The sequence below is a fragment of the Actinopolymorpha sp. NPDC004070 genome, from assembly GCF_040610475.1.
In the GTDB taxonomy this organism is placed as follows: domain Bacteria; phylum Actinomycetota; class Actinomycetes; order Propionibacteriales; family Actinopolymorphaceae; genus Actinopolymorpha.
Genome location: NZ_JBEXMJ010000022.1, coordinates 1 through 57,671, shown reverse-complemented (window position 1 = coordinate 57,671; position 57,671 = coordinate 1). Strand labels below are relative to the sequence as shown.

The 57,671-nt window shown below is 69.0% G+C and carries 49 protein-coding genes (1 of these 49 running past the window's edge); 26 read left to right on the top strand and 23 right to left on the bottom strand.

Features of this window, described 5'->3' with window-relative positions:
- Positions 1-271 carry the 5' portion of a translation factor GTPase family protein gene (locus ABZV93_RS28010; protein ID WP_354941797.1) on the bottom strand. 1,688 nt of this gene lie to the left of the window's left edge, so only the first 271 of its 1,959 coding nucleotides appear in the window; it begins with the start codon at positions 269-271; its stop codon lies off the left edge, out of view.
- Positions 272-587: 316 nt separating this feature from the next.
- On the opposite strand from ABZV93_RS28010, the gene ABZV93_RS28005 reads away from it, so the two are divergent.
- Positions 588-1,568 (top strand): L,D-transpeptidase family protein, encoded by a 981-nt coding sequence (locus ABZV93_RS28005; protein ID WP_354941795.1) that lies wholly within the window; start codon positions 588-590, stop codon positions 1,566-1,568.
- A 15-nt stretch (positions 1,569-1,583) separates the two neighbouring features.
- Here the strand turns inward: ABZV93_RS28005 and ABZV93_RS28000 are convergent, their stop codons facing one another.
- Positions 1,584-2,324 carry an SDR family oxidoreductase gene (locus ABZV93_RS28000; RefSeq protein ID WP_354941816.1) on the bottom strand — a complete coding sequence of 247 codons (741 nt, stop codon included), beginning with the start codon at positions 2,322-2,324 and terminating at the stop codon, positions 1,584-1,586.
- On the opposite strand from ABZV93_RS28000, the gene ABZV93_RS27995 reads away from it, so the two are divergent.
- Together ABZV93_RS27995 and ABZV93_RS27990 are read left to right on the top strand one after the other, a co-directional pair.
- Positions 2,304-2,456: a hypothetical protein gene (locus ABZV93_RS27995; protein WP_354941818.1), complete on the top strand. Its 153-nt coding sequence runs from the start codon at positions 2,304-2,306 to the stop codon at positions 2,454-2,456. The genes ABZV93_RS28000 and ABZV93_RS27995 overlap by 21 nt on opposite strands.
- Before the next feature lie 130 nt (positions 2,457-2,586).
- Positions 2,587-3,708, top strand: a complete 1,122-nt coding sequence (locus ABZV93_RS27990; RefSeq protein ID WP_354941793.1) for an acyltransferase — start codon at positions 2,587-2,589, stop codon at positions 3,706-3,708.
- A 24-nt stretch (positions 3,709-3,732) separates the two neighbouring features.
- On the opposite strand, the gene ABZV93_RS27985 is transcribed toward ABZV93_RS27990, so the two are convergent.
- From ABZV93_RS27985 to ABZV93_RS27970, 4 genes are all read right to left on the bottom strand, one after another.
- Complete coding sequence (locus ABZV93_RS27985) at positions 3,733-5,397, bottom strand: glycosyltransferase family 39 protein (RefSeq protein WP_354941791.1); 1,665 nt, start codon at positions 5,395-5,397, stop codon at positions 3,733-3,735.
- Positions 5,398-5,471: 74 nt separating this feature from the next.
- The gene (locus ABZV93_RS27980) at positions 5,472-6,242 is read right to left on the bottom strand and encodes a helix-turn-helix domain-containing protein (protein ID WP_354941789.1); all 771 of its coding nucleotides are present in this window, start codon (positions 6,240-6,242) and stop codon (positions 5,472-5,474) included.
- 51 nt (positions 6,243-6,293) lie between these two features.
- Entirely contained in the window at positions 6,294-8,531 is a 2,238-nt protein-coding gene (locus ABZV93_RS27975; protein WP_354941787.1) for an FAD-dependent oxidoreductase, read from the bottom strand.
- 22 nt (positions 8,532-8,553) lie between these two features.
- A complete protein-coding gene (locus ABZV93_RS27970) occupies positions 8,554-10,527 on the bottom strand; it encodes an ABC transporter substrate-binding protein (RefSeq protein WP_354941785.1) in 1,974 nt (657 codons plus the stop codon).
- Positions 10,528-10,691: 164 nt separating this feature from the next.
- Here ABZV93_RS27970 and ABZV93_RS27965 point away from each other — a divergent pair, with 164 nt between their 5' ends.
- Positions 10,692-11,498 (top strand): phytanoyl-CoA dioxygenase family protein, encoded by an 807-nt coding sequence (locus tag ABZV93_RS27965; RefSeq protein WP_354941783.1) that lies wholly within the window; start codon positions 10,692-10,694, stop codon positions 11,496-11,498.
- Between the two features lie 78 nt (positions 11,499-11,576).
- Here ABZV93_RS27965 and ABZV93_RS27960 read toward each other — a convergent pair whose 3' ends face one another.
- The gene (locus ABZV93_RS27960; RefSeq protein WP_354941781.1) at positions 11,577-12,680 is read right to left on the bottom strand and encodes a Gfo/Idh/MocA family oxidoreductase; all 1,104 of its coding nucleotides are present in this window, start codon (positions 12,678-12,680) and stop codon (positions 11,577-11,579) included.
- Between the two features lie 61 nt (positions 12,681-12,741).
- Positions 12,742-14,706, bottom strand: coding sequence for an ABC transporter substrate-binding protein (locus ABZV93_RS27955; protein WP_354941779.1), 1,965 nt, complete (start codon positions 14,704-14,706; stop codon positions 12,742-12,744).
- Positions 14,707-14,900: 194 nt separating this feature from the next.
- Between ABZV93_RS27955 and ABZV93_RS27950 the strand changes: the two genes are divergently transcribed.
- Positions 14,901-15,344, top strand: coding sequence for a universal stress protein (locus tag ABZV93_RS27950; protein WP_354941777.1), 444 nt, complete (start codon positions 14,901-14,903; stop codon positions 15,342-15,344).
- A gap of 7 nt (positions 15,345-15,351) precedes the next feature.
- Here the strand turns inward: ABZV93_RS27950 and ABZV93_RS27945 are convergent, their stop codons facing one another.
- The gene (locus ABZV93_RS27945) at positions 15,352-16,329 is read right to left on the bottom strand and encodes an aldo/keto reductase (RefSeq protein ID WP_354941775.1); all 978 of its coding nucleotides are present in this window, start codon (positions 16,327-16,329) and stop codon (positions 15,352-15,354) included.
- A gap of 173 nt (positions 16,330-16,502) precedes the next feature.
- On the opposite strand from ABZV93_RS27945, the gene ABZV93_RS27940 reads away from it, so the two are divergent.
- Complete coding sequence (locus ABZV93_RS27940) at positions 16,503-16,793, top strand: DUF1330 domain-containing protein (protein WP_354941773.1); 291 nt, start codon at positions 16,503-16,505, stop codon at positions 16,791-16,793.
- A gap of 40 nt (positions 16,794-16,833) precedes the next feature.
- Here the strand turns inward: ABZV93_RS27940 and ABZV93_RS27935 are convergent, their stop codons facing one another.
- Entirely contained in the window at positions 16,834-18,774 is a 1,941-nt protein-coding gene (locus ABZV93_RS27935) for a heparinase II/III family protein (RefSeq protein ID WP_354941771.1), read from the bottom strand.
- A gap of 151 nt (positions 18,775-18,925) precedes the next feature.
- On the opposite strand from ABZV93_RS27935, the gene ABZV93_RS27930 reads away from it, so the two are divergent.
- From ABZV93_RS27930 to ABZV93_RS27915, 4 genes are all read left to right on the top strand, one after another.
- Positions 18,926-19,933 carry a carbon-nitrogen hydrolase family protein gene (locus ABZV93_RS27930; RefSeq protein WP_354941769.1) on the top strand — a complete coding sequence of 336 codons (1,008 nt, stop codon included), beginning with the start codon at positions 18,926-18,928 and terminating at the stop codon, positions 19,931-19,933.
- A gap of 271 nt (positions 19,934-20,204) precedes the next feature.
- Positions 20,205-21,335, top strand: a complete 1,131-nt coding sequence (locus tag ABZV93_RS27925; protein WP_354941767.1) for an MFS transporter — start codon at positions 20,205-20,207, stop codon at positions 21,333-21,335.
- Complete coding sequence (locus ABZV93_RS27920; protein WP_354941765.1) at positions 21,332-22,066, top strand: FCD domain-containing protein; 735 nt, start codon at positions 21,332-21,334, stop codon at positions 22,064-22,066. The genes ABZV93_RS27925 and ABZV93_RS27920 overlap by 4 nt, the downstream gene beginning before the upstream one ends.
- Before the next feature lie 4 nt (positions 22,067-22,070).
- On the top strand, positions 22,071-22,964 hold the full coding sequence (locus tag ABZV93_RS27915) for a phytanoyl-CoA dioxygenase family protein (RefSeq protein WP_354941763.1): 894 nt from the start codon (positions 22,071-22,073) through the stop codon (positions 22,962-22,964).
- 278 nt (positions 22,965-23,242) lie between these two features.
- Here the strand turns inward: ABZV93_RS27915 and ABZV93_RS27910 are convergent, their stop codons facing one another.
- Positions 23,243-23,968 (bottom strand): phosphotransferase, encoded by a 726-nt coding sequence (locus tag ABZV93_RS27910; protein WP_354941761.1) that lies wholly within the window; start codon positions 23,966-23,968, stop codon positions 23,243-23,245.
- A gap of 72 nt (positions 23,969-24,040) precedes the next feature.
- On the opposite strand from ABZV93_RS27910, the gene ABZV93_RS27905 reads away from it, so the two are divergent.
- Positions 24,041-24,772 carry a histidine phosphatase family protein gene (locus ABZV93_RS27905; RefSeq protein WP_354941759.1) on the top strand — a complete coding sequence of 244 codons (732 nt, stop codon included), beginning with the start codon at positions 24,041-24,043 and terminating at the stop codon, positions 24,770-24,772.
- Here the strand turns inward: ABZV93_RS27905 and ABZV93_RS27900 are convergent.
- The gene (locus ABZV93_RS27900; RefSeq protein ID WP_354941757.1) at positions 24,741-24,986 is read right to left on the bottom strand and encodes a DUF6458 family protein; all 246 of its coding nucleotides are present in this window, start codon (positions 24,984-24,986) and stop codon (positions 24,741-24,743) included. The genes ABZV93_RS27905 and ABZV93_RS27900 overlap by 32 nt on opposite strands.
- 163 nt (positions 24,987-25,149) lie before the next feature.
- Positions 25,150-25,353 (bottom strand): hypothetical protein, encoded by a 204-nt coding sequence (locus ABZV93_RS27895; protein WP_354941755.1) that lies wholly within the window; start codon positions 25,351-25,353, stop codon positions 25,150-25,152.
- A 247-nt stretch (positions 25,354-25,600) separates the two neighbouring features.
- Here ABZV93_RS27895 and ABZV93_RS27890 point away from each other — a divergent pair, with 247 nt between their 5' ends.
- The 3 genes from ABZV93_RS27890 (at position 25,601) to ABZV93_RS27880 (ending at position 29,685) form a co-directional block, all read left to right on the top strand.
- Positions 25,601-28,309 carry a DEAD/DEAH box helicase gene (locus tag ABZV93_RS27890; protein ID WP_354941753.1) on the top strand — a complete coding sequence of 903 codons (2,709 nt, stop codon included), beginning with the start codon at positions 25,601-25,603 and terminating at the stop codon, positions 28,307-28,309.
- A complete protein-coding gene (locus ABZV93_RS27885; RefSeq protein WP_354941814.1) occupies positions 28,306-28,824 on the top strand; it encodes an ATP-binding cassette domain-containing protein in 519 nt (172 codons plus the stop codon). Before ABZV93_RS27890 ends, ABZV93_RS27885 begins: the two co-directional genes overlap by 4 nt.
- Before the next feature lie 78 nt (positions 28,825-28,902).
- On the top strand, positions 28,903-29,685 hold the full coding sequence (locus ABZV93_RS27880) for a DinB family protein (protein WP_354941751.1): 783 nt from the start codon (positions 28,903-28,905) through the stop codon (positions 29,683-29,685).
- Positions 29,686-29,945: 260 nt separating this feature from the next.
- Here the strand turns inward: ABZV93_RS27880 and ABZV93_RS27875 are convergent, their stop codons facing one another.
- Entirely contained in the window at positions 29,946-30,968 is a 1,023-nt protein-coding gene (locus ABZV93_RS27875) for a phosphotransferase (protein ID WP_354941749.1), read from the bottom strand.
- A 103-nt stretch (positions 30,969-31,071) separates the two neighbouring features.
- On the opposite strand from ABZV93_RS27875, the gene ABZV93_RS27870 reads away from it, so the two are divergent.
- Positions 31,072-32,319, top strand: coding sequence for an enolase C-terminal domain-like protein (locus tag ABZV93_RS27870; RefSeq protein ID WP_354941748.1), 1,248 nt, complete (start codon positions 31,072-31,074; stop codon positions 32,317-32,319).
- Between the two features lie 24 nt (positions 32,320-32,343).
- On the opposite strand, the gene ABZV93_RS27865 is transcribed toward ABZV93_RS27870, so the two are convergent.
- Positions 32,344-33,534 carry a mandelate racemase/muconate lactonizing enzyme family protein gene (locus ABZV93_RS27865; protein ID WP_354941746.1) on the bottom strand — a complete coding sequence of 397 codons (1,191 nt, stop codon included), beginning with the start codon at positions 33,532-33,534 and terminating at the stop codon, positions 32,344-32,346.
- Between the two features lie 174 nt (positions 33,535-33,708).
- Between ABZV93_RS27865 and ABZV93_RS27860 the strand changes: the two genes are divergently transcribed.
- Entirely contained in the window at positions 33,709-34,296 is a 588-nt protein-coding gene (locus tag ABZV93_RS27860) for a dihydrofolate reductase family protein (protein WP_354941744.1), read from the top strand.
- Between the two features lie 26 nt (positions 34,297-34,322).
- Here the strand turns inward: ABZV93_RS27860 and ABZV93_RS27855 are convergent, their stop codons facing one another.
- Positions 34,323-35,462, bottom strand: a complete 1,140-nt coding sequence (locus tag ABZV93_RS27855) for a mandelate racemase/muconate lactonizing enzyme family protein (RefSeq protein ID WP_354941742.1) — start codon at positions 35,460-35,462, stop codon at positions 34,323-34,325.
- A 78-nt stretch (positions 35,463-35,540) separates the two neighbouring features.
- Between ABZV93_RS27855 and ABZV93_RS27850 the strand changes: the two genes are divergently transcribed.
- Entirely contained in the window at positions 35,541-36,176 is a 636-nt protein-coding gene (locus ABZV93_RS27850; RefSeq protein ID WP_354941740.1) for an endonuclease, read from the top strand.
- 23 nt (positions 36,177-36,199) lie between these two features.
- Here ABZV93_RS27850 and ABZV93_RS27845 read toward each other — a convergent pair whose 3' ends face one another.
- Positions 36,200-37,801 (bottom strand): amidohydrolase family protein, encoded by a 1,602-nt coding sequence (locus tag ABZV93_RS27845; protein WP_354941738.1) that lies wholly within the window; start codon positions 37,799-37,801, stop codon positions 36,200-36,202.
- A gap of 49 nt (positions 37,802-37,850) precedes the next feature.
- Positions 37,851-38,759, bottom strand: coding sequence for an SDR family oxidoreductase (locus tag ABZV93_RS27840; protein ID WP_354941736.1), 909 nt, complete (start codon positions 38,757-38,759; stop codon positions 37,851-37,853).
- A gap of 110 nt (positions 38,760-38,869) precedes the next feature.
- Here ABZV93_RS27840 and ABZV93_RS27835 point away from each other — a divergent pair, with 110 nt between their 5' ends.
- Positions 38,870-39,427: a helix-turn-helix domain-containing protein gene (locus ABZV93_RS27835; RefSeq protein ID WP_354941734.1), complete on the top strand. Its 558-nt coding sequence runs from the start codon at positions 38,870-38,872 to the stop codon at positions 39,425-39,427.
- Complete coding sequence (locus ABZV93_RS27830) at positions 39,424-40,383, top strand: hypothetical protein (RefSeq protein WP_354941732.1); 960 nt, start codon at positions 39,424-39,426, stop codon at positions 40,381-40,383. Before ABZV93_RS27835 ends, ABZV93_RS27830 begins: the two co-directional genes overlap by 4 nt.
- 530 nt (positions 40,384-40,913) lie before the next feature.
- Here ABZV93_RS27830 and ABZV93_RS27825 read toward each other — a convergent pair.
- Positions 40,914-41,948, bottom strand: a complete 1,035-nt coding sequence (locus tag ABZV93_RS27825; protein WP_354941730.1) for a GAF domain-containing protein — start codon at positions 41,946-41,948, stop codon at positions 40,914-40,916.
- A gap of 84 nt (positions 41,949-42,032) precedes the next feature.
- Between ABZV93_RS27825 and ABZV93_RS27820 the strand changes: the two genes are divergently transcribed.
- Positions 42,033-43,115, top strand: coding sequence for an IS630 family transposase (locus ABZV93_RS27820; protein ID WP_354941812.1), 1,083 nt, complete (start codon positions 42,033-42,035; stop codon positions 43,113-43,115).
- On the opposite strand, the gene ABZV93_RS27815 is transcribed toward ABZV93_RS27820, so the two are convergent.
- Together ABZV93_RS27815 and ABZV93_RS27810 are read right to left on the bottom strand one after the other, a co-directional pair.
- A complete protein-coding gene (locus ABZV93_RS27815; RefSeq protein WP_354941728.1) occupies positions 43,098-43,403 on the bottom strand; it encodes a hypothetical protein in 306 nt (101 codons plus the stop codon). The two genes, ABZV93_RS27820 and ABZV93_RS27815, sit on opposite strands and share 18 nt — an antisense overlap.
- 106 nt (positions 43,404-43,509) lie before the next feature.
- Complete coding sequence (locus ABZV93_RS27810) at positions 43,510-44,451, bottom strand: MASE1 domain-containing protein (protein WP_354941726.1); 942 nt, start codon at positions 44,449-44,451, stop codon at positions 43,510-43,512.
- Positions 44,452-44,727: 276 nt separating this feature from the next.
- Here ABZV93_RS27810 and ABZV93_RS27805 point away from each other — a divergent pair, with 276 nt between their 5' ends.
- On the top strand, positions 44,728-45,906 hold the full coding sequence (locus ABZV93_RS27805; RefSeq protein WP_354941724.1) for a hypothetical protein: 1,179 nt from the start codon (positions 44,728-44,730) through the stop codon (positions 45,904-45,906).
- A gap of 56 nt (positions 45,907-45,962) precedes the next feature.
- Here the strand turns inward: ABZV93_RS27805 and ABZV93_RS27800 are convergent, their stop codons facing one another.
- On the bottom strand, positions 45,963-46,904 hold the full coding sequence (locus ABZV93_RS27800) for an AEC family transporter (protein ID WP_354941722.1): 942 nt from the start codon (positions 46,902-46,904) through the stop codon (positions 45,963-45,965).
- A 128-nt stretch (positions 46,905-47,032) separates the two neighbouring features.
- A complete protein-coding gene (locus ABZV93_RS27795) occupies positions 47,033-48,163 on the bottom strand; it encodes a Zn-dependent alcohol dehydrogenase (protein WP_354941720.1) in 1,131 nt (376 codons plus the stop codon).
- 177 nt (positions 48,164-48,340) lie between these two features.
- Here ABZV93_RS27795 and ABZV93_RS27790 point away from each other — a divergent pair, with 177 nt between their 5' ends.
- The 5 genes from ABZV93_RS27790 (at position 48,341) to ABZV93_RS27770 (ending at position 57,516) form a co-directional block, all read left to right on the top strand.
- The gene (locus tag ABZV93_RS27790) at positions 48,341-49,795 is read left to right on the top strand and encodes a sulfatase-like hydrolase/transferase (RefSeq protein WP_354941718.1); all 1,455 of its coding nucleotides are present in this window, start codon (positions 48,341-48,343) and stop codon (positions 49,793-49,795) included.
- A 53-nt stretch (positions 49,796-49,848) separates the two neighbouring features.
- Complete coding sequence (locus ABZV93_RS27785; protein ID WP_354941716.1) at positions 49,849-51,783, top strand: sugar-binding domain-containing protein; 1,935 nt, start codon at positions 49,849-49,851, stop codon at positions 51,781-51,783.
- Positions 51,780-53,270, top strand: coding sequence for a sulfatase-like hydrolase/transferase (locus ABZV93_RS27780; protein WP_354941714.1), 1,491 nt, complete (start codon positions 51,780-51,782; stop codon positions 53,268-53,270). Before ABZV93_RS27785 ends, ABZV93_RS27780 begins: the two co-directional genes overlap by 4 nt.
- 350 nt (positions 53,271-53,620) lie before the next feature.
- Positions 53,621-54,469, top strand: a complete 849-nt coding sequence (locus ABZV93_RS27775) for a hypothetical protein (RefSeq protein ID WP_354941712.1) — start codon at positions 53,621-53,623, stop codon at positions 54,467-54,469.
- Positions 54,470-54,600: 131 nt separating this feature from the next.
- Positions 54,601-57,516, top strand: a complete 2,916-nt coding sequence (locus tag ABZV93_RS27770) for a DUF4157 domain-containing protein (protein WP_354941710.1) — start codon at positions 54,601-54,603, stop codon at positions 57,514-57,516.
- Positions 57,517-57,671: the final 155 nt, after the last annotated feature.

Here is a 57,671-nt window from a genome sequence, read left to right as displayed (position 1 = left end):
CCAGCACCCGCTCCACCTCGGCGATGAAATCCGGATGCCCCGGCGTGTCGATCAAATTCACCGTCACACCGTCCAGCACGAACGACACCACCGCCGACCGGATCGTGATCCCCCGACGGCGCTCCAACTCCAACGTGTCGGTCTGCGTACTCCCCGCGTCCACACTCCCCACCTGCGCGATCACCCCCGCCAGGTGGAGCAACCGCTCCGTCAGACTCGTCTTACCCGCATCGACATGGGCCACGATCCCAAGGTTCAACGTCCGCGCCACGCGTCATGCCCTTCGGATAGGCGACAGTTGCCTCCTGAGGTGACACGAACGCCGCACGCATGTCGCTCTCCCTGGTCGCCGGCCGATGGCCGTGCCGAGTGGTCGTGGTGCCGGAAGTGCAGCAAGCGGCGACCCCGGACGTCAACCGAATTGCCGGTGCGGGCGATCGAGGGGCCACGTCCGTTCCCGGCCACAGTTCTTGACCGTGTGACCGGATCGTGACCGCACTCGCGGCAATGGCGTGCAACCTTCCTGGTCTTCAGGACATCCTTGGTCGTTGTCGCCCAGAACAGTCGCCTAACCCCCGGGGGGTCCGATGCGCAATCGTCGTCTCGCAGCGGTGATCGCCGCCGTCGTTCTCGCGGTCGCCGCACTCGGCGGTGTCGCGTACGGCGCCGGCCTCCCGCCGTTCGCACACAAGTCGACGGCCATCACCGACGCGTCCGCCCGGTCGCATCGTCCGGCCGCCGACCCGGCACGGCCGACACCCACGCCGTCGGCCGGCGAGAAGACGCCTGGCAAGGCGACTCCCACGACGCCCGCCCCTCGCGCACCCCGCCCGAAGCCGCTCCCGAGCCGGACCCCGAAGGCGGCACCGACGCCGACACCCACCCCCACCGCGACGGCGAAGCCCTCCCCCAAGCCGGAGCCCAAGCCCAAGGCGCTGATGAACGTCGGCGCCCGCTCCGACCAGGTCCGCGAGCTCGAAGCCCGCCTGCACCAGCTCGACTGGCTGTCCACCGCGTGGATCGACGGCTACTTCGGCACTTCCACCCGCAAGGCGGTCTACGGCTACCAGGGCAAGCACGGCCTGGAGCCGCTGGGCTACGTCGACAGCGCCACCTGGCACAGCCTGCGCGAGGCCACCCGGACCCCGACCCACGACGAGCTGTATCCGCCGAAGCCCAAGCCGCGCACCGGCCCTCTCGACCCGCGCTGCACCACCGGCCGGACGGTCTGCATCGACAAGTCCACCCGGAGCCTGCGGTGGGTCGTCGACGGCAACGTCCGGTTGACGATGGACGTACGCTTCGGCTGCCCGTCCTCACCGACCCGGGAGGGCACGTTCCAGATCCGGGCGAAGGTGCGGCACGGCTACTCCAACTGGTACGACAGCGCCATGCCGTTCGCGATGTTCTTCAGCGGCGACGAGGCGGTCCACTACTCCTCCGACTTCGCCGCCCGCGGCTACAACGGCTGCTCCCACGGGTGCGTGAACGTCCGCAACTGGAACGCACTCGCCCAACTGTTCAGCGAGGCCAGGGTCGGCGACAAGGTCGTCGTCTACTGGTCCTGACGAGTCACTGCCACGTCACGACTGAATTCGAGCGGGCCCGACGGAGAGAATGCCGCCGTCGACGGGGAGTACGACACCTGTGATCCACGCAGCGTCCTCCGAGGCGAGGAACGCGACGGCGGCAGCTACGTCGTCCGGCTCGCCCACCCGGCCCAGCGGGTAGAGCCGAGCCAGCCGGGCGAGTGAGTCAGCCTGGTCGTCCCACACCCGGGTTCTGATCGTTCCGGGCGCTACGAGGTTGAAGCGGACGCCCTGCGGACCGTACTTCGCGGCGAGGTTCGCGGTCAGGATCTGCAGGCCCGACTTGGCGGCCGAGTACGGCTCGCCGCCGAACGTCGCCATGCCGTTGACCGATCCGATGGTGACCACGCTGCCGCCTCCGGGCGCAGCCCGCAGATGTGGCAACGCCGCGCGGATGCAGCGGACGACACCGACGAGATTCAGGTCGATCAGGTCCTCCCAGACCTCGTCGCCGGTGTCCGCGAACTCAGGGTGCCTTCCGCCTCCTCCCGCGGTGTTGACGAGCACGTCCAGCCGGCCGAACTCGTCCACGGCGCGGGCTACGGCGGTCTCGACGGAGGAGCGATCCCGCACGTCACACCCGACGGCGACCGCCGCGCCGCCGGCCTTCCTGATCTCCTCGGCGACCAGTTGTGCCGCCGCCAGGTCGATGTCCGCCACCGTCACGGACGCGCCTTCGGATGCCAGCCTGCGTACGGACGCACGACCGATCCCGTGACCACCACCGGTCACCATCGCTACTCGCCCGTCGAATCGGCGCATGAACTTCCCTTCCGTGGCGGGACGAAGCAGGCGGCCTCCTCGGTCACCGCCGACCGTCGCGGTGTGGTGGCCATTGGTATTCTTCGGCATCCGTCGACCGGGTAGGCATGGGGGCGGCCCCGTGTTGGTGGTATGTCTTCGCGAGCCGGCGACGCAGTGAGCAGTGTCCTGCCTGGACCGCATCACCTCGAGGGGGCACCTGATGTCGTCATCTGTCGCAGCGTCGGCCGAAGTCGTGGCCGCACCTGACACGACGACTACGAACCGACCCGCCCGCCGCTACGTCCCCTGGCTGTCGTGGGTGCGCGTCGCGGCCGCGATCGCGGTGGTCTCCGGCCACGTCTGCACCCACCTGGTGTGGGAGTGGGGAAAGGTCTCCGACCGCGAGTGGCACTTCGGCAACCTCGTCGCCGCCACCAGCCGGTTCAGTGTTCCGCTCTTCGTGATGGCCTCGGGTGCTGTGCTCCTGCAGGCCGGACGCAACCAGTCGCTGCGTGACTTCTACGCCCGGCGCGCGTCCAGGCTCGCGATCCCCCTCGTCGCCTGGTCGGTCTTCTACATCTGGTTCGGTCGCTGGATGACCGACGTGGAGCTGGTCTGGACGGACTTCTCCAAGCTCATGCTGCTCGGCCGGCCGTACTACCATCTGTACTTCCTGTTCGTGATCATCGGCCTCTACCTGATCACGCCGTACCTCCGGATCTTCGTCAACGCAGCCCCGCGCAGGTATCTCGTCACCGGCACGGTGCTCATCATGGCCATGACGTTCTTCGACAAGCTGCACAGGGTTCTGAACGGCCTGCCCCTGGAACCGAACGCGTTCAGTTACTTCCTGCCCTGGATCGGTTACTACCTGCTGGGGTACGTCCTGCTGACGATGCCCATGCCGGCCAGCCGCCGACGTGTCGGCTGGATCGCCGGGACGACGTTCGTCGTCACCATGCTGGTGAACGCCATGGGCAACTGGGTGATGCACATGGCGTACGGCAACCGGTACGGCCTGATGCTGTACCACCACCACCTGCTGGGACCGATGATCATGGCGATCGCGGCGGTCTTCCTCATGCGGGCCGTCTTCGGCGACGGCGAAGCCGTCGAGACCACCGCGCGCGAGGGCGCCGCAGCGGCCGACAAGCCGAAGAAGCGACCTGTAGGCCAGCGGCTGGCCGACCTCACCCTCGGGATCTACCTCATGCACCCGATCCCGATCGCGTTCATCCGGGAATACCAGCCGAGGTTCAGCTCACCGTGGTCCAGCATCGGTTACCACTCGGCCGGTATCGTCGCGGTCCTCGCGGTGTGCGCGGCGACGGCGTGGCTGCTGCTGCGCATCCCGTACGCCCGCAGGCTCGTCTGAGCCGTCCGCTCGTCCCCGACGCCCTCACTCGACCGGGAGCGCGGGCGGGCGAGCCGGCGTACCAGCCGGTCCGACGGGAGCGAACCCCAGACACCGTGCCCGCGGGGGGTCGACCGTTGCGGCTGCTCCGGGGAGCAGCACCTGGATGGTCACGTGGCCCTTGTCGGCGAAGTAGACCCGGCGATAGCGGTCCAGGAACGGCGCGATCACCGTGTACCTGCTGCGTTCTTCCTCATAGATCGACACCCGGTCACCGGTCAGCAACCAGATCCGGTCGGCCGAGGTGAGGGCTCGGGGAAGCGGGCAGCCGATCCGCCTGGTCTCGTCGTGGACCCGCAGCGCGCGGTACGCACGGTCCGCCGGTAGGCCGAGCCGCCGCCCGTAGACCCGGAAGGCCACCCGGTCACCGTTGCCCACGACGAGCACGTCGCCCGGCTTCCACCGCGACTTCACGAACTGCAACGCCACGCGGTAGTCGTCCACGCCGTACTGGTAGCGCAGGGCCTGGTCGAGACTCACCGGTGTGGTCCACGCGACCGACCCGAGGGCGAGAACGCCGGCCAGCCCCGCGACCTGGGCCGTCCAGGACGGCGCGACTCTCCTGACGAGGCTGACGAGCCCGTCCGCCGCGACAGAGACCAGGACGAGCACGCCGGGTACGCAGAACAACACGAGACGTCGACCGAACGGATACATCCCGACGAGCGCGAACCCGTACGCCACCACCAGCGGGACCAGGAGGAGCGGCGCGGCGCTTCGCGACCACCGTCGAAGGCACGCCACGACCAGGCCGACGGCCGGAACGACGAACAGGACCAGCGCCCAGGGCCGGTCGAAGCCCAGCTCCCGGATGCCGAAGTCCTCCCAGACGAACCGCGTCCAGTGCCAGAAGCGTCCGCCGTCACCGGTGCGCATGAACGGCATCCAGTAGAGCTCGAAGTCGGGCGCGAGCGAGGTGAGGTGGCGAGCCCACAGAGCGGCCAGCAACACCGAGACCCCCGGCACAGCCAGCCGGGCCACCAGTCCCGCGAGCGACCGCTCTCCCCTGCGCCACTGGACGAACCCGACCCAGACCGCGATCAACGGCGCCGCCAGGGTGAGGCCGTTGGAGAACCACGGACCGACGGCGATCAGCACGTACCAGGCGAGCTCTCGCCGCCGGGACGGTCCGCCGTCCGGTTCCCCGTCCGGTCCACGCGTCGGCCGAAGCATGCCGACCGCGAGCAGCAGCAGCGCGGTGACCAGCAGCATGTCCGTCGTGTACTGCTTGGCCTGGGCGGAGTAGAAGACCAACTGCGGCAACGTAGCCAGCGCGAGCACCGGGATCGCCGCGGTCCACGTACGCCGGACGAACTTCCTCGCCAGCAGTGCCACCAGGACCAGCGTCGCGCAGCCGGCCAGCAGAGGGACTACGCGATACGCACGCTCACCGGTGCCGAACGCAGTGGTCACCAGCCGCTCGAGCAGCAGCCAGCCCTGCGGCGCCGACTGGGTGTCGGACAGCGGGCCGAGCAACTTCGCCAGGGGGTAGGTGTCCAGGCTCTGCACCAGTGCCAGCTCGTCGCGCCAGAACGCGCGACCCTGCCACCACAACCCGACGCGGATCACGATCCCAACCAGGGCCGCCGCCCACACCACGAGTTCTTCCACCAGGCCCACGCGGGCACGAGGGTGCTGGCTTCTGGGCACCCGCCGATCCTAACGACCCACGCCGAGCGGCCCCGGCGCCCTGGTCGGCCGTCGGCCAGGCGGCCACAATCAACTCACGGTTGACGCAGCACGGCCTCGACCGACCGGCGGGCATCGTGCAACCACAGCTGCAGCGTGGGGACGTCGGCGACGTCGGACGGGCCGGTCAGCGCGAGTGCGACCGGGTGGTCCTCCTCGACCTCCACCGGTATCGCCGCGCCGGTTTCTCCCGGCCGGTTCCATCCCCGCAACACGATCACATCGTGGGAGAGATTCCCGGCGGCCAGGTCGAGCACCGCCTCCTCGGTCTCGGGTACGACGCCGGGCTGCCCACCCCACCCGAACCGCTGGCGCGACCCGCGCAGAATCTCCACCGCCTGCTCACGAGGCAGGTCCAGCAACAGCCGCAGGCCCGGCGCGGACAGGTGGATCGGGAAGTCCGACCACCAGAAGTCGATCGTCTCCCCGCGTTCGGACGTACGCAGGAAGTAGATCATCTGGTTGCGCCACAGCATGGCCAACGTGGGGCTCAGCCCGCCGCAGGTGGCCGCGATCCTCCTCATCGCCGCACGCGGCCTGCGGATCAGCGGGAACTGCGACGTCGCCGAGGCGAGCGACAGCACGCCGAAGTCGGGGGTGAAGCCTCGTGCGGTTCTGCGTACGTAGCCGACCTCGGTCAGCGTGGACAGGATGCGCGAGGTCGAGCTCTGGTGCAGACCCACCCTGCGGGCGATCTCCGTGCCGGTCATCGGACCGCCCTCGTCCACCAGGACGCGGAGCACCTCCAGGCCACGTGCCAGCGCCTGGTGGTGCGTCGCGCCGCGTAGCCCCTCGTCACCCCGCATGTGAGGCACCCTAGTGGGACCCGCGCCCATGCCGGTGGCGGTGACAGCCGCTCAGCGCGGCTCCGCGTAGACGCGCAGCGCCACCACGTGTGCCCGGGGCGCGCCGTTGGTGGCCTCGACCAGCACGCGCAGCCGGCGCGTGGTGACGGTTTCGTCCAGACGGTGCACCCGGTGCCGCCGGCGGTTGTCGCGTACGGACACGACGGTGACCCACTCGCCGTCGGCCATCGCCTGCATGCGGTAGTCCCGAACGAGTCCGGGCATCACGTCGAACGGCGTTCGGTGGTGGTGCAGGTTGATGAGGTCCTCCTCGACCTCGTCGTCGAAGAGGACCGCGACCTCGCCGAAGGTCACCGGCTCCTTCCACGTCAGGCCGATCCAGGGCCGTTCGTCCCACTCCATCCGCTCCGACACCCACATCTGCGGGCCGCCGTAGGGACGGGCGTAGCCGCCGATCGCCTGACCGGCGTCGTAGGCCCTGGTGGGAGAGCCGAGCCGCAGGCACAGGCTCTCCCGGTGCAAGATGTGCTTCCACTCCCGCCACTGCTCGGTGTACTTCTCCTCCGGCGGTGGCGTGCGGTGCCGGAAGAACAACGTACCGGGCTCGGCGCTGTCGCCGCGGTGGACCGAGACCGAGTCGTTCGCACGTACGACGAGGAAGGCGTTCTGCGGCCGGTCCGGAGTCCAGTCGACGTCGAACCGCACCCACTGCTTCTGGCCCGCGGTGACGTGAGCGACGGCCGTCCTCTCCAGCTGGAGGGGAACGTAGTTCTGCGGCTCACCCGTGCTGTGCAACTCCACGTCGACGGTGGTGTCGGAGTCGGCGTCCAGCAACAACTCGACGAAGCCGAGCGAGGGGTCGACCGGGACCACCATGCCCAGATGGGAGTCCAGCGGAACGGTGCCGGCGGACGTGTCGACCACGAGGCGCCGCAGCGTCGACGAAGCCTGCACCTCCGCCGACCGCGCGAGATCGTCCGGGTCGGTGTTCTCCACCCCGAGCAACGCGGCATCGGCGCGCACCATCGCCCGGTGCACCAGGTCGATCTCGTTCGTGGCGAGCTCGCGAGGCCGCAGTCCGCGCCGGGTCGCCAGGGCCGCGCCTGTCCCGGCCGCCTCCCCCACGACCGCACACGTCGCCATCACCCGCGTACTCCCGAACGCCACGTGGCTGCAGCTGATGTTGCGGCCGGCCATCCACAGGTTGGTGACGTTCTCGGAATAGAGGCTGCGCAGGGGGATGTGGTAGTTCCCGTGCGGGTGCCAGTGCCGAGACCCCTTCTCCGTGGCGTACATCCCGCCCGGAGGGTGCAGGTCGATCGACCAGCCACCGAAGGCCACCCGGTCGGGGAAGAGCTCCTGCCCCAGGACGTCGGCTTGCGTCAGCGTGTGGTCACCGACGAACCGGCGGTACTCCCGTTTGCCCGGCACCGCGCCGATCCACTCCAGGGTGAGGTTGTCGGCGTCGAACTTCCCGGAGTTCTTGATGTGGTCCCAGATGCCGTAGATCGCGGCCTGCAGTTCGTCGCGGATCTCCTCGTTGTCGTGGACGACGTCCCGCTCACCGCCCCACTCGATCCACCAGTACGCGCATCCGTTCAGATCGGTGCGGATGATCCGGCGTTCCGGGATGGAGGTGCGGGTGATGTCGCGGGCGAACGACGGAGGGACGTACTTGACCGGATGCCCGGCATCCTTGGAGTAGAACAGGATCGTGCTGCCCAGCGTGGTGCTGTCGGCCTGCTCCGGTGCCCAGGACTCGCCGTACTCCTCGCGCGACTCACAGCCGGTCCGGAAGCGAGCGCCGGCCAGGAAACCCACCAGGCCGTCACCGCTGCAGTCGAGGAACGTCGGGCCGGTGAACCTGATCTCGCGTTCGGAGCCCATCATCCAGCCGGTCACGGCCCGGACGGTCCGCTCGTGCTCCGGTCCGTCGGCCTCGACCGAACGTACGTCGGTGTTGAGGAAGAGACTGATGTTCGGCTCGGCACGGACGGCCTCCAGCACCACGAGGTCCCAGTAGTAGGGGTTGCCGTCGGGGTTGCGGTACTGGTTCTCCACCATCAGCTCGCCGATGATCCCGGTCTCGCGGGCGTAGTGGTGGGTGCCGTGCGCGGTGGCCCCGCACACCCAGACCCGGACCTCGCTGGAGGAGTTTCCGCCCAGCACCGGCCTGTTCTGGATCAGGGCCACCCTCGCGCCCTGGCGGGCAGCCGCTATCGCGGCACAGCAACCCGCGAGCCCACCACCCACGACCGTGACGTCGGAGACGACTTCCTCGTGGCGCATTCCTCGATCACTCCCACCGGAGTCAGCTGATGAAGTACTGTTCGGGGTTCGTCGGGCCCGGCGTCGGATACACCCAGGAGTTGGGCATCCGGTCCGGGACGTTGCGCAAGCGGTCGTTGACGGTGGCGTACTCCTCCGGCTGGAGGTTGATCCCGATGGTGTAGAACTCCTCGCGAGTAATGGCGAGGATCTGCTTCATCAGGGACGTGCGTTCCCCGGCATCCGCGGTGCCCTTCAGCTTGTCGAAGAGACTCAGTTGCCGCTTCGTCGGCTCCGGCGGCTCCTCGCCGTTCTTGCCGCCGCTGAGGTACCAGTCCCACCAGGCGCGCCCGAAGTAGGTGGCACCCGCGCTGACCGGCAGGTAGAAGTAGGGGTTGAGGTAGATGTCGTTCCATCCGCCGGCGCCCTGCCAGACCGCCGCGTCGTGCTTCTGCGCCTCGCCGGTGCGTACGTCGAACAACGCGCGGTCCTCGCCCTTGATCCTCAGGTCGACGCCGACCTTGGCGGCGTAGCCGCGGATGAGCTCGAGGACCGTCGGATACTCCGGCCAGATCCCGTTCGCGAACTCCACGGTGAACTCCAGCCGCCTGCCGTCCGGGCGCAACCGGAACCCCTTGTCGTCCTTGTCCGGCAACACCCGGTCCAGATGCCGGTTCGCACCTGCCACGTCGTACTCCGTGTACTGCGTGGCGTGCTCCTCGTCGTAGAACTCCGACTCCGGACGCGGAGCGGCCTGGTAGGGCTTGCCCTGCTTCTGGTACGCGGTGTCGATGATCTCCTGACGGTTGATCGCCAGCGACAGCCCGATCCGGAAGTCCTTGGTGCGGAAGACGTCCCGCAGCACCCGGTCTCCGTGCGTGAGGTTCAGGCACAGCACCATGGTGTTCATGTTCGACGGCACGGCCCGGCTGAAGCGGTAGTGGCCCTGCTCGCGGCGGCGAGCCAGCACCGGCTTGTTCGTCAGGGTGTTGGTGGGTCGGAGCTGGAAGTCGATGTCCCCGGCCAGCACGTGCGTCAACAGGACCTCCGGGTCGGAGACCACCGAATACACGACCCGGTCGATGTAGGGAAGCTGCCGGCCGTCCGGATCCACCTTCCAGTAGTACGGGTTGCGCTCGAGGACGACCCGCGTCCCCTCACCGACTCCCTGGGTGATCCGCCACGGGAACACCGTCGGCAGGTCGGGGTTGACCCACCGGTCCGCCTTGGCGGAGAAGTACTCCGCCCAGCTCGCGAACTTCTCCTTCTTCGCCTCGGCCGCGACATTCTTGTTGTACTTCGCGTGGAACTGCTTGAGGTAGCGCGACGGCCTGGTGACGTAGTCCAGGCCCATCGTGGACGCCTGCTCCTGCAGGAACAGCCCGTTCGGTTCGTCGAAGGTGAACCTGACCGTGTGGTCGTCCAGCGCCTGCGCGGTGCCGGCGTTGGTCGGGCCCGCCGGATACAGCTCCTTGTTGTTGAACACGTCGTTCTGAACGAAGATGATGTCGTGCGCGGTGAACGGGTCGCCGTTCGACCAGCGCATTCCTTCCCGCAGCCCGAACGTGAACCGCCGGGCGTCCGGACTGGCCTCGACCGACTTCGCGATGTTCGGGATCGGACCGGCCTCCCACTGCGGACTCCAGCGCATCAGGAAGTCGTACCCGACGATCCGGTAGAGCTGGACGGCCTCGGCCGGGCCGAGGATCGCGCTGGTCAGGTCGCCGCCGTAGCGGCCGGTCCGCTCCACGGGGGTGACCGTGAGCGGTGCCTTCGGCAGGCGTTGCGCCAACGGGGGCAGCTTTCCCGCCTTGACGAGTTTCGCGAGGCCGGGCGCCTCCTTCGCGCCGGAGTCGCCACGGTCACGACCGGACTCCTGCTTGCCGTTGCTGGGGTCGGTGGACAGCAGGTCGCACCCGGTGAGCGAGGTGAACGCCAGGGCGGCGGCGCCGGTGGTGGCGAGGAAGCCGCGGCGGTTCACGGCGTCGACACGGGAGGTCGCGGGATCAGGGCTCATCGGGGTCCTCCTCGCGGCTCCTGTGCCGAGGCGGTGGCGTTACCCGTTACACGCATACTCAGGTCACAGCATGCACTCCTGCGGAAGTTCGGTCACCACACGCATGTGGCCAGTGCCGGTCAGTGGCTGTGCGGGTCGCACGTAACGGCGGCCAGCATGCAGAGATGACCACACCCCCCACGCCCGTCCCGCCTTCGGTTTCGACGGCCGGTCCCGCGACCGCTCCGGGTCTGGACCGCGACGAGGTACGCCACTTCCACGAGCGCGGCTACCTCGGCCCCTACAGCGCACTGTCGCCGGCCGAGATGGCAGCGATCCGGCAGCGAATCGACAGCGAGGTGGTTCCGACCCCCGGCCCGAACCCGAAGAACCCGTTGCAGTCACGACACCTCGACCATCGGCTCGTCCACGACCTCATCACCCGGCCCGAGATTCTCGGCAGGCTGCGCACACTGGTCGGGAACGACCTCGTGGTGTGGGCGAGCTACTTCTTCACCAAGGACCCCGGCGGCAAGGAGATCCCCTGGCACCAGGACGCCAACTACTGGCCCCTCGAGCCGCCGCTGAACCTGTCCATGTGGATGGCGATCGACGAGGTGACCACGGAGAACTCCTGCGTCCGCGTCATTCCCGGCTCCCATCGCCTGGTCGTCCCCCACGTGCCGGCGCGCGACGGGGTGGCTTTCGGGCAGGAGGCCGATCCGGCGTACGTCGACGAGACCGCCGCGGTGGACATGGTGCTGCACCCCGGGCAGTTCTTCCTCTTCAACGAGCGCCTTCTTCACCAGTCGCACCGGAACACCTCGAACGCGCGGCGAATGGGGCTGTCGGCGCGTTACACGCTGCCGTTCGTCGCCCTGCTCGACCAGGACGCGCCTCCGCTGTTTCCCGGGCATGCCTGTGTGGTGGTCAGTGGCGAGGACGCGTTCGGCCTGAACCGCACGACGAGTCCTCCACCCCGTACGGCGTGACAGGCACGGGCGCAGCGTCGACACACGATCGGTTGCCGGTCAGCCTGCCTGCGGGCGGGTGCCGCGAAAGACGTGCGCCTACCGTTCTGGGGCGTGTACCAGGTGGGCCTCCTGCCGGACGTCACCGGTGCCGAACGTCGGTGGGGTGAAGGTGCTCTCGATCGTCCTCGTCTGCCCGTCCCGGCCGGCGTCGATCGCCCTGATCATGACCTCCAGCGCGTGGTACGCGTGTTCGGGCGTGATCGCCGGGGCGACGTCGTTGTCGATGCAGTCGACCAGGTGCCGAAGACCGTCGGTCCAGGGCCACCGCGGGTCGCGGTCAGCGTGGATCTTCCACGCGCCGACGTCGTTCTGCCACAGTTCGTATCCCGCGGGCGCCCAGTCGTCGCCCATCATCTGGACCGTGCCCTTGCTGCCGTAGACCTCGATCGCGGGTCCGCGGTAGGCCTGCATCGAGAACCCCGTCGTGATGGACGCGAAGGTCGCGTCGCCGAAGTCGAGCATGATCTGGAAGTTGTCCTCGACCTCCACCTTGATGAGTTCCTCGTCGACCACCCGCTCCGGCGTCGCGGTACCCGCCATCGCGGTCACCCGCTGCACCGGACCGAGCCACCCCGTCAGCGAGGTGACGTTGTAGACGCCGAGGTCGAACAGCGGTCCTCCCCCGGAGCGGTAGAACCACTGCCCCCACCATGGCCCCGCCCATCCGTAGCGTGCCCGGGCGAGATGCACCCGGCCGATGTCGCCGCGGGCGATGTGCCGCCCCATGTCCTGGTAGGTGGGGCTCAGGATCACCGCCGGCGCGCAGACCAGGTGGCCGCGACTCTCCTTCGCGGCCTCGACCAGCTTCGCGGCCTCGTCGAGGGTCACCGCCATGGGCTTCTCGACCAGGACGTGCTTGCCGGCCTCCAGCGCGGCCAGGGCCAGCGGCCCGTGTTCGGGCATCGAGGTGAGGATCAGTACGGCGTCGACGTCCGGGGATTCGATGACCTCCCGCGGGTCGGTGGTGACCCACGGGATGTCGTGCCTCTCGCCGGTCGCCCGGGCGCGCTCGGCGTCGACGTCACACGCGGCGACCGTGCGGACGCGGCCGCGTTCACGCAGTTCACGGGCCAGGCTCATGTAGGGCCCGTTCATCACGCTGCCACAGCCGATGAACCCGATGGTGACCGGACGGCCCACGGCCATCTCCCTTGTTCGTGCGTACGTGGACGAGCCCCAAGGCTAGGGGTTGCCGACCCCACTATGCGCGGAGGTAGAACTGCTCCGGACCGGCCGGAGCCGGATCCGGATACAGCGAGCCTTCGGGGACGGGCTCGGGGACGTTCCGGACCTTGTTCTGCACGATTGAGTAACGACCGGCGATCAGAACCGTGCCGATCGTGTAGAACTCCGCCGCGGAGATGCGAAGGATCTCCGCGAACAACCGGCGGCGTTCCTTCTCGTCCATGGTGATCTTGATGGTGTCGTACAGCTTCATCTGGTGGAGCGGCGCGGCCGGCGGCTTCTCGCCACTCGCTCCGCCGGTCGCGTACCAGTCGGCCCACTGCCGGGCGTAGTAGCAACGTCCGCCGACCGGGAAGAACCAGCCCGGATCGAGAATCGCGTCCCGCAGGCCGTTCTCCGCACTGTAGAGAACCGCGTCGTGTTCGTTGGCGAAGAGCCGTTTCCAGAACAGCGGCCCACCCTGCGCCTGCACCCGCAACTGGACGCCGACGGCCTTCCAGTAGTTCTGCACCAGTTCGGCGGTGGCCGGGTAGGTGGGGTCGAAGCCGGTCGGCAGCTCCACCGTGAACGCGACCCGCCGCCCGTCCGGGCGCAGCCGCCAGCCGGCCTCGTCCCGTCGGGTGAGACCGGCACGGTCCAGACGGCGGTTCGCCTCCGCCACGTCGTACTTCGTGTACTGCGTGGCCAGCTTCTCGTCGTGGAAGTCCGACTCCGGCCGGGGTGCGGACTGGTACGGCTTGCCCTGTCGCTGGTGCACCGCCTTGATCAGTTCGACACGGTTGACGGCGTACGACAGGCCGATGCGGAAGTCCTTGTTCTGGAAGAGCTTCCGGGTCGCGGGGTCCTTGTGGGTGAGGTTGAGGCAGAACACCCCGTTGTTGATGTCGGAGGTCAGCTGGTCGATCATCCGGAAGTCGCCCTTGTCGGTGCTCCGCGCGAAGACCGGCTTGTTGGACGGGGTCAGGATGTCGGTAGAGGGCAGCGTGTACTCCCCGTTGCTCACCTTGAGCACCGCCGTCTCCGGGCTGGTGACGACCTCGACGACCACCTCGTCCAGGTAGGGCAACTGGCGGCCGTTGGGATCGGTCTTCCAGTAGTACGGATTGCGCTTCGCGACCAGCCGGTCCTTCGTCAACGGCGTCGCGACGACCCACGGCAGCAGCACGGGCAGGTCGGGGTTCTGCCAGATCGCCAGGCCCGACGTGCCGTCACCTCCCTTGCCGAAGTACAGCTGGTTCCAGTCGGTGAGCCGCGCCTGCTTCACCAGCTTGTTCAGGTCCGGGTTGTACTTCTTGTGGAACTGCCGCAGGTAGTGCTTGGGCGAGGCCGCGAGGATGTTGCCCTCGGGACTCGCCAGGCGCTCGAGGAAGAAGGCGTGCGGCTCAGCGAAGGAAAACCTGCAGGTGACGTCGTCCACCTTGGTGAAACGGGCGGGCTTGCCACCGGGCGCCAGCCACTCTGGGAAGACCGGGAAGAGATCCTTGTCGGAAAGCACGTCGGAGAAGGCGAACGCGATGTCGTCGGCGGTGAACGGATGGCCGTCGGACCACCGCATGCCCCTACGCAGATGGAAGACGTACTCCCGCCCGTCCGCGTCGACCTCCCACGTCACGATGTTCGGGATCACTCCGGAGAAGTCAGATGCCCAGCGCACCAACGGGTCGTAGCCGATGTTCTCGTACACCGACGAGCCGTCGATCCCCTGGATGAACGTCTTCCACGTACCGGCCTCCTGGACCGGCTTGAGGACGAGCGGGCGTGCGGGCAACCGGTCCTTGACAGCCGGCAGCTTGCCCGCCTTCACCTGTGTGGCAAGGCCGGGAGCTTCCTTTCCCTTACCGCCCGCGGCTTTTCCCTTGGGCTGGTTGGTGGGATCGGTGCTCAACAGGTCGCAGCCGGCCAGCGACGTCGCCGCGAGTGCAGCACCGCCGGCCGATCGGAGCAGGTCTCGTCTGGTGAGGTGTCGTTGCTGGTCGCCCATTGGAATCCAGCCCCCGTCGTCGGGTCCGCGGCAGCACGTCGGATCGACACAGCCTGATCAGGTCCCGGCCGGATGTCAACGAAACGGGACGAACGAGGGCAAAGGCGGTCGTTTCGGTGGGAGGTTTCGGTGGTGCGTTGCCGACCGCGGACCACTGCGGATTGGTGTCCGACCTGCGCGGGAAGAAGCCCGGCATGACGTCTCGATCCGACGCCGACGGTCCGCGCATCGTCGTGGGCTTCGACGGCTCGGACTACTCACGGCTGGCGCTGGAGTGGGCGGCCCGCGAAGCCAGGACACACGGTGCACGCATGGAGGTCATCTGCGCGTGGGAGCCGGTGACCCGGGTGGCACCGCCGTTCTTCGTCTACGCCGACGAGGAGTTCGAGCCCGAGGCACAGACGATCCTCGACTCCGCCGTCGCCGGACTGGGCACCGAAGGTCAGGTGGACGTTGAGCGCAAGGCCGTGATGGCCCACCCGGCGGCTGCGTTGATCGACGCCTCGCGGGGCGCGGACCTCGTGGTGGTGGGATCCCGGGGCCACGGCGGCGTAGCAGGGACGCTGCTCGGATCGGTCAGCCAGCGGGTGGCCATGCACGCACACTGCCCAGTGGTGATCGTTCGAACCGGTGGTTGAGCGGGCCTCAGCCTTCGCCGAGCCGGGTCAGTTGCTCCTCGGACAGCTTCAACTGCAGCGCACCGAGGGACTCCCCCAGTTGGGCGAGCGAACTCGCACTGAACAGCGGCAGGATCGACGGTGTACCGGCGAGCATCCAGGCCAGCACCACCTGGTTGGGCGTCGCGCCGAGTTCGTCGGCTACCTCCTCCAGTACCGCCAGGCGGCCGGCGCTCGCCGGGTGGGCGTACGGCAGCGGGATCGGCCGGTCGGATCGGCCGCTGTAGGCGCCGCCCAGCAGCGGGGAGTAGGCCACCAGGGCCAGGTCCGGCTCGGTCCGCGCGTAGTCGAGGAGTTCCTCACCGAGGATCGGCATGAACTCGTCGTGGAAACCCGGCCTGGGCTGCAGGTAGGTGTGGCGTTGCTGGACCCAGGTGTACGACGGGAGCCCTGCGTGTGTGGCGATCTGGCGTGCTCGCTCCACCCGCCAGGCCGGCTCGTTGCTGACGCCGAGCGCCTTCGCCTTGCCGGCTTGGACGATCTCGCCGAAGGCTCCGACGGTCTCCTCCAGCGGCACGGACCGGTCCTCGTGATGTGAGTAGTACAGATCGACGTGGTCCAGCCCGAGCCGGCGCAGGCTCACCTCGATCTGCTCCCGGATGATGCTCGCGGACAGCCCCTCGCGGTTCTCCGGGAAGTCACCGCGACCAGGACCGGTGATCGGCCGGGCGCCCACCTTCGTGGCGACCACGATCCGGTCCCGTCCGGCGCCCGAGGCGAGACCACGGCTGCGCAGCCACCGGCCGAGCAGCTCCTCGCTCTCGTGGCCCTGCCCGTCGCCCTCCCAGAACTGGTAGCAGTTCGCCGTGTCGAGGAAGGTGCCGCCGGCCTCCACGAACCGGTCGAGGATCTCGAACGACGTCCGCTCGTCGACCCTGGTTCCGAACATCATCGTGCCCAGGCACAACTGGCTGACGTCGAGTCCACCTACGTTTCTGTACTCCATGCGCTTCACCGTATGGACGATCGGCGGGGCCGAGCAGACCAATCACAACCGGCGGTCTCGGACCAATCCGCGCTCCGTACATCGCCTACTACGTCGAGGCCACCGAGAAGAGCTGACCGTGCGGGCCGGGGCTCCTGCGCCTCGGTCCGGGGCGCCGCGACACAATAGCGAGCATGACTGCGTACTGGATCAGCATCTACCGGGAGATCCTCGACGAGGACAAGCTCGCGGCCTACGCCGAGCTCGCCGGGCCGGCGCTCACCGAGGCGGGTGGCACGTTCGTCGCCCGCGGCCTCCCCGAGAAGGTCTACGAGGCCGGCGAGAAGACTCGGACCGTAGTGATCAAGTTCGACTCGATCGAGGCCGCCGAGGCCGCGCACGACAGCCCGGCGTACCAGAAGGCGCTGGCGGCGCTGGACGGCGGCGCGGTCCGCGAGATCCGGCTGGTCCCCGGGACCGACTGAGCCGGGTCGACCGAGCCAGGTCGACTGGGCCGGAACCAGCTCAGCCGACCTGCTCGGCACGTATGTCGAGGTTCCACCCGCCACGCCTCCGGGGCTGGGGAGCGCGCAACGCGACCCGCCACAGCGCGGGTCCCCAGACCCATCGCAGCCGCCGGTCGTCGAGATCGATCCGCTCCACGGACGGCGTACCGAAGTCCCTGACCTCGTACTCGATCCGCAATGCGCGGCCAGGCGTCGGCACCCGGATGGCTCCGCTGTCCAGCTCCGGCTCGGCCGATGTGATCAGGTGCAGGGTCATCGATTCCGGGTCGTGGTCGAGCTCCCACTCGTCGTGCCAGCGAACGTGCGCGGCCTCTCCGCGTTCGAACGTCACCTGCCGCGAGAACCGGACCAGCCCGGCGTCCTTCGGATAGGCGCCGGCGAGGTCGAGGCGTACGTCGACCCGATCGTCACCCAGGTCGGCCGTCACGTCACGGGCACAAAACTCATTCCCGGGCCGCTGCTCGTGCCCGTCGACGTTCGGGACATTGTGGTAGTCGCTGCGCATCGTCCAGATCTCGTACCGCCGCGGCCCGAAGTGCTGGCGGGTGTACTGCGCGACGCCGGCGTCGACCAGCGCCGGATGCCCGTCGACCGCGACCAGCACGGTGCCGACGTCGTTGTGGTTGTGGCTCTCGCCGTTGTGCCCGCCCTTCACCGACACGAACAGCCCGCCGACCTGCCCACCGGTCTCGCGGGCGGTCAGCAGCTGGGTCTGCGGCCACCACGCCTGCAAGGTCAGCGGAGCGGGAGTGGCCGACGCCGGCGCCTGTGCCCACTCGGGGTCGGCCAGCGCGAACAGCGAACGGCCGAGGCTGAGCCGCGGCAGCGTGACCGCTCCCTCACCACGCATGTAGCGAGCATGGGCAACGACCTCGTCGTCGCCCGTACGACGCCCGAACAGGTGGAGCACGTGCGGCTCGACGGTGTCGGCGGCCTCGGTGCGCGCTGGTCCGTCACCGACGTTGACGTACCAGTCGTCGGCGATGTGGACGCGGTGCGGGTACCGGGCCATCTCGCGCACCTTCGGGACGGCGTACCCGTCGAGCGCGCCGCCGGTGGCGTCGTACAACTGCTCCAGGCACTCCGACAACGAGGCTCCGGCCCGCCACCAGTACATCTGCCCCTCGTCGCACCCGCCGTCGTCGGGATAGTCGGACACGAAGACGTCGAGCCCTTCGAGCACCCGGCTCACGGTCGTCACGATGTCCTCGCGGTCCTGGTCGAGGAGCAGCGAACAGGTGAGCACGTTGGAGTTGATCCACGGGTTCCAGTTGTTCACCGGGCCTGAACGCCCGAACCACGTCCACGTGTCGTCCGTACGCTGCGGGACCAGGATCCGCCGGCGTACCTCCTCGACGATGCGGGGCCGGACCAGCGGTGACCGTTCGTCCAATCGCGAGCCGAGAACGTGCAGCGTCCACGCCAGCAGGGCGCCGGTCTCGGCCGCGAACAGGTCCAGAAACGGACGCGCCGGGTCGGGCAGCCGAGGACCTTCCTCACGCGCGGAGAAGTCGTGTGCGGGCACGCACCACGTCGTCTCCTCCAGCAGCAGCCACACGCCGTCGAGCACGTCGTCGTGCCAGTTCGGGTCGTCGGTCAGGCAGGCCGCCAGAGCCGAGGCGACCGTACGCCTGCGCCGGCCGAAGTAGCGGTCCTCGTATCTCGTCCGGTTGCCGGTCTCGACGAAGTCCCGCCATCCGCGGGCCGTGAGCACCGGCCATTCCTGCGTACGGAACTCGTCCGCCCGCGTCAGGATGGCCTGGCGGGTCGGCGCGTCCACCGCGTCCCAGAAGTCTCGGTCGGACACGTCGGGGACGGGGCGCCACTGTCCGGGCGCCGGCAGGACCTCGGCGAGAAGCCCGGTGTCGTTGAAGTCCGCCAGGGACTCCGGCGCCGATCCGCCGGAACGCCGCGGTCGAGAGGACGGCGACTGCTGCACGAGGAACCTCCTGGCTGGCTGGTGCGGACTCGATTCCATCCGCCACGACGGCGATGCCGACGAGGCGCGATCCTTCCAGTACCCACCCAACACCGGTATGGGTACGGTGACCCTGTCCGTGACAGGTTCCGGAAGGGAACGAGGCCGACTCATGACTGCCGAGCGCGCGATCACGAGACTCCCTCGCAAGGTCGTGGTCGGCACGACGATCTTCGGTGGCGGCCGGGCATACCCCGGACTGGCCGAGCGCGCACGTGAGCTCAGTGCACTCGTGGACCGGATGGCCGTTCAGGCAAAGGAGTCCTGGGACGGGAACGGCCTGGATCTCGCGGTTCTGCCGGAGACTGTGCTCACCCCGGACGCCGAGCTTCCCGCGGACCGGTCCATCGGGATGGACGACGAGGTGATCGACGTGCTGCGTGCGGTCGCGCGGCGGCACCACACGTACGTGATCGTCCCGTTGGACCTTCGCGACCCCGGCCCCTCCCCCGCGACTCCGGCGTACTCCAACGCAGCCGTGTTGCTGGACCGGTACGGCGAGGTCGCGGGCACCTACCGCAAGGCGCATCCGGTCGGCGTACGTCCCGCCGAGACGCTCGAGGGCGGCATCGTGCCGGGGCGGGACGTCCCGGTGTTCGAATGCGACTTCGGCAGGCTCGGGATCCAGATCTGCTGGGACGTGGTGTACGACGACGGCTGGGCCGAGCTTGCCCGTCGTGGTGCCGAGATCGTCGCCTGGCCGAGCGCTTCCCCGGCGACCATCCTCCCGGCCGCGCACGCCGCCCGGCATCGCTACCACATCGTGTCGAGTACGCCGCGCGACAACGCCACCGTCTACGAGCCCACGGGGATGGTGGCGAGCAGGATCACCGAGGCCGGCTCCGTGCTGGTCCATCAGCTCGACCTCAGCCACGTCCTGCTCGGCTGGTCGCCGGCGCTGCGGGAAGGTGCGGCGCTGCGGGAGAAGTACGGCGACCGGGTGGGCTTCCACTACGACGCATGCGAGGACGTCGGCCTGTTCTGGTCCAACGATCCGAACCTCGGCGTCGACGAGATGATCGGCACGCTCGGCCTGGAGCCGATCGACGCCCAGATCGCGCGTAACCTCGCCCAACGCTCCGGCGCAGTGGACGCCGCTCCTGCGCCGACGCGAACCTAGACCTTTCGTACGCACCCATCCTCTGAACGCGCTCCCGCCTGTCTCCTGTGACCATTCGTCCGATGCCGGCATACCCGGAGCCGAGAAGCGGCGCGACTGCTTCCGGTGATGGCCAGCTCCCTTGACGCGCGCTGGGACGACGTGTCGACTGGTCTGTGGTCAGTTCAATCTCCCCACGGGGCCTTTACGGCGCGGGAAGGATCGACATGGCCGAACAGCGTGGAAGCCTGGCGCGGGTGGCATTCGCGTCCGGGATCGGCTCCTGCCTCGAGTGGTACGACTTCACATCGGCGACCGCATCGGGCGAAGGTACGTGCTGATCCTCACGTTGCTGCTGGTCGGCGGCGCCACGTTCTTGATCGGTTTCCTTCCGTCGTACGCCACCATGGGTGTGGCCGCCCCGGTCCTCCTTGTCTTGTTGAGACTCGTACAGGGTTTCGGGGCAGGTGCGGAGTACAGCGGTGCGGTCATCTACGCGGTCGAGCACGCGCCACCGAACCGCCGCGGCTGGTTCGGGAGCTGGTCACCGATGGGCGTCTCGCTCGGCACACTCATGGCGGCCGGGGTGTTTGCGCTGGTGTCGTTGCTGCCCGAGGACGACTTCCTGTCGTGGGGCTGGCGAATCCCCTTTTGGCTGAGCATCGTGCTCGTCGCGGTCGGCATGTACCTTCGCCTGCACCTGGCGGAGACGCCCGTGTTCAACCAGGCCAGGCAGCGCCGCGACGTGCTTCGAATGCCGATCAGGCACGCGCTGGCTACCCAGCCGCGCAGCTTCGTGGTGGTCATCGGCGCGCGGTTCGCGGAGAACGGTCTCGGCTACCTGTTCCCCACCTGGAGCATCAGTTACCTCAGCGGACAGCTGGACTATTCGAAGACCACCGCACTCGTGGCGGTCACCATCGCGACCTGTGCGCAGTTCGTCATGGTGCCGGTGTGGTCGCTGTTGTCCGACCGGATCGGTCGGCGGCCGGTTTACGCGGGGGCGGCCGCCTTCTGCGTACTCTTCGCGTTCCCGTACTTCCTGCTGCTCAACACCAAGAGCACACCGTTGGTGATCCTTGCAATGGCCGCCGCGGTCGGGATCGGAGTCGCGGGAATGTTCGGTCCGCAGGCGGCGTACTTCACCGAACTGTTCGGACCGCGGGTCCGCTACAGCGGCTTCGCGTTCGCGCGCGAACTCGGCTCCATCCTCGCCGGTGGGCCCGCGCCCTTCCTGGCAAGCCTGCTTCTGGTGTGGGCTGGGGGCGCCCCGTGGGCGGTCGCCGGCTACATGGCGGTGCTGGCTGCAATCTCCGTGGCCGCTGTCCTGTGGGGTCCGGAGACCTACAAGAACGACATCCTCGCCGAACCGGACCAAGGTTCGTCCAGGGCGCAACCCGAGGTTGCCAGAGGCCGCGCATGACGACGCCTGAACCGTACGGCGGTGGCCGTGAGCCGTTCCGGTTGTTGCCTATCAAACAGGTTCAGGTCTACCGCGAGATCTTCACCCAGCTCGACCGGTTGGTCAGCGGCTCGAACCCCGGCACCCGCCTCCTACCTGAACGCGAACTGGCTGAGCAGCTCCAGGTCAGCCGGGTGTCGATCCGCGAAGCCCTACGAGCCCTGGAGAGTATGGGAAAGGTCGAGATCCGGCGAAACTCGGGCACGTACGTCGTGGATCCCGACGGCACGCTTCCGGTGGAGTATCTCCTTGCCGGAGCCGAGCCCGGAGTCGCGACACTCCGCTCGCTGACGGAGGCTCGTGCGGCCATCGAAACCAGGTTGGTGCAGACCGTCTGTCGTCAGGTCGCGCCGGATCTTCGCCCGGCGAGGGAGTTCCTGACCCGCGCCGCGCGGGAGTTGTCCGGCGAGGACACCGACCAGGGAAGCCTCGACCTGAGGTTCGAGGCGATCCTCGGACGCGCAGCCGGTAGCCCGGTGCTCGTCCGTGTACAGAAGTGGATTCATCAGGCGTGGATCACCGCATGGGGCGACTACGGCGTCGCTCCCGGAGACCGTCGTTCGCTGCACGCCGAGCACGTCGCGATCCTCGACGCACTTGAACGCGGCGACGTCGCCCTCGCGGTCAGCCAGATGGACGCACATGTCGACCGTCACATCAACGAACGCACGCACCCGGACGAGGGAGGGTAGCCAGATGACGACCCGACATGAGAACCGGAACACACGGGCCGCACGCCTCAGCGCCGACGACGTTGCGCGGTACCACGAAGAGGGTTACATCGCCGTCGACAACGTACTCACCGACGAGGAGGTGGCGGAGCTCCAGCGTGTCACCGACAGCTTCGTCGAACAGTCGCGCCAGGTGACTGAGCACACCGACGTCTTCGACCTCGAGCCCGGCCACACGCCCGAGCAGCCACGGCTTCGTCGATTGAAGTCGCCGGACAAGCATCACGCGGCTTACGACCGGGTGCTCCGCAACGACCGAGTCCTCGACATCGTCAGCCAGTTGATAGGACCCGGGATTCGTTACAAGACGACGAAGCTCAACCTCAAGTCGCCGGAGTACGGCAGCCCGGTTGAGTGGCACCAGGACTGGGCGTTCTACCCGCATACCAATGATGATCTGCTGGCCGTCGGCGTGGCGATCGACGACATGATGCTGGAGAACGGCTGCCTCATGGTAGTTCCGGGCTCGCACAAGGGGCCGGTGCTCGATCACCACCGGGACGGATACTTCGCTGGCGCGGTGTCGCCGGACGGCCTGTCCGAGAGGGCCGTACCCATCGAGCTGCGCGCCGGCGGCATCTCTCTCCACCACGCCCGGCTGCTGCACGGCTCGGCGCCCAACACCTCCCCGCGTCCGCGTCGGCTGCTGCTGTTCGAGTACGCCGCTGCGGACGCGTGGCCGCTGACCGGTGGCATCGAATGGGACGACTTCAACGCTCACCTCCTACGAGGTGACGTAGTCCTGCAGCCACGGCTGGAGGACGTTCCGGTGCGGATTCCGCTACCCACCCACGAACGCGAAGGATCCATCTACGAGGTGCAGAGCATCGTCGCTGACCGCGGCTTCGGCTCCACCTGACGGTCCTCAGATCAGGCAAGCCTGACTGTTCCCAGAACCTTCCGCCGATGCTGGTTGTCGACTTGGTGTCGTCAGGTGCGGAGGCCAGTTCGCTCCCAAAACCTCGACCTCACTAGTTCGTCATACATCAGAGCGGACTGTTCAGGTCGACAGCAAGTCGATGCAGACGCACCAAGAGGCCGGGCAAGCGCTCCGGAGCGTGCCGCTCATGGAAGCGCACGATGTCGAACGCCGTCGCCGCCACGCAGTACGCGAGAGCTTCCGGCCCGGCGACAGCTTCACCGGCAAGCCGTACTCGCCGAACGGCTTCGGGCTCCGCGTCTGTCGCATAACCCTCGCGCAGCAACCACGCGTAGTCGATCACCCGGGGTTCCGCTGCCGAACGCCTCGATGTCGATGACGCCGCTGACCTTGCCGTCGCGCAACAGTACGTTGCAGGTGTTGAGATCGCCATGGACCAGGTCACCTCCGGGAAGGCGCACCGGCCCGCTGTCTGCGAGAAGACGATCGAACGCACCGAGGAGGTCCAGCCCGGGTGCCCCGAAGCCACGAAGAAAGGCCCGGTTGTCATCGCGAAGCTGCCCGCTGACCACGGAGTCGATGTAGACGTTCCAGTTGTTGGCCGGGTCCGGATCCAGGCCGGCATGGCGTTCGATCACCTCGACCAGCAATGCGGCCGTGCCTGCGTTCAACGGTGACGACGGCTCCCCCTCGACGAATTCCTGTACGTGGTAACGGATCCCGGATTCACCGATGCCGGCCGCGATCCACCGGGGCGTGGGATAGCCCGCGGCGTTCATGCGGTTGACTGCCTCGAGTTGGGTCGATGGTCTGCGGGAGCCCGGCTTGTCCGCTTGCAGCTTCATGACTGCCGGTCGCCCCTCCGGATCGACCAGTAGCCACGCTCCGCCCTGCATCCCGCCCGCGCACCGGCCGTGCAGCGCGTATCGCAGACCATGCGTGCGGTTGATCTCGGGCAGTACGGCTTCCGCGGCGACCGGCACAGTCCGCACCCTAGCTTCGTGGGCACGAAACGGCCATGCCATATGGGTTGCCCGGCTGCGAGGATTGCCACCATGGCCGAACTTCGTGAACTGCCACCCACGCGACTCGTCCTGATCCGCGATGCCCTGAAGATCTATCACGACCCCGTACGCCTGGTCGACCACGACGACCTGGGGATCTCCGAAGAGGGCCGCGTCCAGGCCGAGAGGTTGCGTGCCCGGCTCGCTGCGACCGGAGAACTCGCTGGGACGACGCGGCTGTTGTGCAGCAGCGCCCGCCGAACGATCGACACCGCACGAGTCATCTCTCCGGCGATCGGCGACCTCGAGCCGGAACCGAGCTGCGGATTCTGTGAGCCGCACAACGGCGAGTGCGACGGGATCCCCGTCGCGGAATGGCAGGCCACCCTCGCCGAGGAGCGGATGGCCAACTGGTCGCCGTACGCACCGAAGTCACCGGGCGGCGAGTCGTACCGCACCGCGATCGAACGCGCGGCCAAGGCGCACATCGAAACTGTTCTCGACAACGCGGGTGGCACCGTCGTCGTCATCACCCAGACCGTGCCGCTACGAGCCAGCCTCTGGGCGTTCCTCAGCCTGCCCTTCCACGGCTCGTACTTCTACCCCGAGATCACCGACACCGGCATCACAGAATGGGTCGCGGACGGCTGGCTGCCGGAGTCAGGCCAGATGAGGGCGCGACTCGTGCGCTACAACGATGCCGCGCACCTGCTTCCTCACGCCTGGACGGCCGGGGAGGCGAGCAGCCGTGCTACCGGCGTTCGGAACGGTAGGACTCACTGACCGACCTGCGGCGGGGCGGGTTGCTGCGTGTGGACGGGGCGTTCCTGACCCGACGCGGCATCCAGATGGCCAGCGTGGCGACGACCCCCAGGGCACCCGTCGTCATGAGGATCCATCCGATCAGAGCGATGTCGACGCCCGCGAGGCTGTAGTCGACCGCGAACGCGAGTATCGCGCCCACGGCGACGAGAAGGAGGCTGACCCCGATGCCCATAGAACCACCTTGCCCGCGTAGCTTGTCTGACCTTTCGGTCCCCCCTTGCCGAGGTCACACAGCGAGCGTGAACGTCACAGGCAACTCGGCACCTGGACACACTAGGACAAACGGATCACTCGCCGCGAAACTTGTCCACAGCCCTCGTTCCGGGCCCTCAGCGTCAGGTGCAGCCGGACGCGAGCGTGAGCACCGTTTCCTCGTCGGTGTACGGGACCTTCGTACGGCCGACGATCTGGTACGTCTCACTGCCCTTGCCCGCGACGAGAACCAGGTCCCCCGGCTCGGCCGCGGCCATCGCCGCCGCGATCGCTTCGGTGCGGTCAGGGATCGTACGGACCCGATCGACATGCGCTGTCACACCCACGCTCGGCTCCGGCGAACAATCCGGTTGACGGGCCGAGACCGGCGCGGGCAGGCTGGCCGGGACCTCGACCTGGTCCGGCAGCCTGCGCCTCAACGCACGGGCTTTGTCGGCCGGTCGCCAGTGACGAAGTGGCAGCGGAAGGGGGTGGGCGCGTTGAGCCTGCCGATCATGCCCGCGCCACCGCCCCGGCCGGTTCGCTGACCGCACGGACGCAGGACGGTGGCCCACGACTGCCGCGGAGCCCGCCTTGTCCGACCGGTTCACCTCGACTCTCCCGCACACCTCCCCGCCGGCCGCCACTTCCCCTGCACGCCGCGCGTTCCTCGACGACTTCGGCGTACGGCCCGACCCGTTCCAGGTCCAGGCGATGGACGGCCTGGACGCCGGCCGGTCCGTCCTGGTCATGGCACCGACCGGTGCGGGCAAGACGTTCGTCGCCGACTACGCGGTGGCGCGCAGCCTCGACGCCGGCACCACCGCCGTCTACACCACCCCGCTGAAGGCCCTCAGCAACCAGAAGTACCGCGATCTGTCGGCTCGTCTCGGTCCCCATCGCGTCGGGCTGATCACCGGCGACCGGACGGTCAACCCCGGCGCACCCGTGCTCGTGGTGACGACCGAGGTGCTGCGAGCCATGTTGTACGAGGTACGCGGCGCCCTGCGCGCGTCCGGGCCGAACGGCTCCCGCCGTCCCGATCCCGCACCCGGCGCCGCGGCCCTGGACCGGCTCGGCGTCGTCGTACTCGACGAGTTCCACTACCTCCAGGACTCCGACCGCGGCGCGGTCTGGGAGGAGGTGGTCATCAACACCCCGGCCGACGTGGCGCTGGTGTGCCTGTCGGCGACCATCCCGGACGTCGGTCTGGTGCACGACTGGCTGACCCGGGTCCACGGCCCCACCGAACTGGTTGTCGCGGACCAGCGGCCGGTGAGGCTCAACCATCTCTACGCGGTCGGCAACCTGCGCCGGACGGCGCCGATGCTGCTGCCGGTGTTCGTCGACGGGCATCTCAACACCACGGCCGAACTCCTCGACGGTGCGCGGCGCGACACCCGGGGCGAGGGGCTGCGTGCCCGCGACCGCGACCGTCCCGTACCCCCCACCCGGCACGACCTGATCGCCCACCTGCGGGCGAACAGCCTCCTTCCGGCGATCTGGTTCGTACTGTCAAGGGCCGGTTGCGACGAGGCGGTAGCCGACTGCCTGGCCGGTGACCTCACGCTCACCACCGAAGCCGAACGACTGCGCATCCGGGCCCTCGTCAGCCGAGCCCTGGCTCCCCTGTCGGGTGGGGAACTCCGTGCCATCGACGCCGCCGGCTGGCAGAACGCGCTGGAGGCCGGCGTCGCGGCCCACCACGGCGGCCTGGCACCGATCCAGCGCGACGTGGTCGAGGCGGCGTTCGGCGAGGGCCTCGTCAAGGTCGCCTTTGCGACGGAGACGCTTGCCCTCGGCGTGAACCTTCCTGCCCGCACGGTGGTGATCGACCGGGTGGTCCGGGCCAGTGGCGAGGTGCTCGACGCGGGCGAGTTCGCGCAGCTCGCGGGCCGGGCTGGGCGCCGCGGCATCGACGACATCGGCCACGTGGTGGTGCCGTGGTCGCCGTACGTCCCGTTCCAGCGAGTCGGTGCGCTCGCCGGCGGACACCTCACGTCGATCCGATCTGCGTTCCGGGTGACGCCCGCGATGGCACTGAATCTCGTGCGGACGGGCACGTTGGAGGAGGCGCGCGCCACGGTGGAGGCGTCGCTGCGGCATCGCTGCGCTCTCGACCAGGCGGCGATCCTTCGTAGCGACCTGGCCGAACGTCAAGCCGAGCTTGCCGAGGTCGAGGAGGACCTGGCGGAGTTCGCCGGGTCGCCCGGGGACAGCGACCGCGAGCAGGACGCTGCCGACCATGATCCCGGCGAAGGCGCGGACTCGACACGGGAGTTGGCCGACCTCCGACCCGGGGATGTCGTCGTCGACACGGGACGACCGGAGTACGGTCCGGCGGTCGTCCTCGGGGTCGGCACCAAACGCGGCACCGTCTGCGTGGAGGCCATCCACAGCACTGGAAGGCGCCTCCAGCTCACACCGGCGACACTGCGCGGCGGGCCGGCCGTCCTCGCCCACCTCGATCTTCCGGACTGGGAACCGACGAAGCGCGGCCACGCGAAGCGAGCGGTCGACGCACTGGCGCTGCTGGACCTGCCGCTCGAGGATCTCCGGCCCTCCACCACCCACGGACCACGCCCCAAACCGAAGCGGCCGGCGACCCAGCGGCGCCTCGGCGTACGACAGAAGCAACTGACCGCCAGCATCGAGGACCTGCAGGCATCGCTGGTGGTAGCGAGAACCGGTGTGCGCACCGAGCTCGACCAGGTGCTGGCCCTGCTTCACCGACGAGGACATCTCGTCAACCAGACCTTGACGCCCTCCGGCGAGGCGATTCGGCGGCTGTTCCACCCGTCCGGCCTGCTGCTCGGGGAGTGCCTGGTGGCCGGCCTCCTGGACGACCTGGACCCGGCTTCCCTCGCGTCCTCCGCGTCGTGGTTCACCGCACGTACGCGCCTCGGCGGTCCGGCCTCGACCGGCCTCGCCACGGCGGAGCTGACCCGGCGGTGGGAGACCGTCCGGGCCATCACCAGGGAGGTCCAGGCCGACGAGGCCGCCGAGGGGTTGTCCCCGACACCGCATCCCGAACCCGCGCTGGGCGTTCCGGTCCACCGGTGGGCCTCCGGTGCGCCGCTGGACGTAGCGGTCGGCGGCAGTGGCGTACTGGTCGGCGATGTCGTACGCGAAATCCGTCAGGTCGCCGAGCTCCTCGACCAACTGACGACCGTGCCCGGCAGCCACCAGCAGGCAGCAGCCGAAGCGGTGGCCGCGTTACGCCGAGGTGCCGTCGTCGCCGACGACGCGCAGCCCTCCTCGTCCAGCTCCGGCGCGACCGCCGCCGCGACGGCGAGGAGCTGAGGGTCGATGCGGCTGTCCGTACTCCTTCGGCTGCGCACCTGGCCGACCTGGACCCCGCGGCTCGGCACCGAGCGGTCGGGATGGTCACCCAGGACGTGTTCGTCCTGCATGCCAGCCTGCGCGCCAACCTCACCGTGGCCCGGGCGGGTTCGACCGACGAGCAGATCATCGAGGCCCTGCGCCGCGCCCAACTCGGCGATCTGATCGACACCCTGCCGCAGGGACTGGACACCACAGTCGGCGACCGCGGCTTCCGGCTGTCCGGCGGGGAGCGCCAGCGACTCAGCCTCGCCCGGCTCTTTCTGGCCGACCCGGACGTCGTCATCCTGGACGAGGCGACCGCCCACCTGGACAGCTTGACCGAGGCCGCTCTCCACGAGGCGATGACGCGTCATCTGGCCGGTCGCACCCTGTTGATCATCGCCCACCGGACGAGCACCATCGAGAACGCCGACCAGACCGTCCGGCTCGACCGCGGCCGGGTCGCGGAGATCGAGTCCGCCGCTGCCGGATGACCCTGGCAATCGCTGCATACGGTGACGGGCCGGCCCGAATGATGGCGAGTGGCCAGGGAGCGGGGGTACGGTCTGGCCGTGGCCGAGTACGTGGACAGAGACCTGCGCGAGTCCAGGTTCGAGCGGGTCGACCTGCGCGGAGCGCAGATCCTTAACAGCGACCTGACCGGGACGCACTTTCGCGGCGTCTGGCTCAGCGGCCTGGTGATGCGCGGCGTGGAGCTGGTCGACGTGGAGATCCACGGAGAGATCAGGAACGTCACGATCAACGGCGTCGACGTCGCGCCGCTGGTCGAGGCCGAGCTGGACCGGCGCTATCCCGACCGGGCCAGGATGCGGCCGACCGATCCGGCCGGGTTCCGCGATGCCTGGAACATCCTGGAACGCCTGTGGGACGGGACCGTGGTGCGGTCCCGAGGGCTCGAGCCCGCACTGCTGCACGAGTCGGTCGACGGTGAGTGGTCGTTCGTCCAGACGCTGCGGCACCTGGTGTTCGCCACCGACGCCTGGATCAGGCGCGTGATCCTCGGTGACCCCTCCCCCTGGGATCCGCTGGACCTGCCCTGGGACGAGATGCCGGAAACTCCCGGAGTGCCCAGGGACCGCACCGCGCAACCCCCCCTTGACACCGTGCTCGCGCTGCGCCGGGACCGGATGACCACCGTGCGGGACGTCGTCGACGGCCTGACCGCCGAGTCGCTTGCCGGGCAGACCGAGCCCGTCGAGGGTCCCGGGTGGCCGCCTTCGCGCAGTTTCCCCGTACGCGAGGTCCTGCTGTGCGTCCTGAACGAGGAGTGGCAGCACCGGCTCTACGCCGAGCGCGACCTGACCATCCTGGAAGCGCGTTCCCCCGGCGTCTGACTCCGGTCCTCAGCCCTTGACCGCGCCGACGGTGATGCCCTCGGTCAGGAATCGCTGTCCGAAGGCGTACATCACGACGACCGGGAGGCTGATGAGGATCGAGGAACGCAGACCGGTACCGGGTCGCCCAGAACTACCACCCGACACCTGGATCACGTTCAACGCCCCAGGCGCCGTACAGGGCTGAACCGTCACCGCCCCGTTGATGCTGAGCATGTATCGGCGTAACGGAAAACGACCCTCCTGTGTCGCCTCGCGTCTCACCACTCGCGGCAGAGGCGCGTGACAGTGCGCAGCCAGGCCCGGATGCCGTCCAGCCGGTCCGGGTCGCCGGCCCAGCCGTACGACATTCCCAGCCCGTCCATGACGAGCATGAGCTTCCCGTCCTCCACGGTTTCCACCGCCTCGGCGTGCGACAGCCCATATCCGCTCAGGAACGCGGCCACCCGAGGACTGTCGACCGAGGTGGGCTCGGTCTCGAACAACTTGATCAGCTCCTGCCGGATACCGATCCCGGCGAGCGACAGCCCCCAGTCCAGGACGGTGATCCGGCCCGCGTTGCCCGCGCCGGACGCCTCCACGACGAGGTTGTCCAGCCGGTTGTCGTAGTGGGTGAGGACCGACCTCACCGGCCACTCCTGGGCCTCGCGCACCTTGGCCGTCACCAGTGCGAGGTCGTTCTCGGTGACGATGCCCTGCGCCAAGAACAGATCCAGCACCTTCTGGTCCTCGGGTCGGGACCGGCCGACGCACAGGTGGACGCCCAGCCAGTTGTCGAGATACTCGGCCCAGGACGCGAAGCGTCCGCGATACCCGCCGGCTCCGTCCGGGACGAACATGCCGAACCCCGCCGTCCGCACCCGATGGGTCCGCGCGAGCTCCTCACCGAGCTGACCGAACCAGCCGGTCGCATGTTCTGCCACCCGCGGATGGTCGGTCGCGAGGATGCCGCGAGCGCGTTCGACCACTGCGTACGGACGGGGCTCGTCACCGACGGCAAGGAACCGCGGTGTCCGCACGCCGACGTCGGCGGCCTGGGACGTCAGCCATTGGAGCACGGCGTAGTTGTTGCAGGTCGGATGCCCCTCGCTGCCGGGAACGACATGCCCGGTCAGATCCGCGACCCTGTCCACGTCGGCCGAGCGGCTGAGCAGCACCGCGACCTCTTCGGTGCCGTAGCACGCGCTCTGCGCGCCGGCTCCCACGAACGCCAGCCCCGAGGTGCGGTAGCCGTGGCGCCGAAGGACGTCCCCGGCCTGCGCGGCCATGCTCTGTTCGTTCACCCGGCCGAACCTACCCTGTCCGGACCCGCCGCCGCTGGCCGATTCGGACGTCGTACGCCCGCACCGCTTCGGGCACCGGCCCTTCGTCCGTAGGCTCGACACGGTGAGAATCCGCGAGCTGGTCATCACCCCGATCGCGTTCCCGGACCCGCCGCTGCTGAACTCCAGCGGCGTGCACGAGCCGCTGGCGCTGCGCACCATCCTGCGCCTGGTCCTCGAGGACGAGACCATCGTCGGGCTCGGCGAGTCCTCCGGCGACGCCCCCCACCTGGAACTCCTGCGGACGGTGGCCCCGCGGCTGGTGGGTCACGACGTCTTCGCCACGACGGCGCTCCAGGCGGTCATCGACTCTGCTGTCAACGACAGCTTGCCGGTGCCGACGCAGCGCCGGCGCACGGCCGTCCACTCCGCCATCGAGGTCGCCTGCCTGGACGCCCAGGGCAAGCTCACCGGCCGCCCGGTCTACGACCTGCTCGGCGGCGCGGTGCGTACGACGGTTCCCTACTCCGCGTACCTGTTCTACAAGTGGGCCGACCATCCCGACGGCGCGTACGACGGAACGCCGGACCCCTGGGGTGAGGCCCTCGACCCCGACGGCATGGTGGCACAGGCGCGGCGGATGATCGACGAGTACGGCTTCGGCTCGCTCAAGCTCAAGGGCGGCGTGTTTCCACCGGACGTCGAGCTCGCCACCGCCAGGGCGTTGCGGGCGGCGTTCCCCGATCATCCGGTGAGGCTCGATCCCAACGGCGCCTGGACCGTGCCGACCGCGAAGCGCGTCGCCGCCGAACTCGAGGGCGTTCTGGAGTACCTGGAGGACCCGGTCCTCGGGGTCGACGGCATGGCCGAGGTCGCCGCCGGCACCGACCTGCCGCTGGCGACGAACATGTGCGTGGTGGCCTTCGAGCAGGTGCCGAGGGCCGTCCAGCTCGACGCCGTACAGGTGATCCTGTCCGACCACCACTACTGGGGCGGGCTGCGCCGGACGGTCGCGCTCGGAACGTTGTGTGACACGTTCGGCATCGGCCTGTCGATGCACTCCAACTCCCACCTCGGGATCAGCCTGGCCGCGATGACGCACGCCGCGGCGGCCACGCCGGAGCTCACCTACGCCTGCGACACGCACTATCCGTGGAACGGCGCGTACGACGTGGTGCGGCCAGGAGTGCTGAAGTTCACCGAGGGTGCACTGGCGGTCCCCACCGGACCGGGACTCGGTGTCGACCTCGACCTCGACGCCCTCGAACACCGCCACGCCGACTACGTGCGTTCCAAGCGTCAGGTGCGCGACGACACCGGCTACATGCGGCGGGTACGGCCGGACTACGACCCGACCCTGCCGCGCTGGTAGGCGAGGCAGGGCCGGGTTCGCAGCTCAGTCGAAGAAGTCGTGGTCCTCCTCCGCGAGGTACTTCTTCGCCGCTTCCGGCACCAATGTGACCCCGAGCCCAGGGCGGTCCCACACCTCGATGTGGCCGTCGCGCACGATGGGGTCGGGCAGGCCCTCCACGATGTCGTACCACCAGTCGTGGGAGGCGATCGGATATTCGAACGCGACGTAGTTGTCCGGCAGTGTCGCGGACACCTGCACCAGCGCGGCCACCCCGAGTACGCCGTCACCCACTCCGTGCGGCGCCATCAGCACACCGTGCATGTCGGCGTACTCCGCGATCCACTTCAGCTCGGCCAGCCCGCCGACGTCGCACGGGTCCGGGCCGATCACCCGCACCGCGCGGTTACCGACAAGCTCGAGGAACGACTGCCGCAGATAGAGCTGTTCGCCGGTGTGGATCGGTGTCGACGTGGCCCGGGTGACCTCGCGGTAGGCGCCGGCGTCGGCGTACGGCACGTAGTCTCCGGCGAGCAGATCCTCAAGCCACAACAGGTTCAGCGGCTCCAGGCGCTGGGCGAACCTGATCGCGTCCGGGACCGTCCAGCCCGGCCCGCAGTCCAGAGCGAGCCCGATCTCCTCGCCCAGCACCTCCTTCATCGCGCGCACGCACTCGACCGCGTGGTTGAGACCGCGTTCGGTCATCGGCCCACGCGAGGGATGCGGCGGGCCGGTGCGCACCTCGCCGTAAAGAAGACCTTCCATCTCCGCGACCATCGGGTCGTGGAACCCGATCGCCTGCTTGATGATGCTGAAGCCCTGCGGTGCGTCCCTCATCTGCCGCATCACGTCGGCGAAGTCCTCGGGCCGGTGACCCTTCCGCGGAAACCGCACCCCGCCGTTGTAGACGCGGACCCGGTCGCGCACCTTCCCACCGAGCAACCTGTGCACAGGAAGACCCGCGGCCTTGCCGGCCAGGTCCCACAGCGCGATCTCGATCGCGCTGACCGCACTCCCCCACGGCTTGGTGCCGCCCATCCGGCGGATCCGCAGCATGACCCGCTCGACCTCGGTCGGATCCTGGCCGAGGAGGTACTGCTCGTAGAAACCGACGACCGGCTTGAGGTAGTACTTCCTGGACTCCACGACCCCGAAGCCGTCGATCCCCTCGTCGGTCACGATGCGGACGACGGGGTTAGTTCCGAGTACAGCGCACTTCACCGCGGTGATCTTCACCGGCGCGACACCACCTCTCCTCGACCCCTTCCATGCTGGTCGCCGAGCCCACTCCCGCGAACTCTCCTGCCGGTAACGGCAACCAGATCCGTGGGGGAAGTCCGGTCCCGGCCGATAAGTTTCACGGTCGTACGAGGTCGGTAGGGGGTCGCCAAGCAATCGAAGGAGGCCCAGATGGGCAGGGTGCTGACTCACATGACGATGTCGCTGGACGGGTTCGTCGCAGACCCGAAGGACCAGGTGGGGGAACTCTTCGAGTGGTACGAGGCCGGGGACGTGACCGTGCCGAACCCGAACGACACCGTCTCCTTCCGGGTCGACGCGGCCAGTGCGGAGGTGCTGCGGGATCTGACCGAGAACGTCGGCGCACTCGTCGCCGGACGACGGCTGTTCGACATCGCCGGAGGGTGGGGTGACAACCACCCGGTCGGCGCCCCGGTGGTCGTCGTCACCCACCGCATCCCGGAGGACGCCACCACGAAGTGGCCGAGGACGACGTTCACCGACAGCGTCGAAGCCGCGATCGACGCGGCCAGAAACATCGCCGGGGAGCGGGACGTCACCATCGCGAGTGCGTCGATCATCCAGCAGGCACTCGCCCTCGGCCTCGTGGACGAGGTGTGCGTCAGCCTCGTGCCGGTGCTGTTCGGCGAAGGGATTCCCTATTTCGGGAAACTTGGTGAGAGCCACCTGCTCCTCGAGGACCCGATCGTCGTCCAAGGCCGCCGTGCCGTTCACCTCCGCTACCCGGTCCGGCGATAGACCGTCTGTCGAGCAAGCCGGCCCGCTCAGCCGAGCAGGTCGGCACCGCCGGTGAAGCGAGCCACCGCGTCGGGGTCGAGTGTGAGTCCGAGACCCGGATCGGACGGGATGGCGAGCATGCCGTCGGCGTCCAGGCTCCATCCGCCGTCGACAAGCTCGTCGATGTAGGGCGAGCCGGTCTTGTACTCCACCAGGTCGGTGTCGGGCAGCGCGGACACCAGCTGCAGGTCGGCGGCCAGGCCGACGGCGGTGTTCCAGCCGTGCGGTATCAGCCGGGATCCGTGCTCCTGCGCCGACCAGGCGATGCGGCGGGACTCCGACAGGCCGCCCACCTTGGTCACGTCGGGCTGGACGATGTCGAAGGCGCCGGCACGCAGGAACGGCGTGAACGCCTGACGCCGGGTGAGCACCTCGCCACCCGAGATCGGCACCGGCGCGTTCCTGCGCAGCGCCACGAAGTCCTCCAGCGCGTCCGGTCGCAGCGCCTCCTCGAACCATGCCACGTCGTGGTCCGCGAGCATGTGGGCGGTGCGCAACGCCCACTTGTAGTCGCCCTGCCAGTGGGCGTCGCTGCCGCCGGCGTCGACCGCGAGCAGCGCGTCCGGTCCGATCGCCTCCCTGGCCGCGGCGACGATACGTTCGTCCTGCGCGGTCGTCGCACCGCCGCGCCCGAACGGACCCCAGCCGATCTTGTACGCCCGGAAACCCTGTGCGGCAAGGCGTTGCAGCTCCTCAGCCAGCACCGCCGGCTCGTCCATCAGCAGCGACGCGTACGGCAGAACGCGATCGCGGTAGCGGCCGCCGAGGAGCCGCCCCACCGGCTGACCCGTCACCTGTCCCAGGATGTCCCACAACGCGATGTCGATCCCGCTGATCGCGTGCGTGACCGAGCCACCCCGGCCAAGCCAGAACGTGTTCTGGTGCAGCTTCTCGGTGACGCGCTCGGGTTCCAGCGCGTTCTCTCCCAGCAGCAGTGGGTGGAGCACCTCCACCGCTCCCCTGACCAGGGCCTCGCTGGTGAAGACGCTGCCGACCCCGACCGGTCCGTCGTCGGTGTGCACGGCCACGAGCGTGTGTACGACGTCGTCCGGTTGCAGCTCCGCGCTCCAGCCACCTGGTGGCGTCGCGCCTCGCAGGCCGGCCACGCGAATCTCACGAATCCTCATCGGGTTCCTCCCAGTGCCTGTCGCTGGTCGAAGTCGCGCGCGCGTATCCCTGTCCCGAACGAGGGTATGAGCACCCTCATGGCTACCCGACAGCAGATCGCCCAGGCCCTGATCAGCCGGCACGGCACGACGTACGCCGAGGAGGCCGGCATCAGGCTGTGCGACGCACCCTCGCCGCTGTACCAACTGCTCGTCCTGTCCACGTTGCTGTCCGCGCGCATCGGCGCCGACATCGCGGTCGCGGCGGCTCGGGAGCTGTTCAGGGCGGGTTACCGGACGCCCGCGGCCATGCGGGACGCGAGCTGGCAGGACCGGGTTGACGCCCTCGGGCGCGGGCACTACCGCCGTTACGACGAACGCACGTCGACGATGCTCGGTGCGGGTGCCGACCTCGTTCTCGAACGCTGGAAGGGTGATCTGCGCCGCCTGCACGCCGAGGCCGGTGATGCCGGCGAGGTGGCCAAGCTGCTCCAGCTCGTACCTGGTATCGGTCCCACAGGTGCGTCGATCTTCTGCCGCGAGGTGCAGGGCGTGTGGACCGACCTCGCGCCGTACGTCGACAACCGCACCGCGAAGGGAGCAGAAGCGGTCGGTCTGCCGTCCTCGCCGGGCGAGCTGAGCAAGCTCGCCGGCGAAACCGACCTGCCCAGGCTGGTCGCGGGCTGCGTCCGCGCTTCGCTGTCGAAGGACATCGCCGCCGACGTCCGCGGCTGATCGCCGGTGCGGGCCGGTGACCGTCATCGAGAGCGCGGAAGGTAGCGGCCTGCTCGCGCGCCGGTGTGGTCGTGGTCGTCGACGACCACGGCGCCGTTGACGATCACGAACGGCACGCCGTGCGCGTACGCATGCGGAGACGCGACCGTGGAGCGCTCCCGCAGCCCGGCCAGGTCGACCACCGCGACGTCAGCGAACGCACCCGGCCGCAAGCGGCCACGGCCGGCCAGCCCGAAGTGGTCCGCGACCATGGCGGTCATCTTGTGCACGGCCGTCTCCAGCGGCAAGGTGCCGTTGTCACGCACGTGATGGGCCAGGTAGTGCACGTGCCCGGCGAAGAACAACGGATGCCGCGACCGCGCCGCCAGCGGGCCGTCCACCCGGCTGGTGAACGCGTCGACTCCCAGGCAGAACAGCGGATGCGCCACCGCCTCCGCGACGTGCTCGTCGCTGAACAGCCGGCCGAGCAGCTGCACCGCCGCGAGGTCGGGCCCCGCGGCAGCGAGGACGTCGAAGAAGGCGTCCCACTCGTCGCAGCCGAGCCGTTCGGCTATCGCGGGAAAGGCAAGCCCCTCCAGCTCCGGCGTCGCAGGACTGGCCTGCAACCGCACCCGGCCCCAGCCACCCCGGTGCACGAACCTCCAGTACCGGTCGCAGTCGGCCCGCAGCCGGTTCCGTACGCCCGGATCGGCGAGCCGCCGCGCTGCCTCCTCCGGGCCGGCGGACAGCAGCCACGGCGGGAGCAGTCCGGTCGCCATGCCGATCCCCTCGTCGTACGGCGTCATGTCGGCCAGCACGTCACCGCCGGTGGCGCGTTCGGCCGCGAGCCGTTCGACCGCACGATGCCACGCGTCCGGCGCCGCTCCGGTGTCCTCTCGTACGTTGAGGTGCGACAGCTGGGCGCGGCCTCCGGCTGCGCGAGCCACCGCGAAGAACTCCTCGACGGCCTCGCCGAGTGCCGCGTCCCGGTTGCGGATGTGGCTGGCATACCTCGCGCCGTGCGCACGGAGCACACCAGCAAGGTCGGTCAGCTCCTCGGTGCCGGCCGCGCGGCCCGCGCCGTACTCCAGACCGCTCGACATGCCGAGCGCCCCGGCGTCCAGCGCCTCGGCCAGCAGGTCGCGCATCGCGGCGAGCTGGTCGTCGCCGGGCGACCCCGTACCGACCCCCGCGGCCTCGCGAAGAGCGCTGTGCCCGACGAACCACGCGAGGTTCTGCGACGTGCCGACGGACTCCACCCGCTGCAGAAGCTCACCGAACCCGCGCCAGTCGACCGGACCGTCGTACCCGAACGCCGCGAGCGTCGCCGCCGCCTGGCGTGCAGACTTCGGCCCGAGTGGTGCGTAGGTGACACCGCAGTTGCCGACGACCTCGGTGGTGACCCCCTGGCGGATCGTGCTCTGGGCCTCGGGGTTGCCGAGGATCGACCAGTCGCTGTGGCTGTGCGGATCGATCAGCCCGGGAAGGACGAAGTGGCCGGCGGCGTCGACGCGCCGGCGGGCCTTCGCACCGGGCAGCGGCTCGACCGCGACGATCCGGTCACCCTCGACCGCGACGTCCGCGGGGTAGGGAGGTCCACCGTCGCCGTCGACCACCGTCCCGCCGCAGACGAGGAGATCGAGCATGACCCGACCGTAGTCCGGCCCCTCGGGCCGTGACCCCGGGTCGGCAGGCCTATTCCGGCAGGTCCACCGGCGCGTACGTCCCGGCGGCGATGTCCTCGAAGAGCGTCGGTCCGGTCGGCTCCCAGCCGAGGAGTTCGCGAGTCCGGGCGCTCGACGCGACCGCATCCATCCCGAAGAAGCGGCCGATCCAGCCGAAGTGCGCGTCGGCGTCCTCCGGTGCGACCGACTCCGTGGGGAGGCCGAGGTGGTCGCCGATCGCGGTGGCGATGTCGCGGGTACGAAGACCCTCCTCCGCCACCGCGTGCACCCGGGAGCCGGCGGGCGCCTTCTCCAGCGCGAGCCGGACCAGCCGCGCAGCATCACTTCGATGTACGGCGGGCCAGCGGTTGGAGCCGTCCCCGATGTACCCGGAGGCTCCGCGCTCCTTCGCGATCTCGGTGAGCCGCGCGACGAAACCGTGGTCACTCATGCCGTGCACGCTCGCGGCGAACCGCAGCGCCACCGGCCGGACCCCGCGACCGGCGCGGTCGAGTGCGAGGTTCTCACTGCCACCGCGCATCGAGTCCGCGCCCCGGAACGGCGACTCGTCGTCCTCGGTCAGGACCGGCCCGGAGCTCCCCATCGCCAGTCCCGAGGCGACCAGAAACGGCCGGTCGCCGCCCTCGATGGCGTCCAGCATCCGCGCGACGGCGGCGTGCTCGGTGCGCCCCGCACCGGCGTAGTCGGTGAAGTCGTGCCTGAAGGCGAGGTGGATGACGGCGTCGGCCGCGGCCGCACCGGCGGCGAGGCTGTCGAGGTCGTCGATGTCGCCTCGGTGGGCGGTCGCGCCCTTGGCCTCGATGGCGGCGGCGGACTCCTCGGAGCGAGCCAGGCCGACCACCTTGTGGCCGTGGGCGAGGAGTTCGTCGGTGACCGCCGAGCCGATCCAGCCGGAGGCGCCGGTGACGAATACGCGCATTGTGGACGTCCCTTCATCGCGCGAAACGGATCACGTCAGTCACTGACGTCAGTGACTGACATGGACAGTAGCACCGCATGTCAGTAGCTGTCATCACTACACTCCTCGCCATGGGGCGCTGGGAGCCGGACGCGCAGGGCCGGATGATGCGGGCCGCGATCGAACTCTTCGACGAGCGCGGCTTCGACAAGACCACCGCCGGCGACATCGCCGAGCGGGCCGGGGTCACCGAACGCACCTTCTTCCGGCACTTCACCGACAAGCGCGAGGTACTGTTCGCCGGCTCCGACGTCATGGAACGAACGGCGCACGACGCGATCGAGACCGCATCGGCCGACCTCTCCCCGCTCGACGCCGCGCTGGTCGGGATGGTCGCGGCGGGCGGTCTGCTGGCAGACCGGCACGATCACGCCGTACGCCGAGCCCGGATCGTCGCTGCCAACCCGAGCTTGCACGAGCGCGAGCTGCTCAAGCTCGCCGCGCTGACGGAGGCGACGGTCAGGGCACTGCACGGTCGCGGCGTGGACGAGCCGACCGCGGGCCTGGCGGCCCACAGCGCGGTGACCGTCTTCCAGGTCGCCTTCGTACGTTGGGTTTCCAGCGACGATCCGCCCAACTTCGCCGACTGCGTGGCGGACGCCGCGGCCGCCCTACGCGAGCTCAGGTGACGCCCGCTCGCGCAGCACTGCCGACCACGAGGGAGCTGGCGGGTTATTTCCTCACCGCCCAGCACCCGCTGACCCGGCGCTGGGTCGACGACGCCGTACGCCTCGACCTCCTCACCGTCAACCGCGCCGAGGACACGATGTTGGCGACGGATCTGGAGTTCGCCGCTCTGCGTGCGCGACGGTTCGCACCCCACCTGCCTGCCGAGACGTTCCTGAACCGGTGGACCGTGGTCGAGGGCGACCTCGCCGCGATGATGAGCATGAGGTACGAGGGCGGCGACCCGAGCCTGCCGTTCGTCGGCGCCACCGTGGTGAGCCGGCCCTTCACTGCGGCGGACCTGCCCGCGCTGGCGAAGGCCGGCGCGGAGGCCTACCCCGAGCTGCGTCCGCGCTACCTGCGGCTATGGAGTGCGCGTCCGGCCGGCTGGTTCGCCGGCACGGACCCGGACCGACGGTTTCTAGCCGGGCCGGTGGCGAAGCTGCGCGCAGGTTTCGAACGTACGCCACCGACCGAGCTCGCGCTCGTCCCGGCGTCCACGCTGGAGCACTACGAGGACGCCGAGCAGGCCTACGCCGATGTGGATGTCAACCATCCCTTGCACCCCACGCAGGCCGCGATCGCCAGCCGGGAATCGCTGGCGAACGCTGTGGCCGCGGGGATGCTGTTCGACGTCAGGTTCGCCGGTGAGTGGGCGGGCTACGTGGCGGTGATGACGACCGGGGACACCCTCGGCATGCCGGCGTACGTCGTCCAGGAACTCATCCTGGCAACGAGATTCCGCGGGCGAGGCCTCGGGCCGCACCTCACCACACTGCTGGCCCGCGCTCTCCCCGACGACGGCCACATCCTGGTCGGCACCATCCACGCCGACAACCGAGGTGCCCAGGACGCTGCCCAGCGCGCCGGCCGGGTGGACGTCGGTGGCTGGCTCCAAGTGCCACTGGCGACGAGCTGACGGCTCCCACCACCTGGTGACTCACGAACGATCTGGTGTGTCCTGGATTCTGTTGGCGTAGCCCATGTCGCGCACGACCTCGACATCAGTGCCAGCCTTAGCTCAGCAGCGTCTCGGCGGCTACCGCGAACCGATGCCAGCGTCCCAGGTCTCGTGTCGTGACCGCCGGGTGATGACGATGGTCATGGTCACCGCTGCGGCCAACATCGTGGCGACACCCGCCGCTGGAGGGCACCTTGAAGGCCAGCATCAACATCGCGCCCGCACCCACAGGCCAAGGCACTTCGGTGTCACGCTCATCAGGTTGGCCGAGTACTGGGGTGCGGCAGAGCGTAGAGGGTGGCGCCGGGAAGGTACCGCGCCGATGGACTGACCAGCCCGGCGTGCGTGCCTGACGCCACCAATGCCAGCCCCTGGCTGGCCGCGGATGACCAGATGCCCTGTGGTGGGAGCTGAGCCGAGCCGATGTCGGTGAGTCGAGAGCCTCGATGATTAGGCCGCGTCACCTATCCGTGCAGCAGACCCGTCCGTCAAGTTTCTGGGTCGTTGCCGGATTCCGTCGGCTCCCTGTGGAAGAAGGCCTTACGTATCTCCTCGTTGGCCTGGTCCAGCGTATGAACGGTCGTCATTAGGCGGCGTTTCAGTTGGGGCTCGGCTGCGAGATCGTGACTGGTCACCAGTTGAAGTCCTGCGGCGTACAGTCTCTGGAGCACGGCGTCACCGAGCTCTCTGGCGAGCCGGTCACGTTCCTGTAGCGCGATCAACTGGTCGTGGTAGTCCTGGCTGCGACTTCGGTACAGCGCCAGCGCTGCCAGGTCGGCGAATGTTTGGACCTGCTCGGCCTCGGTGAAGGCTTCCTGCTCGTGTGGTGAGTTCCTGCGCCATCCGGCGAACAGGACACCGAGAACCTCTCCGTCGACAGCCATCGGCATCAACATGCCAAGCCCCACAGTGGCGAACTGCGACGACCACTGGGCAGGAGGGTCGTACCCGTGCTGACGGGTGTAGTCCTTGCTCACAATGGGTTCGCCCGAGTCGAGCACGGCTGCTACCAGCCCCTGCCTGGGTAGTCGGACGTCGGGCGGCGTGGCAGTTTCCAGGCCCTCGAAGATCACGGAAGCAACGTTCGTGGTGTCGCAGGCGTCTGCGATGATCACGCCGACGATGTCTGCTCCGGAGGTCTGCTGCAGCCGTTCACCTACCGTGCGCATCGCGTGGTCGCGGTCAACGTCGGTGAGCAGTAGTCGCGCCAATTGTCCTGCGGCTTCGAGCCAGAGGTCGCTTCGTGCATGTTGCTGCTGGGTGCGTACGCGTTGGAGGACGGCAGCTGCGTGGCTGGCGAACATCTGCACATCGTCGAACTCGCTCGTGGCGGCTCGTTCCGCGTCCGATCCGCGGCGCCAAACCGCCACCAGCGCGCCGAGGGCCTCGCCTGACGCGACCAGGGGGATCGCTATTCCCAGGCCGATGTCAGTCATGGCTCTGCGCCATTCGGGCGGCGGGTCGTAGCGTTCGTCCGCGGGTAGGTCTGCCACGACGAGCGGCGTCTGTGTGTCGATAGCCACGGCTAGTGCCCCGCGTGGTTAGTTGTTTGACGGTATGACAGCTGTGACGATGGCGTCATGGCGAATCGTGCTGCTCCCGCGCTGATGCTGGGTGAAGGCGACCGCGAGGATCTGAGGCGACTGAGCCGGTCCTCTTCGGTTCGGGCCGGCATCGCGCAGCGGGCTCGGATCGTGTTGCTGGCGGCGGAGGGGGCGACGAACACGGCGATCGCGGAGCAGGTCGGAGTGTCCCGTCCGACCGTGATCGCCTGGCGAAACCGCTACCAGAGCAAGGGTCTGGACGGACTCCTGGATGCCGAACGGTCCGGCCGGCCCCGCCACATCGACCGGGCGAAGGTGATCGCGGTGACGTTGACGCCGCCGCCGAAGAAGTACGGGGTGAGTCACTGGTCGAGCCGGTTGCTGGCCCGCCACCTGGGCATCTCTGACCACGCTGTTGCCACGATCTGGCGTGAGTACGGGGTGCAGCCGTGGCGGGCACGGTCGTTCCGGTTCTCCACCGACCCGCACCTGGAAGCCAAGGTCGTCGACGTGGTGGGGCTGTATCTGGATCCGCCCGACGGCGCGATCGTGTTGTCGGTGGATGAGAAGTCCCAGATCCAGGCTCTGGACCGCGCCGCGCCGGTGTTGCCGATGCGGCCGCATCTGATCGAAGCCCGTTCCCACGACTACATCCGCCACGGCACCTCGACTCTGTTCGCCGCGCTGGAAGTCGCCACCGGCAAGGTCACCGCGGCCTGCAAGCCGCGGCACCGCCACAGCGAGTTCCTCGCCTTCCTCAAACAGATCGCACGCGCCTACCCCGACACCAGCGACCGCGACGGCGACGGCACCGGTGAGGGCGCCGGCCTGCACCTGATCATGGACAACTACGCGGCACACAAACACCCCAAGGTCCGCGACTGGCTGGCCGTCAACCCCCGGATCCACGTCCACTTCACCCCCACCCACGCGTCCTGGATGAACCTGGTCGAGTGCTGGTTCTCCATGGCCGAACGCCAGGCCATCCACCGCGGCACCTACCGCAGCGTGCACGACCTCAACACCAAGCTCCGCGCCTACGTCGACGGCTGGAACGAACGCGCTCACCCCTTCACCTGGACCAAGACCGCGCAGCAGATCCTGACCAAGGCGAACCGTAAGAAGACCTCAAACGCAGAGCACTAGGAGTCCGCGCCGGGGACTGCGTACACCCACCCAGTGAGCCATGTCGATCCCGCCGACCGCTTCGCAGACAAGGGTCTTCGGGTCGCCGTGGTCGACCAGGGCGACAATCGCCGCTTCTGCACCGGAGATCGCTGCCAGACGCTCGCTGACCACGCCCATGGCCTGATGTAGGTCGACTTCGGCAAGCAGGATCTGCGCCAGTTCGTGCGCGCCGGCAAGCCAGCGTCGTCTCCGCTCGTGTGACGCCTGGCAGCCGTTGTCGTCGGACCCACCTACGCGACGAGACACCGCCAATCCCCCTAGACCGGCCGTAACCATCACATGACACACCCACGACCACGGCTTCAGCGAGATTCCAGCCTAGTCGCGCGCCGGGAGCGAGTTGTGGGGCAAGTCATGGTCGATCGTCTTGTGCGTGCTCTGCCCACCGCCGAAGGGAGGACTCCCTGGTCGGCCGCATGGCTTGATCAAGGTGGTTGATGACGTCTCCGAGCCGGCTGCAGGTCCGCTCGAGTTCTGCGCGCGATCGCTGGCGCTCGACGATGGCTACGGAGAGGAGCAGTGCGACCAGCGCGATCGAACCATTGAACAGCTGAAGGATCACCATTCTCTCGGCCATGGTGTGCCCGGCGAACGCACCGGTCCCGCGCACGGCAGTGTTGATGGCCACACTCGAAGCGAGTAGCCCGACGGGTGCGGCCCCGGGAAGCTGGAACCGCCATCCCACCCAGACGATCAACGGGAAGGTGAGGAACAGGATCCCGAACACCGCTTCGGTGATGAGGACGAGTGCGAAGGTGGCCGCGAGCAAGGCGGAGATCTCGGTCAGCTTCAGCCAGTCGACGCGCCGTCTCCATGGGAGCTTTACGAGGGTCAGTAGCAGTGGCGTGACCAGCAGGACGCCCATCGCGTCGCCGGTCCACCAGGTAAGCCACGCCGGGAGGAAGTCCCTTGCCTGTACGTCTCCCTGGAAGAGGAGCAGTGTGGTTCCGATGGTGGAACTGATGAGCATCGCTCCGAACGCCGCGAGGAACACAAGCGCGAGTGCGTCCTTCAGCCGGTCAAGGTCCGTTCGAAAGTGGATCTTGCGCAGGGCCCAGTACGCGCACAGGCAGGCGAGGGTGGTTCCGATCGCGGTGGGAACGTTCGCAATGGGAGGACTGGTGAAGACATTGGCAGCCATCGATCCCAGCATGATCCCGGGCCACATCCAAAAGCCCAGGAGTAGAAGAGCGGCCAACCCGAGCCCGGTGGGGGGCCAGATCGGACTGGCCTCGCCTGGCTCCACCCCCACGAGGAGTCCGAGTCGGGCCGTCACGAACGAGGCGGCCGCCAAGCCGAGGTTCAGTGAAGCGGCCACAAGGAAGCGTCGGAGCCTTCGGAAACCCTCCATATGACTTGACGCTAGCTCGACTACTCGGCTCACAACCCTCGCGTACGGGTCGGGTGACGACAACCGCCTTGGTAATCCAGGGACAAGACAGAGCGACAATGTCCGCTGTGTCAACCGGGGGTTTCCCACCGAGTTGTCCGGATCCGACAGGCAGGGGCCTACCCGGTCTTGTCTACGGGAGGCCGGCGACCGGTCGCACCTCTGGCATGATCACCTGTCGTGGCCGACACCCGCCTGCCGCCCATCTCCTCCCCGCCCTCACCTGAGCGGATCGAGAAGATCCTCTCGGCGACGTACGCGACGCCTGTGACCGTTCGTGCGGTCGATCGGGTGGAGCCGTGGTTCGTTCTGCGCTGTCACCTCTCCTCGCCGGTCGCGGACGTTCCACCGACTGTGGTGGTGAAGTGGCTGCGCGACACAGCAGGTGGCGTACGCACGGATCCCGTACAACTGCTCACCGAACAGGCGGCGCTGGAGTTCCTCGCCGACGTGGACCCGGACCTGGCGCCGGCCCTGGTGGCGGCGGACACGGCCGGTGCCGATCCCCGCAACGGGTTCCTCGTGTTCGAGGACGCGGCTCCGCGTGAGCCGCTTCGGTCGATCCTGCTGCGTGACGGGCCGCGCCCGGCAGCGCCACTGTTGACGGCGTTCGCGCGCTCCCTTGCACATCTGCACGCCGGGACGCTCGGCCGGGCCGACGCCTACTACGACCGCCGGCTCAGGCTGGGCCCGGTGGACCGCCAGACCGACATCGAGCGGTTCCTCGGCAAGTGGCGTACGGGTGTTGGGCACATGAGTGATGCCGGCGTCGCGATGCCTGCCGCTGCGACCCGCGAGCTGGCCGGCATCACCGCCGACATCGCCGATCCTGGTCCCTTCCTCGCCTTCTCCAACGGCGATGCGGGGGTGAACAACTACCTCGTCGACAGCCGGGCGGGCGGCGAGGCAGACGGCCGGCTCATCGACTTCGAGGCCGCGGGTTTCCGGCATGCCGTCACCGACCTGGTGAACGACCTCTACGTCCCCGGGTCGATGTGGCTCACGGTCGGCGACCCGATGACCAACGGGGTGGAGAAGGCGTATCGAGAGGCGTTGGCGCCGGCAGTCCCCGAGGTCGCCGACGACCGGTGGTTCGGCCGGACGCTCGCGGGCGCGGGCTTCGTCTTCGTGGCCTGCCGGCTGGCGAACCTGCCGAAGATCGACGATCGCCCGTTCGGCAACCACAGCCGGCTTCACCGGGTCACCACTCTGGAAGCCGCCGCCGACACCGCCGAGCGGCACCGGGTCCTGCCGCACCTGACCGGTTGGGCGCGCGCGGCTGCCGCGACACTTCGCCGGCGCTGGCCGGACACCGACATCGACCTGACCACGCTCGGGCCCTACACCGCCCGAGAGTGACGTCTGCATCACCTTCGAGACGGCCAAACTCGGCCGGTCCGAGTGACCCCGGTCCGTCAGGCCAGGAGCCAGGTGATCACGATGATCACCGGCAGCGACAGCACGGTGGAGAAGAAGATCACGTCCCGGGTGAGAACGATCCCACGTCCGTAGCGCATCGCGAACGTGAAGACGTTCTGCGCCGTCGGCAGGGCGGCGATCACCGTCACGGCAAGGAGCGCGTGCCCGCTGATCCCGACGACGTACGCCCCGATCAGGTAGGCGACCAAGGGCTGGACGAGGAGCTTCAGCGCCAGGATGGTGGCGACCTGGACCGGTGGTTCGCCGGCGCCGGGCCGGGGGCCGAGCCGCAGTGAGATGCCGTACGCCAGCAGCATCGACGGCACGGCCATTCCGCCCAGCAGGCCGAGCGGACCACTGAGGACCACCGGCAGCTTCATCCCGGAGATCGCCAGCGTCAGGCCGACCAGCGAACCGATCGCCAGCGGGTTGCGCAACGGCCTGGTCACCCGCAGCAACAGCCGGCGGCCGCGGGACATGCCGGGCTGCGGGACGTGCGTGACGGCGTCGAGCACGGTGAGCCCGCTCGGTTGGAGTACGAGCAACTGGGCGAGCAGCATCGGTGCGATCAGCGCCGCGTCTCCCAGTGCGTACGCGGCGATCGGCAAGCCCAGGTTGCCGGCGTTCACGTAGGCAGCAGAGAAGGTTCCGATCACGGTGTCGCCGGGGCTTCGCTTCCACACCAGCCGGGCCAGCAGCACGTAGATCGTGGCGACCACGAACACGCTGCCGAGCGAGGCGATCAGGTTGGCCGACAGCAGCTGGTGCACGTTGCTGCGTCCGAGAACGGTCACCATCAGTGCCGGGCTGGCGACGAAGAACGCCGTCCGGGTCAGGACCCGCTGTGCGGTCGCGTCCAGCACTTCCAGGTGGGCGAGGATGAAGCCCACCCCGATGATCATGCCGATGGTGGCGAACCCGGCCAGCACGCCAGACACTCGAAGCTCCCTCGATTTCCGGATCGCCGTACGACATCTCGCCGTGCGGCGCTGCACGGAGATCGAGCCGAGCACGGTCGAACAACGCTCGGCACTACCGCCCATTATCGGGTGGGCCAGGAAGCGGCCTAGCGGTCGGGTTCGACGACGATCCGGCCGACGGCCCCGTCAACCAGGGCCTGACACGCCTCGTTCACCTGGCTCAGCGGGTACGCCGGGCCGAGGAGTTCGTCCAGCGGAAGCCGGCCCGACTGGTAGAGCTCCAGCAGCTTCGGGACGTCAGTCACGGTGTTGGCACTGCCGTACAGGCTGCCGACCAGCCGCTTCTCCTGCTGCACCAGCTGGTTGATCGGCACCTCGAACGTCGCGCCGACCGGGCCGAGCCCGATCGCGACGAGCGTGCCGCCCTTGCGCAGGCAGGCCATCGCCTGTTCGAGGGTCGGCGCCCTGCCCACCGCCTCCAGCGCCCAGTCCACGCCGTCGGGACAGATCTCCCGGACGGCCTGCTCGAGGTCGGTCCGGCCGGAGTCGATCGTGTGGGTGGCGCCGAGCCTGGTCGCCTGCTCCAGTCGCTTCGGCACCACGTCGGCGACGATCAGCGGGTACGCACCGGCCAGCTTGCCGCCGAGCACGCAGGACAGCCCGACCCCGCCCGCGCCGACGACGAGGATGCCACTGCGCGCGGCGTCGGTGACGACGTTGAGCACCGACCCGACGCCGGTGATCACGGCGCACCCGACGAGCGAGGCGATCCGCGGCGGGATGTCGTCCGGAATCTTGATCACCGACTGTTCGGCCACCACGCAGCGTTCGGCGAAACACGAGACGCCGAGCAGGTGCCTGACCTCCTGGTCGCCGCGGCGAAGCCGGGTCGCACCGTCCAGCAGGCCGTTGGTGGTGATCTGGACGCGTGCGCTGTCGCAGAGGGCCGGACGGCCGGACGAGCAGTACGCACACCGGCCGCAGCGAGGGCGCCACATCAGTACGACGGAGTCGCCGGGCCGCACCGACGTGACGCCGGCGCCGACCTGCTCCACGATGCCGGCGCCCTCGTGCCCGGGCACGATCGGAGTCGTGCACGCGAGGTCACCCGCCATGTAGTGCAGGTCGGTGTGGCACAGGCCCGCGGCGGTGACCCGGACGAGCACCTCACCGGCCTTCGGCGGCTGCAGCGACAGCTCCTCCACCCGCAGCGGCGCACCGGGCGCGTCCAGAACCGCCGCGCGTACGGGCATCTCCTCCGTGTGGTCAGCGGGCACGGCCTGACCCTCCTCGCCTACCTGGGGGACGTCCTCGTCAGGCTGGCCATCGTCCCACCACCTTCAGGTCCTCGCCATCGCGGCGGCTCGTCCTCGGCTGGCGGGGGCAGGCACCCCGGTCCGTTCCCGGACGCCGACTCCCGCCAGGAGGCCGACATCTAGTATCACGGTGTATCTATGCCGAGCGGTCACCTCACCTCACCCAACATCCTGTTCATCTGCACCGATCAGCAGCGCTTCGACGCGCTCGGTGCGTACGGCAACGACGAGATCGAGACGCCGCACCTGGACCGGCTGGCCGAGCAGGGCGTGCTGTTCGAGAACTGCTACGTGCAGAACCCCGTGTGCGGTCCGTCGCGGGCCAGCCTGATGACCGGACGTTACGTGGCCAATCACGGCCTGTGGGCCAACGGCGTCGGCCTGCCCGACCACGAGCGACTGTTCACCAGGGACCTGGCCGACGCGGGGTACGACTGCGGGCTGGTCGGCAAGCTGCACTTGTCAGCGTGTTTCGCCGGGCGCACAGAGCGGCGGCTCGACGACGGCTTCCGGGTGTTCCGGTGGGCGCACGACCCCTACCCCGGTTCGTCGGAGAACGCGTACCACCGGTGGCTGCGAGCCGCGCATCCCGACCTGCACGCCGCCGCGCTCGACCCGGCGTCGCCGCTGACGTTCGACACGATGCCGACCCAGGCGCACTACAGCCGGTGGATCGGCCTGGAGACACAGGAGTTCCTGCGCACCGGGCGCGAACGCGACAAGCCGTTCTGCTTCGTGGCGAACTTCTTCGATCCCCACCACGGTTTCGGTGCACCGCCGGAGTACGTCGACCGCTACGACCCGCAGGCACTGTCCCGGCCGGTGACCACGCCGGAGGAGCTTGCGAGCAAGCCGGCCATCTACACCGAGGCGTCGAAGGAGTCCTATGCCGGGCACGCCAGGGGCTTCATGGACTACACCGAGGCCGAACTCCAGCAGGTGAAGGCCGCCTACTACGCCATGGTCACCCTGGTCGACGACGAGGTCGGCCGGATCCTCGACACCCTGGACGAGGAGGGCCTGGCCGACAACACCGTCGTGGTCTTCACCAGTGACCACGGCGAGCTGCTCGGTGACCACCAGCTCATGCTCAAGGGCCCGATGATGTACGACTGCTCGGTCCGGGTTCCCTTGCTGATGCGCTGGCCCGGTGTGCTGTCGGCCGGTGAACGCCGGGCCGAACTCGTGCAGTGGATCGACCTCGCCCCCACGTTGCTGGATGTGGCCGGCCTGCCGCCGCTGGCCCGCGGACAGGGCACCAGCCTGCTCCCCCTGGCCCGGGGCGACTCCGGCGCGTGGACGCGGGACTGGGCGTTGTCGCAGTACCGCAACAGCGGCCATCCGTACGACCCGCCGGTGCACACCACGATGCTGCGGCACGACCGCTGGAAGCTCGTGGTCCACCACGGTGAACCGGCCGGCACGCGCGCACGAACCGGTGAGCTCTACGACCTCGTCGCCGATTCCCGCGAGGTCACCAACCTGTGGGACGACCCAGCGCACGCCGCGGACCGGCTTGCCCTGCAGGAGAAACTGATCGACGTCCTGGTCGCCACCGAGGACCGCACCCAGCCCCGGGACGCCTTCTGGTAGGCCGAGGGAGACAGGCGCCCGCCCCCGAAACGTGTGACACCGAAAGGACCTCCGTGACCGACCCGACGACCGATCCGCCCGCCCGCTCGTCCGCCGACCCGTCCGCGCATCCCCGCCCCCAGTTCCGTCGCGAGACGTGGACCGACCTCTGCGGCGTCTGGCGCTTCGCCTTCGACGACGGCGACGCCGGGCTGGGCGAGCGGTGGTTCGAGCCCGCGTCGGCGGAGGTGTTCGACCGTGCGATCCGCGTTCCGTACCCGCCGGAGTCGAAGCTGTCGGAGGTGCACGACCCGGGCTTCCACCCGGTGGTGTGGTACGAGCGGACGTTCACGGCGGACCTGCCCACAGACGGAAACCGCGTCCTGCTTCACTTCGGCGCCGTCGACTACTCCACCACGGTGTGGGTAAACGGCCTCCGGGTCGGGGGCCACGAGGGCGGGCACACGCCGTTCACGTTCGACATCACCGAGGCACTGCGGGAAGGCGGTGAGCAGACCGTCGTCGTCCGGGCCGAGGACCAGCCCACCGACGCGAGCCAGCCGCGCGGCAAGCAGTGCCGGTCGCTGGGGCCGGAGGGGATCTTCTACGACCGGACCACCGGGATCTGGCAGCCGGTCTGGCTGGAGACCGTCTCTGCCCTCCACGTCGCCGACCTGGCGTGGGCGACCGACCTCGAGGCAGGCACTGTCCAACTGGAGTTGACGCTCAGCAGGACACCGGTCTCACCGGTCGAGCTCGACGTCCGGCTGGACCTCGCCGGCGACCTCCTCGCTCGGCAGACGGTCCGAGTGGGCGAGCAGACGTCCCGAGTCGTCCTCACAGTTCCCGACCTGCTCGGCGGCCGGGCCGGCCGGCTGCTGTGGTCGCCGGAGTCGCCGATCCTCGTCGACGCCACGTTGGCACTGCGTGGCGGAGATCGACACGGCCAACGCGACGGACGCGACCAACCGGGCGACGAGGTGTCCAGCTACCTCGGTCTGCGCAGCGTCGGCTTCCGGGACGGGCTCTTCCTGCTCAACGGCCGGCCGTACTACCTGCGGATGGTGCTCGAACAGGGCTTCTGGCCGCAGTCTCACCTCGCCGCACCAGACGCGGACGCGTTGCGCCGCGAGGTCGAGCTGATCAAGGAGCTCGGCTTCACCGGCGCCCGCATCCACCAGAAGATCGAGGATCCCCGTTTCCTCTACTGGTGCGACCGCCTCGGCCTGCTGGTGTGGGGTGAGATGGCCAACGCCTTCGAGTTCTCCACCCGGGCGGTCGACCGGCTTACCCGGGAATGGACCGAGGTCGTACGCCGGGACCGCAGCCATCCCTGCGTCGTCTGCTGGGTGCCGCTGAACGAGAGCTGGGGCGTACCCCACATCGCCACCTCCGCACAGCAGCGCAGCTTCGCCACCGCGCTCTACCACCTGACCAGGGCGATCGACCCCACCCGTCCGGTGATCTCCAACGACGGCTGGGAACACACCGACAGCGACATCTGGGGTGTGCACGACTACACGCCTCGGGGCGCCAGCATCGACGAGAGGTACGGCAGCCCGGAGTCGCTCGACCGGACGTTGTACGGCCCGGGGCCCGGCCGCCGCAAGGTGCTGCTCACCGACCCCGTGCGCGAGGGCCAGCCGGTCGTGCTCACCGAGTTCGGCGGCCTGTCCTACCTGCCCGAGGGCGAGGACAAGTGGTTCGGCTACAGCACGGTCGACTCCCCCGAGGCCCTTCGGGACCGGTTCGGCGAGCTGGTCGGCGCCATTCTGGACTCCCCCGAGTTGGCCGGGTTCTGCTACACCCAGTTGACCGACACCCAGCAGGAGCGCAACGGCCTGCTCACTGAGGACCGCACGCCGAAGCTGCCGGTCGAGCAGGTCCGTGAGATCGTGAGCGGCCCCAGCCGCGCGATCCCGGCGGAGGAGATCGACGCCTACCGCCTGGCCGCCCGGCAGGCGCAGCGGCGCCGGCCGGGCCGATCCGGGAAGGAGGCGGCACGGTGAGCGCGCCAGGGCCGAACATCCTGCTGGTGATGACCGACCAGCACCGGGCCGGCTTCACCGCCGGCGAGGGATTCGGGCTGGACACCATGCCGTTCCTGGACTCGGTGGCCGCGTCCGGGACACGCTTTCGCAACGCCTACACGACGGCGCCGGCGTGTGTGCCGGCGCGCACCAGCCTGCTGACCGGCCGCTTCCCCTCCGCCCACCGCGTACGCCAGAACAGCGCCACCAAAGAGGTACTTCGCAGTGAGGACCTGCTGGACGTGCTCGCGGCCTCGGGCTACTCGCTGCACTTCGCCGGCAAGACCCACATGTACCGCGGCGAGGGCGACTTCGACTCCTTCGCGGGACCGTACTGGCACGAGCGCGGTCCGGACTCCACCGACGAGCAGCGGGACTTCTCGGCCTGGTTGCGATCCATCGACCACGGTCCCACCGTCGAACCCACGGCGTTCCCGCTGGAGTGCCAGTATCCGTACCGCATCGTCTCCGACGCGATCGAGGCGCTGGACCGGCGCGATCCGGACCGGCCCTTCTTCGGTTGGGTTTCCTTCCCAGAGCCGCACAACCCCTACCAGGCGCCCGAGCCGTACTTCTCGATGTTCCCCGAAGAGGACGTGCCCGACCGTGCCTGCGGTCCCGAGGCGGCGCGCGCCAAGGGCGGTGCGTGGAGGTGGCTCGCCGACCTGCTGGAGGAGAAGCGGCCGGGTTACGACCGACTGTGGCGCCGCTACCGCGCCACCTACTGCGGCATGCTGCGCCTGATAGACGACCAGATCCGCCGGCTGCTCGGTCATCTCCAGCGCCAAGGCGTTCTTGACAACACCCTCGTCGTCTTCGTCGCCGATCACGGAGACTATGTCGGCGACTACGGTCTGCAGCGCAAGGGCGCCGGCATGCCGGAGGTGCTGATGCGGATCCCGTTCGTGCTGTCCGGGCCCGGCGTGGTCGCCTCGGACAACGCCGTCGATCACGTCTCCCTGGCCGACCTGTTCCCCACGCTGTGCGAAGCGGTCGGGGCGGACATCCCGTACGGCGTGCAGGGCCGCAGCCTGTGGCCGGCGCTGACCGGCGGCGACTACCCGGCCGAGGAGTTCGCAAGCGTCTACGCCGAACGCGGCTACGGCGGGATCCCCTATGACGCCGGCCAGCGGCCGCCGCTGCACTTTCCCTACGAGGGAAGGCAGTACGACGAGCTCAACAGCGTCACCCAGAGCGGCACCTCCCGCATGGTCCGGCAGGGCCGGTGGAAGCTCGTCTACGACGTGACCGGCCGCGGCGAGCTCTACGACCTGGCCGAGGACCCGATGGAGCTGACCAACCGGTGGCGCGATCCGGAGGTGGCCGAGGTCCGGGCGGCACTGACCGAGCAGCTGCTGTGGTGGTCGACCCGCGTGGTGGACGACCTGCCTCGCGCGGCGTACGAGCCACGACGCGCGCCACACAACCACCTGGCACCGTTCACCGTCAGCCGCCGGGAGTCGTGAACGAGGTCCGGGCTACCCGGCGGACTCGGGCATTCACGGACGGCAAAAACCGACATAACTCCCGCCTGGTTGCCAATCGGCTGAGTTGTATATTTATCGGTACTGCGAAGTTGGTGCCCGGTTCCGGCCGAGTAATGTGGGATAGGCCACATCGATAAAGAGTGAATTGCCGCAACAAGCAGCTCACAATACTGGCCGAAATAGGTCTTTGCCATCCATTCCGTCATTAGTGGATCATGATGGTGCGGGAGAGTACCACTTCTGCCCTGTCGGCTCGGCCCTAGCCGAATGAGGCGTTACGTCCGTATGCAAACCTCTACCCCTTCTGCGGCAAGAGAAGGGGTAGTTCCTTGAATTTCTTTCAGCGGCTCGGCGCCTTTCGATATCTTCTGACTGCGCTGGCCGTCGCTTTGGTCGCGGTCGGTGGCACCGCCGCCGTCGGCGCGGTGCGGTCCGACGGCACGCCACCCAAGAACGCCTCGGCCGACCTGGCCGCGACCGCACCCGCCAAGACGCCGAAGGTCCGGACCACCACCGCCCGGCCGACACCCACCAGGACGGCGACGAAGGCCGCCACTCCCAAGGCCACGCCCAAGGTGACCAAGCACAAGACCAAGACCCAGCCCAAGCCCAAGGCCAAGCCGTCGCCGGCGAAGACGAAGAAGGCCGAGGTCAGGAAGGTCGTCACGAGGAAGTCGGTCGTGAGGCGCAAGGCCGTCACGCACAAGGCCAAGCCGGCGCCGAAGTCGGTCGTCGACGGCAAGATCAGCCGCACCGAGGTGCTGGCGAGGGCGCGCACCTGGCTCACCGACCCGTCGATCAGCTACAACATGAACGGCAGCGCGGCCGGGCCCGGCGGCGTCGAGTACCGCACCGACTGCTCCGGCTACGCCTCGATGGCCCTGCACCTGGACGCCCCCGGCCGGAGCACCATCGACCTGCCCGACGTCGCCCACGTGCTGAGCAACAAGGACGACCTCAAGCCGGGCGACCTGCTCGGAATCATGGGTCCTGCCACCGGCGGTGCCGGTGGCCACGTGATGATCTTCGTGAAGTGGAACGACACGTCCCACTCGAGCTTCACGGTGTACGAGCACAGCGGCAACCCGGACCGTCCGCACAAGAGCGTCTACGACTGGCCGATCCAGGACTCGCGAGGCACCTACCTGCCGTACCGCTACGACAACATCGTGAACTGAGCCCGGCTCGGACGCCGACTCGGTTGGCGAACGAACCGCCGGACAACCGCAGTGGTCAACAAGCGCGCGTAAGGGCGGGCGCGGCGCTACCGTGAGAGACGATGCGTCGCGATCACACCCTGGGACCTTCGATGGAACGTCTCGCCACACCGTTGCCACTGCTCGACGAGAGTTGTTCGAAGAGCAGCCCCCAGGGCGGCCGGCACCTGCCGGCCGCCCTGCTGGAACGTCTGGGACAGGGCCTGGGTGCCGACCTGTCGGCGGTGCGGATCCACACCGGTGCCGCGGCGGACCGCTACGCCAGGCTGCTGGGGGCGGACGCGTTCACCTGCGGCAGCCACGTCTTCTTCCGTACGGGCGCCTACCGGCCCGACACCGCGGCCGGCTTCCGGTTGCTGGCGCACGAGGCCGCTCACGTCGTCCAGCAGGCACGCGCCGCGCAGCCCGGGGTGCCGTTGGCCCCCACGGCTGAGCAGGACGCCGACCGGTGCGCGGACCTGCTCGTGGCCGGGCGGCGAGCAGACGGTTCGCACAGAGATGCGTTCGCCGAGCCGACGGTCGTATGCCCGGGCCTGACGCGGGTCATCCAGCGGCACGTCTCCTTCGAGCACCGGATGCTCGGCGACGTCGCCACCGACGACCTGGTGGCGATCTCGCCCCTGCGAGCTGGGGCCGCGGTCACCGGCGGACGCAGGCAGGAGATCCTCGACCGGCAGATCCGCCTGTGCGAACTGTGGCGGCACGATCCGGACGCGGTCACCGAGGAGCAGGTCCGGAAGGTGTGCCCGTGGATCCGGACGCTGCGACTCGGCCCGGACCGCGTGCTCGCGACGTACGGAGAAGTGAACGCGCTTCCCGACTACCTGGCCAACGCCCCCGCCCTGGAGTCCCTGGACGAGGGGCACCTGCTGCCCATCCTCCAGACGATCCGCCAGGAGGGCTACAACAACCTCAGCCGGTTGCGCAGCGGCTCGGATCCGCGGGCGTTCTTCGCCCGGTCGGCCTCACCGCCGTACGACTTCGAGATGGTCACCAGGCTGGTGAAGTGGGACGAGCTCGACGAGCTGACCCGCGACCTGGGTGTGCTTCGCGAGGACCACTTCCGCGGGCTGCTGGCCCGCAACGCCTGCCACTTCGCGCCGTTCTCCTGGTATCGCTGGGAGTCCTCCCACCTCATCGCGCGCGACCTGGCGAAGCAGGCGCACGCGACCGGTGACGCCGAACTGGCCCGACGGGCGTGGACCTTCGCCGGTTACGCCGACCACTTCCTCCAGGACTCCTTCGCCGCGGGCCACCTTGTCAACAAGACGTTGATCATGCAGTGGTTCGTGGAGTGGGCCGCGGGCCAGGACCTCGTGCCCGTGGCAGATCTGGACGTCATCACGGCCATGACGGCGGACCGTCAACCCGGACTTGCCGGCTTCCAGCTGTACGACGACAACTACGCCGGGCCGTGCAACGATCCGCAGACCTCACAGGAGCTGGCCACCGCCGAGGAGCGGATGCGGGCCAGCGGCCTCGTCCTCGATCCGTCGCAGGACAGCCATGCCATCTACCAGAAGTACCTCCGCTTCCTGGCCAACGACGCCGCGCAACTGTCGTGCGCGATGGCGCACGACTACTACAACAGCCACTCCCTGTGGGTCGCCTCGCAGGCGCACCAGGAGCCGTACGAGGTGTGGGGCGACGCCACGTTGCTGAGCGGCAACGGCGGAGCCGAAGGCGTCCGCCAGACCAGTACCGCCGCCCAGCTGTCCCAGGCCGCGGTGGAGGAGATCGTGCGCACCGGCGAGATGTCGTTCGGCGCGGAGGAGATCCGCCGGCGCTTCCCCACCATGGTGCGCACCGAGGCGGGCGACCTGGAGCCGGTGGCAGCGTGGAACACCGGCCGGCGGGAGTTCTTCCAGGACAACATCTTCTCGGCGTTCCTGCCGGCCCTGCAGGACGTTCTGGTCCGGGTGTTCTCTCCCCGGCTGGGCGTGGTCTCCCAGGACCAGGACCTCGCGGAGGTGTGGGCACAGGAGCTCCACGGCGCCGACGACCGTCCGGTGGACGTCCTCGAGAGCGGCGGCCGGCTGTTCGCCGCCGCGAACGGCCACGCGTACGAGATCGAACCCACCAAGGGAAGCGTTCTGGCCACCCGCCGCGTCGTGGACGTCGGACTCGTCGGCAGCCACGACACGCGGCTGGCCACCGACGGCATCACCCTGTTCGTCGGCGTCCACGGCCGTCTGCACGGCCTGTCGCTGACCGACCTGACCCCACAGTGGGTGTTGTCGGTGCACGGACCGAACCCGTTCGACCGCGGACCTGTCAGCGTGCTGTGGGACGGGCACCGGGTGCTCGCGGGATCCTCCGGCCACGTGTACGAGATCGATCCGACGTCGGTGACCCTGTTGCGCAGACACCGGCTCGAGCACACCCTCGGCTTCGGCGGCCACGAGACGACGCTCGCCGGCGACGGGACGATGGTGTTCGCCGGCACGCCCGGCCACGTGTACGGCCTGACCTCCGCGGACCGGAAGAGCCGGTGGCGGGTCGACCTCGCCAAGGTCGGCGGACGGCCCTCGCGGCCGGTGTCGGTGCTGTGGGACGGTCGGCGGCTGCTCGCGGGCTCGGCCGGCCAGCTCTATGACATCGATCCCACAACCGGTGCGGTGCTGCACCTGCTCGCCCTGACCGACAACGCCGGTGACCACCCGATGTCGCTGTCCGCCGAGGGCGGGACGGTGGTCGCGGCGATGGACGGACGGGTGTACGCGGTCGCCCCGGACGACTGGTCCCGGGCCCGCTGGTGGGTCGACCTCGACGACGACGGGGACGAGGAGCCCGGTCCGGTCAGTGTGTCCCTGCGCGGACCCCGGCTGTTCGTGGGTTCGCGGGGCCACCTGCACCACCTGGATCCGGCCACCGGCCGGGTGCGTAACAGCCTGCCGCTGCGGCATCCGGTCAGCTTCGGTGACTTCGCCACCACCATCGCCGCGTCCGGCCGATTCCTCCACGTCGGCATGCACGGCCACGCGTACCAGGTGCTCGTCAACAACTAATGATGAACGCTGGGCGCGGGTCAAGTCGCCGTTGACGACGGTGCCAGTGCGGTGCCCGCCCTTAGCCCGGATCCGCCGATGGGCTGGGTGTGGTGAGCGGGTCGTGACGCGAGAATGCCCTTGCGTGTTGGAGGATCGGTCTTGTCGAAGGAACG

Excerpts from the sequence above, each read along its gene's own strand:
- ABZV93_RS28005 (WP_354941795.1), top strand. The coding sequence starts at position 588 with ATGCGCAATCGTCGTCTCGCAGCGGTGATCGCCGCCGTCGTTCTCGCG.
- ABZV93_RS28000 (WP_354941816.1), bottom strand. The coding sequence starts at position 2,324 with ATGGTGACCGGTGGTGGTCACGGGATCGGTCGTGCGTCCGTACGCAGG.
- ABZV93_RS27980 (WP_354941789.1), bottom strand. The coding sequence starts at position 6,242 with ATGCGGGGTGACGAGGGGCTACGCGGCGCGACGCACCACCAGGCGCTG.
- ABZV93_RS27975 (WP_354941787.1), bottom strand. The coding sequence starts at position 8,531 with ATGCGCCACGAGGAAGTCGTCTCCGACGTCACGGTCGTGGGTGGTGGG.
- ABZV93_RS27970 (WP_354941785.1), bottom strand. The coding sequence starts at position 10,527 with ATGAGCCCTGATCCCGCGACCTCCCGTGTCGACGCCGTGAACCGCCGC.
- ABZV93_RS27965 (WP_354941783.1), top strand. The coding sequence starts at position 10,692 with ATGACCACACCCCCCACGCCCGTCCCGCCTTCGGTTTCGACGGCCGGT.
- ABZV93_RS27955 (WP_354941779.1), bottom strand. The coding sequence starts at position 14,706 with ATGGGCGACCAGCAACGACACCTCACCAGACGAGACCTGCTCCGATCG.
- ABZV93_RS27950 (WP_354941777.1), top strand. The coding sequence starts at position 14,901 with ATGACGTCTCGATCCGACGCCGACGGTCCGCGCATCGTCGTGGGCTTC.
- ABZV93_RS27945 (WP_354941775.1), bottom strand. The coding sequence starts at position 16,329 with ATGGAGTACAGAAACGTAGGTGGACTCGACGTCAGCCAGTTGTGCCTG.
- ABZV93_RS27940 (WP_354941773.1), top strand. The coding sequence starts at position 16,503 with ATGACTGCGTACTGGATCAGCATCTACCGGGAGATCCTCGACGAGGAC.
- ABZV93_RS27930 (WP_354941769.1), top strand. The coding sequence starts at position 18,926 with ATGACTGCCGAGCGCGCGATCACGAGACTCCCTCGCAAGGTCGTGGTC.
- ABZV93_RS27920 (WP_354941765.1), top strand. The coding sequence starts at position 21,332 with ATGACGACGCCTGAACCGTACGGCGGTGGCCGTGAGCCGTTCCGGTTG.
- ABZV93_RS27915 (WP_354941763.1), top strand. The coding sequence starts at position 22,071 with ATGACGACCCGACATGAGAACCGGAACACACGGGCCGCACGCCTCAGC.
- ABZV93_RS27905 (WP_354941759.1), top strand. The coding sequence starts at position 24,041 with ATGGCCGAACTTCGTGAACTGCCACCCACGCGACTCGTCCTGATCCGC.
- ABZV93_RS27900 (WP_354941757.1), bottom strand. The coding sequence starts at position 24,986 with ATGGGCATCGGGGTCAGCCTCCTTCTCGTCGCCGTGGGCGCGATACTC.
- ABZV93_RS27860 (WP_354941744.1), top strand. The coding sequence starts at position 33,709 with ATGGGCAGGGTGCTGACTCACATGACGATGTCGCTGGACGGGTTCGTC.
- ABZV93_RS27855 (WP_354941742.1), bottom strand. The coding sequence starts at position 35,462 with ATGAGGATTCGTGAGATTCGCGTGGCCGGCCTGCGAGGCGCGACGCCA.
- ABZV93_RS27850 (WP_354941740.1), top strand. The coding sequence starts at position 35,541 with ATGGCTACCCGACAGCAGATCGCCCAGGCCCTGATCAGCCGGCACGGC.
- ABZV93_RS27845 (WP_354941738.1), bottom strand. The coding sequence starts at position 37,801 with ATGCTCGATCTCCTCGTCTGCGGCGGGACGGTGGTCGACGGCGACGGT.
- ABZV93_RS27840 (WP_354941736.1), bottom strand. The coding sequence starts at position 38,759 with ATGCGCGTATTCGTCACCGGCGCCTCCGGCTGGATCGGCTCGGCGGTC.
- ABZV93_RS27835 (WP_354941734.1), top strand. The coding sequence starts at position 38,870 with ATGGGGCGCTGGGAGCCGGACGCGCAGGGCCGGATGATGCGGGCCGCG.
- ABZV93_RS27820 (WP_354941812.1), top strand. The coding sequence starts at position 42,033 with ATGCTGGGTGAAGGCGACCGCGAGGATCTGAGGCGACTGAGCCGGTCC.
- ABZV93_RS27790 (WP_354941718.1), top strand. The coding sequence starts at position 48,341 with ATGCCGAGCGGTCACCTCACCTCACCCAACATCCTGTTCATCTGCACC.
- ABZV93_RS27770 (WP_354941710.1), top strand. The coding sequence starts at position 54,601 with ATGGAACGTCTCGCCACACCGTTGCCACTGCTCGACGAGAGTTGTTCG.